The 57,427-nt window shown below is 72.3% G+C and carries 49 protein-coding genes (1 of these 49 only partly in view); 26 read left to right on the forward strand and 23 right to left on the reverse strand.

Annotated elements, in window-relative coordinates:
* The first annotated feature begins 124 nt into the window (after positions 1-124).
* From BJ969_RS08895 to groL, 6 genes are all read left to right on the forward strand, one after another.
* On the forward strand, positions 125-1,759 hold the full coding sequence (locus tag BJ969_RS08895) for a ferritin family protein (RefSeq protein ID WP_184478338.1): 1,635 nt from the start codon (positions 125-127) through the stop codon (positions 1,757-1,759).
* Positions 1,760-1,933: 174 nt separating this feature from the next.
* Positions 1,934-2,965 (forward strand): FAD-binding oxidoreductase, encoded by a 1,032-nt coding sequence (locus BJ969_RS08900; protein WP_184478339.1) that lies wholly within the window; start codon positions 1,934-1,936, stop codon positions 2,963-2,965.
* A 58-nt stretch (positions 2,966-3,023) separates the two neighbouring features.
* A complete protein-coding gene (locus tag BJ969_RS08905) occupies positions 3,024-4,133 on the forward strand; it encodes an aromatic/alkene monooxygenase hydroxylase subunit beta (RefSeq protein ID WP_184478340.1) in 1,110 nt (369 codons plus the stop codon).
* A gap of 5 nt (positions 4,134-4,138) precedes the next feature.
* Positions 4,139-4,465, forward strand: a complete 327-nt coding sequence (mimD, locus tag BJ969_RS08910; protein WP_184478341.1) for a propane 2-monooxygenase effector subunit MimD — start codon at positions 4,139-4,141, stop codon at positions 4,463-4,465.
* Positions 4,466-4,529: 64 nt separating this feature from the next.
* On the forward strand, positions 4,530-4,973 hold the full coding sequence (locus tag BJ969_RS08915) for a hypothetical protein (protein WP_184478342.1): 444 nt from the start codon (positions 4,530-4,532) through the stop codon (positions 4,971-4,973).
* Positions 4,974-5,033: 60 nt separating this feature from the next.
* Entirely contained in the window at positions 5,034-6,683 is a 1,650-nt protein-coding gene (groL, locus tag BJ969_RS08920) for a chaperonin GroEL (protein ID WP_184478343.1), read from the forward strand.
* Positions 6,684-7,011: 328 nt separating this feature from the next.
* Here groL and BJ969_RS08925 read toward each other — a convergent pair whose 3' ends face one another.
* Entirely contained in the window at positions 7,012-8,061 is a 1,050-nt protein-coding gene (locus tag BJ969_RS08925; RefSeq protein WP_184478344.1) for an LLM class flavin-dependent oxidoreductase, read from the reverse strand.
* A 271-nt stretch (positions 8,062-8,332) separates the two neighbouring features.
* Here BJ969_RS08925 and BJ969_RS08930 point away from each other — a divergent pair, with 271 nt between their 5' ends.
* The 4 genes from BJ969_RS08930 to BJ969_RS08945 all read left to right on the forward strand — a co-directional run bounded on the left by BJ969_RS08930 (position 8,333) and on the right by BJ969_RS08945 (position 11,235).
* Positions 8,333-9,238, forward strand: a complete 906-nt coding sequence (locus tag BJ969_RS08930; protein WP_221315754.1) for a tetrahydrofolate dehydrogenase/cyclohydrolase catalytic domain-containing protein — start codon at positions 8,333-8,335, stop codon at positions 9,236-9,238.
* A 166-nt stretch (positions 9,239-9,404) separates the two neighbouring features.
* Positions 9,405-10,403 (forward strand): aldo/keto reductase, encoded by a 999-nt coding sequence (locus BJ969_RS08935; RefSeq protein ID WP_184478346.1) that lies wholly within the window; start codon positions 9,405-9,407, stop codon positions 10,401-10,403.
* A 66-nt stretch (positions 10,404-10,469) separates the two neighbouring features.
* A complete protein-coding gene (locus BJ969_RS08940; protein ID WP_184478347.1) occupies positions 10,470-10,631 on the forward strand; it encodes a hypothetical protein in 162 nt (53 codons plus the stop codon).
* A gap of 229 nt (positions 10,632-10,860) precedes the next feature.
* Positions 10,861-11,235, forward strand: coding sequence for a hypothetical protein (locus BJ969_RS08945; protein WP_184478348.1), 375 nt, complete (start codon positions 10,861-10,863; stop codon positions 11,233-11,235).
* Between the two features lie 28 nt (positions 11,236-11,263).
* On the opposite strand, the gene BJ969_RS08950 is transcribed toward BJ969_RS08945, so the two are convergent.
* From BJ969_RS08950 to BJ969_RS08965, 4 genes are all read right to left on the reverse strand, one after another.
* Positions 11,264-11,737 carry an STAS domain-containing protein gene (locus BJ969_RS08950; protein WP_184478349.1) on the reverse strand — a complete coding sequence of 158 codons (474 nt, stop codon included), beginning with the start codon at positions 11,735-11,737 and terminating at the stop codon, positions 11,264-11,266.
* A gap of 274 nt (positions 11,738-12,011) precedes the next feature.
* Positions 12,012-12,635: a hypothetical protein gene (locus BJ969_RS08955; RefSeq protein WP_184478350.1), complete on the reverse strand. Its 624-nt coding sequence runs from the start codon at positions 12,633-12,635 to the stop codon at positions 12,012-12,014.
* An 88-nt stretch (positions 12,636-12,723) separates the two neighbouring features.
* Positions 12,724-13,812, reverse strand: a complete 1,089-nt coding sequence (locus BJ969_RS08960) for an NAD(P)-dependent alcohol dehydrogenase (RefSeq protein ID WP_184478351.1) — start codon at positions 13,810-13,812, stop codon at positions 12,724-12,726.
* Positions 13,813-13,951: 139 nt separating this feature from the next.
* Positions 13,952-14,425 (reverse strand): DUF4334 domain-containing protein, encoded by a 474-nt coding sequence (locus BJ969_RS08965; RefSeq protein WP_184478352.1) that lies wholly within the window; start codon positions 14,423-14,425, stop codon positions 13,952-13,954.
* Positions 14,426-14,524: 99 nt separating this feature from the next.
* On the opposite strand from BJ969_RS08965, the gene BJ969_RS08970 reads away from it, so the two are divergent.
* From BJ969_RS08970 to BJ969_RS08990, 5 genes are all read left to right on the forward strand, one after another.
* Positions 14,525-15,115, forward strand: coding sequence for a TetR family transcriptional regulator (locus BJ969_RS08970; protein ID WP_184478355.1), 591 nt, complete (start codon positions 14,525-14,527; stop codon positions 15,113-15,115).
* A 31-nt stretch (positions 15,116-15,146) separates the two neighbouring features.
* Positions 15,147-15,899, forward strand: a complete 753-nt coding sequence (locus BJ969_RS08975; protein WP_184478357.1) for a Clp protease N-terminal domain-containing protein — start codon at positions 15,147-15,149, stop codon at positions 15,897-15,899.
* A 10-nt stretch (positions 15,900-15,909) separates the two neighbouring features.
* Complete coding sequence (locus BJ969_RS08980) at positions 15,910-16,359, forward strand: acyl-CoA thioesterase (RefSeq protein WP_184478359.1); 450 nt, start codon at positions 15,910-15,912, stop codon at positions 16,357-16,359.
* A 79-nt stretch (positions 16,360-16,438) separates the two neighbouring features.
* Positions 16,439-17,257, forward strand: a complete 819-nt coding sequence (locus BJ969_RS08985) for an SAM-dependent methyltransferase (RefSeq protein ID WP_184478361.1) — start codon at positions 16,439-16,441, stop codon at positions 17,255-17,257.
* A 141-nt stretch (positions 17,258-17,398) separates the two neighbouring features.
* The gene (locus tag BJ969_RS08990; protein ID WP_343071307.1) at positions 17,399-18,559 is read left to right on the forward strand and encodes a heparan-alpha-glucosaminide N-acetyltransferase domain-containing protein; all 1,161 of its coding nucleotides are present in this window, start codon (positions 17,399-17,401) and stop codon (positions 18,557-18,559) included.
* A gap of 239 nt (positions 18,560-18,798) precedes the next feature.
* Here BJ969_RS08990 and BJ969_RS08995 read toward each other — a convergent pair whose 3' ends face one another.
* Genes BJ969_RS08995 through BJ969_RS09015 form a run of 5 tightly spaced genes read right to left on the reverse strand, consistent with a single transcriptional unit; the run spans position 18,799 to position 22,497 of the window.
* The gene (locus BJ969_RS08995; protein WP_184478363.1) at positions 18,799-19,581 is read right to left on the reverse strand and encodes an NERD domain-containing protein; all 783 of its coding nucleotides are present in this window, start codon (positions 19,579-19,581) and stop codon (positions 18,799-18,801) included.
* A 28-nt stretch (positions 19,582-19,609) separates the two neighbouring features.
* On the reverse strand, positions 19,610-20,053 hold the full coding sequence (locus BJ969_RS09000; RefSeq protein WP_184478365.1) for a hypothetical protein: 444 nt from the start codon (positions 20,051-20,053) through the stop codon (positions 19,610-19,612).
* A gap of 2 nt (positions 20,054-20,055) precedes the next feature.
* The gene (locus tag BJ969_RS09005; protein WP_184478367.1) at positions 20,056-20,325 is read right to left on the reverse strand and encodes a YbaB/EbfC family DNA-binding protein; all 270 of its coding nucleotides are present in this window, start codon (positions 20,323-20,325) and stop codon (positions 20,056-20,058) included.
* The gene (locus BJ969_RS09010) at positions 20,322-21,377 is read right to left on the reverse strand and encodes a CHAP domain-containing protein (RefSeq protein ID WP_184478369.1); all 1,056 of its coding nucleotides are present in this window, start codon (positions 21,375-21,377) and stop codon (positions 20,322-20,324) included. Before BJ969_RS09010 ends, BJ969_RS09005 begins: the two co-directional genes overlap by 4 nt.
* A 16-nt stretch (positions 21,378-21,393) precedes the next feature.
* Positions 21,394-22,497 (reverse strand): transglycosylase SLT domain-containing protein, encoded by a 1,104-nt coding sequence (locus tag BJ969_RS09015; RefSeq protein WP_246456721.1) that lies wholly within the window; start codon positions 22,495-22,497, stop codon positions 21,394-21,396.
* Between the two features lie 123 nt (positions 22,498-22,620).
* On the opposite strand from BJ969_RS09015, the gene BJ969_RS09020 reads away from it, so the two are divergent.
* Positions 22,621-23,361 (forward strand): enoyl-CoA hydratase, encoded by a 741-nt coding sequence (locus tag BJ969_RS09020; RefSeq protein ID WP_184478371.1) that lies wholly within the window; start codon positions 22,621-22,623, stop codon positions 23,359-23,361.
* Here BJ969_RS09020 and BJ969_RS09025 read toward each other — a convergent pair whose 3' ends face one another.
* From BJ969_RS09025 to BJ969_RS09040, 4 genes are read right to left on the reverse strand one after another with little or no spacing between them, the layout of a single operon-like run.
* Positions 23,362-24,132 carry an ABC transporter permease subunit gene (locus BJ969_RS09025; RefSeq protein ID WP_184478373.1) on the reverse strand — a complete coding sequence of 257 codons (771 nt, stop codon included), beginning with the start codon at positions 24,130-24,132 and terminating at the stop codon, positions 23,362-23,364.
* Positions 24,129-25,079: an ABC transporter permease subunit gene (locus tag BJ969_RS09030; protein WP_184478375.1), complete on the reverse strand. Its 951-nt coding sequence runs from the start codon at positions 25,077-25,079 to the stop codon at positions 24,129-24,131. The genes BJ969_RS09025 and BJ969_RS09030 overlap by 4 nt, the downstream gene beginning before the upstream one ends.
* Positions 25,076-25,741 carry a class I SAM-dependent methyltransferase gene (locus BJ969_RS09035; RefSeq protein WP_184478377.1) on the reverse strand — a complete coding sequence of 222 codons (666 nt, stop codon included), beginning with the start codon at positions 25,739-25,741 and terminating at the stop codon, positions 25,076-25,078. The genes BJ969_RS09030 and BJ969_RS09035 overlap by 4 nt, the downstream gene beginning before the upstream one ends.
* On the reverse strand, positions 25,738-27,246 hold the full coding sequence (locus BJ969_RS09040; protein ID WP_184478379.1) for an ABC transporter substrate-binding protein: 1,509 nt from the start codon (positions 27,244-27,246) through the stop codon (positions 25,738-25,740). Before BJ969_RS09040 ends, BJ969_RS09035 begins: the two co-directional genes overlap by 4 nt.
* Positions 27,247-27,634: 388 nt before the next feature.
* Here BJ969_RS09040 and BJ969_RS09045 point away from each other — a divergent pair, with 388 nt between their 5' ends.
* Entirely contained in the window at positions 27,635-28,519 is an 885-nt protein-coding gene (locus BJ969_RS09045; RefSeq protein WP_184478381.1) for a chitosanase, read from the forward strand.
* 371 nt (positions 28,520-28,890) lie between these two features.
* Positions 28,891-29,379: a carboxymuconolactone decarboxylase family protein gene (locus BJ969_RS09050; RefSeq protein ID WP_184478383.1), complete on the forward strand. Its 489-nt coding sequence runs from the start codon at positions 28,891-28,893 to the stop codon at positions 29,377-29,379.
* 97 nt (positions 29,380-29,476) lie between these two features.
* Here the strand turns inward: BJ969_RS09050 and BJ969_RS09055 are convergent, their stop codons facing one another.
* A complete protein-coding gene (locus tag BJ969_RS09055; RefSeq protein ID WP_184478385.1) occupies positions 29,477-30,064 on the reverse strand; it encodes a helix-turn-helix domain-containing protein in 588 nt (195 codons plus the stop codon).
* A 186-nt stretch (positions 30,065-30,250) separates the two neighbouring features.
* Here BJ969_RS09055 and BJ969_RS09060 point away from each other — a divergent pair, with 186 nt between their 5' ends.
* The 6 genes from BJ969_RS09060 (at position 30,251) to BJ969_RS09085 (ending at position 46,573) form a co-directional block, all read left to right on the forward strand.
* Entirely contained in the window at positions 30,251-30,520 is a 270-nt protein-coding gene (locus tag BJ969_RS09060) for a GlsB/YeaQ/YmgE family stress response membrane protein (protein ID WP_184478387.1), read from the forward strand.
* An 84-nt stretch (positions 30,521-30,604) separates the two neighbouring features.
* Positions 30,605-31,795, forward strand: a complete 1,191-nt coding sequence (locus BJ969_RS30775; RefSeq protein WP_184478389.1) for an alpha/beta hydrolase fold domain-containing protein — start codon at positions 30,605-30,607, stop codon at positions 31,793-31,795.
* 560 nt (positions 31,796-32,355) lie between these two features.
* Positions 32,356-43,725 carry an amino acid adenylation domain-containing protein gene (locus BJ969_RS09070; protein WP_184478392.1) on the forward strand — a complete coding sequence of 3,790 codons (11,370 nt, stop codon included), beginning with the start codon at positions 32,356-32,358 and terminating at the stop codon, positions 43,723-43,725.
* The gene (locus tag BJ969_RS09075) at positions 43,722-43,943 is read left to right on the forward strand and encodes an MbtH family protein (RefSeq protein ID WP_184478394.1); all 222 of its coding nucleotides are present in this window, start codon (positions 43,722-43,724) and stop codon (positions 43,941-43,943) included. The genes BJ969_RS09070 and BJ969_RS09075 overlap by 4 nt, the downstream gene beginning before the upstream one ends.
* Positions 43,944-44,177: 234 nt before the next feature.
* The gene (locus BJ969_RS09080; protein ID WP_184478396.1) at positions 44,178-46,016 is read left to right on the forward strand and encodes a class I adenylate-forming enzyme family protein; all 1,839 of its coding nucleotides are present in this window, start codon (positions 44,178-44,180) and stop codon (positions 46,014-46,016) included.
* Positions 46,017-46,018: 2 nt separating this feature from the next.
* The gene (locus BJ969_RS09085) at positions 46,019-46,573 is read left to right on the forward strand and encodes a cupin domain-containing protein (RefSeq protein ID WP_184478398.1); all 555 of its coding nucleotides are present in this window, start codon (positions 46,019-46,021) and stop codon (positions 46,571-46,573) included.
* A gap of 312 nt (positions 46,574-46,885) precedes the next feature.
* On the opposite strand, the gene BJ969_RS09090 is transcribed toward BJ969_RS09085, so the two are convergent.
* Positions 46,886-47,518 (reverse strand): histone deacetylase, encoded by a 633-nt coding sequence (locus tag BJ969_RS09090; RefSeq protein WP_184478400.1) that lies wholly within the window; start codon positions 47,516-47,518, stop codon positions 46,886-46,888.
* Positions 47,519-47,599: 81 nt separating this feature from the next.
* Here BJ969_RS09090 and BJ969_RS09095 point away from each other — a divergent pair, with 81 nt between their 5' ends.
* Positions 47,600-47,995, forward strand: coding sequence for a PPOX class F420-dependent oxidoreductase (locus tag BJ969_RS09095; protein ID WP_184478402.1), 396 nt, complete (start codon positions 47,600-47,602; stop codon positions 47,993-47,995).
* Positions 47,996-48,238: 243 nt separating this feature from the next.
* On the opposite strand, the gene BJ969_RS09100 is transcribed toward BJ969_RS09095, so the two are convergent.
* Together BJ969_RS09100 and BJ969_RS09105 are read right to left on the reverse strand one after the other, a co-directional pair.
* Positions 48,239-49,600: an APC family permease gene (locus BJ969_RS09100; protein ID WP_184478404.1), complete on the reverse strand. Its 1,362-nt coding sequence runs from the start codon at positions 49,598-49,600 to the stop codon at positions 48,239-48,241.
* An 8-nt stretch (positions 49,601-49,608) separates the two neighbouring features.
* Positions 49,609-50,484, reverse strand: a complete 876-nt coding sequence (locus tag BJ969_RS09105) for a carbon-nitrogen hydrolase family protein (RefSeq protein WP_184478406.1) — start codon at positions 50,482-50,484, stop codon at positions 49,609-49,611.
* A 141-nt stretch (positions 50,485-50,625) separates the two neighbouring features.
* Here BJ969_RS09105 and BJ969_RS09110 point away from each other — a divergent pair, with 141 nt between their 5' ends.
* Entirely contained in the window at positions 50,626-51,369 is a 744-nt protein-coding gene (locus tag BJ969_RS09110) for a FadR/GntR family transcriptional regulator (protein WP_184478408.1), read from the forward strand.
* A 10-nt stretch (positions 51,370-51,379) separates the two neighbouring features.
* Here BJ969_RS09110 and BJ969_RS09115 read toward each other — a convergent pair whose 3' ends face one another.
* The 5 genes from BJ969_RS09115 to BJ969_RS09135 form a co-directional block, all read right to left on the reverse strand.
* Complete coding sequence (locus BJ969_RS09115) at positions 51,380-51,730, reverse strand: SdpI family protein (protein ID WP_184478410.1); 351 nt, start codon at positions 51,728-51,730, stop codon at positions 51,380-51,382.
* Between the two features lie 141 nt (positions 51,731-51,871).
* Positions 51,872-52,765 (reverse strand): ABC transporter permease, encoded by an 894-nt coding sequence (locus BJ969_RS09120; RefSeq protein ID WP_221315756.1) that lies wholly within the window; start codon positions 52,763-52,765, stop codon positions 51,872-51,874.
* Between the two features lie 46 nt (positions 52,766-52,811).
* A complete protein-coding gene (locus tag BJ969_RS09125; protein ID WP_184478412.1) occupies positions 52,812-53,789 on the reverse strand; it encodes an ATP-binding cassette domain-containing protein in 978 nt (325 codons plus the stop codon).
* A 9-nt stretch (positions 53,790-53,798) separates the two neighbouring features.
* A complete protein-coding gene (locus tag BJ969_RS09130; protein ID WP_184478414.1) occupies positions 53,799-54,701 on the reverse strand; it encodes a Nif11-like leader peptide family natural product precursor in 903 nt (300 codons plus the stop codon).
* A 33-nt stretch (positions 54,702-54,734) separates the two neighbouring features.
* Positions 54,735-57,427, reverse strand: partial view of a type 2 lanthipeptide synthetase LanM family protein gene (locus BJ969_RS09135; RefSeq protein WP_184478416.1) — the 3' portion only. The gene runs 517 nt beyond the window's last position; 2,693 of the gene's 3,210 nt are visible here — the last part of the coding sequence; the start codon falls outside the window, past its right edge — the gene reads right to left on this strand; its stop codon occupies positions 54,735-54,737.

Genomic DNA, 57,427 nt, shown 5'->3' on the forward strand with positions numbered 1-57,427 from the left:
CCCGCGGAAGTGCGGCGGCATTGTCTCATATTGAGATGAACTGACGCTCGCCGGTGCGATGTGATGCTACTCATCCCGGCCCCGCGACGACTCTCCGGGAGTACGACGACGCAGGAGGCGCGACGTGAGCCGACAAAGCCTGAGCAAGGCCCACAAGAAGATCACCGAGCTGTCCTGGGAGCCGACGTTCGCCACTCCGGCCACCCGGTTCGGCACCGATTACCGCTTCGACAAGTCGCCGAAGAAGGACCCGCTCAAGCAGATCCTCCGGTCCTACTTCCCGATGGAGGAGGAGAAGGACAACCGGGTCTACGGCGCGATGGACGGCGCGATCCGCGGCAATATGTTCCGGCAGGTCCAGGAGCGCTGGATGGAGTGGCAGAAGCTGTTCCTGTCGATCATCCCGTTCCCGGAGATCTCCGCGGCCCGCGCGATGCCGATGGCGATCGACGCCGTGCCCAACCCGCAGATCCACAACGGGCTGGCCGTGCAGATGATCGACGAGGTCCGGCACTCGACGATCCAGATGAACCTCAAGCGCCTCTACATGAACCACTACATCGACCCGGCCGGGTTCGACATCAGCGAGAAGGCGTTCTCCAACTGCTACGCGGGCACCATCGGCAGGCAGTTCGGCGAGGGGTTCATCACGGGTGACGCGGTGACCGCGGCGAACATCTACCTCACCGTCGTGGCCGAGACCGCGTTCACCAACACGCTGTTCGTCGCGATGCCCTCGGAGGCCGCCGCCAACGGGGATTACCTGCTGCCGACGGTGTTCCACTCGGTGCAGTCCGACGAGTCCCGGCACATCAGCAACGGCTATTCGATCCTGCTGATGGCGCTGGCCGACGAGCAGAACCGCAAGCTGCTGGAACGCGATCTGCGCTACGCCTGGTGGAACAACCACTGCGTCGTGGACGCCGCGATCGGCACCTTCATCGAGTACGGCTCGAAGGACCGCCGCAAGGACCGGGACAGCTACGCGGAGATGTGGCGGCGGTGGATCTACGACGACTACTACCGCAGCTACCTGCTGCCGCTGGAGAAGTACGGCCTGGAGATCCCGCACGACCTCGTGGAGAAGTCGTGGAGCCGCATCGTCGACGACTTCTACGTGCACCGGGTGGCGCAGTTCTTCGCGACCGGCTGGCCGGTGAACTTCTGGCGCATCGACCCGATGACCGACGCCGACTTCGAGTGGTTCGAGCACAAGTACCCCGGCTGGTACGACCAGTTCGGCAAGTGGTGGGAGAACTACAACCGGCTGCGCTACCCCGGCCGGAACAAGCCCATCGCGTTCGAGGACGTCGGCTACGAGTACCCGCACCGCTGCTGGACGTGCATGGTGCCCTGCCTGGTCCGCGAGGACATGGCGGTGGACAAGGTCGACGGGCAGTGGCGCACCTACTGCTCGGAGCCGTGCCACTGGACCGACACCGTGGCCTTCCGCGCCACCTACGAGGGCCGGGAGACGCCGAACATGGGGCGGCTGACCGGGAAGCGGGAGTGGGAGACGCTCTACCACGGCTGGGACCTGGCGGACGTGCTCACCGACCTGGACTACGTGCGCGATGACGGCCGGACCCTGGTGCCGCAACCGCACTTGGACCTCGACGATCCGAAGAAGCTGTGGACCCTGGACGACATCCGGGGGATCGAGTTCAGCAGCCCGAACATCTCGCTCAACGAGATGACCGACGCGGAGCGCGAACGCCACGTCGCCGAATACCGGGCGAACCCGAACGTGTCGTCCTGAGCGGTCTTCAGCGGTCCTTCCAGGGCGAGCCGCGGCAGTGCCACGCCGACGGCGAAGCCCGTCCGGCACCGCCGGGCGGCTCGTCCTGGACGGACTCCTCAACTCGGGCGGTGGCGCCGAGCGGGGCCTGGGCGCCACCGCCCGATACCAGCCTGTGAGCGAAAGGAGAGCGTCATGGGCGATGCGCATCGGATCCGGTTCGAACCGGTGGACATCGAGATCGAGGCCGACGAGGGCGAGACCGTGCTGGACGCCGCGTTCCGGCAGGGCGTCATGTTGATGCACGGGTGCAAGGAAGGGCAGTGCTCGGCGTGCAAGTCGTTCCTGCTCGACGGTGACGTGCAGATGGGCCGCTACTCGACGTTCGCGCTGGCCGACTACGAGAGCGAGGAGGGCTACGTCCTGCTGTGCCGCTCGCACGCCTACAGCGATCTGGACGTGGAGCTGCTCAACTACGACGAGGACATGATCCGCGCCGGGCTGCCCGTCGTCACGGTGGACACCGAGGTCGCGGCCGTCGAGGAGCTGACCCACGACATCAGCCTGCTGCGGCTCGCGGTCTCCGGCGACGACGAGTTCAAGTTCCACCCCGGCCAGTACGTGGACGTGGCCATTCCCGGCTGCGAGGAGCACCGGTCGTTCTCGATGGCGAACCTGCCGCGCGCCAGCGGCAGCGAGCTGGAGTTCGTCATCAAGCGCTACCCGGGTGGCAGGTTCTCCGGGCTGCTGGAGGGCGAGTTGCGTCCCGGTGTACCGCTGTCGATCACCGGTCCGTACGGCACGTTCACGCTGCGCGCCTCGTCGGACCGCCGGATCGTGCTGCTGGCCGGTGGTGCGGGCATGGCGCCGATCTTGGCGCTGCTGCGCCAGATCGCGGCCAAGGACGACTTCGACCGCGAGGTGGTCTTCTACTACGGCGCGCGCACCGAACGCGACCTGTTCCTGCTCGACGAGATCGCCGAGCTGGGCGGCCGGATCCCCGGGTTCAGCTTCGTACCGGTGCTCTCGGACGCGGAGTGGTCCGGTGCGCGCGGCATGGTCACCGCCGTCGCGGCCGAACGCGAGGCCGCGCTGGCCGACTGCGACGTCTACCTCTGCGGACCGCCGCCGATGATCGACGCGGGGTTGGCGGCACTGGAGGAGCGCGCCGTGCCGCAGGAGCAGATCTTCTACGACAAGTTCACCGTCTCCGCCGAAGCGGGCTGAGGTGACCGGAACATCCGCGAGCCAGCTCGGACATCCGCAACCAGCAAGGAGGACGGCCATGACGACGCAGGAAACGCCGGCGTCCGCGAGCCGCAATCGCAGCTTCCCCAAACCGGAGTTCACCGACGCGGAGGCGGGAGCGCTGGAGTTCCCCAGCTCGGGTTCCCGCGCGTACAACTACTTCAGCCCCCGCAAGATGCGCGCCACGATGTACGAGGACGTCACCTTCGACGTGCAGCCCGACCCGGAGCGGCACCTCACGCAGGGCTGGATCTACGGCTTCGGCGACGGCGAGGGCGGCTATCCGAAGGAGTGGACGGCGCTGAAGTCCTCGGATTGGCACGCGTTCCGGGATCCCAACGAGGAGTGGGAGCAGACGATCTTCCGGAACAACGCCAACGTGGTCCGGCAGATCCAGCAGAACCTCACCAACGCCAAGCAGGCCGGTGCCTACAGCGGCTGGCCCCCCGGCTGGACGCGGTTCGTGGAGCGCCACCTCGGCGCGTGGATGCACGCGGAGAACGGGCTGGGCATGCACGTGTTCACCGCCGCGCAGCGCTCCGGGCCCACCAACATGATCAACACTGCGATCGCGGTGAACGCCGCGCACAAGCTGCGGTTCGCCCAGGACCTCGCGCTCTACAACCTGGACCTGGCCGAATCGGGCCTGGAATTCGACGGTTCGGCGCACCGCGGGGTGTGGCGGGAGGACCCGGTGTGGCAGCCGGTGCGGGAGGTCGTCGAGCACCTCACCGCCATCGGAGACTGGGCCGAGGCGCTGTTCGCGGCCAACGTCGTGTTCGAGTCGCTGATCGGAGTCCTGTTCCGCAGCCACCTCGTGATGCAGATCGCCGCGCGCAACGGCGACTACGTGACCCCGTCACTGGTCGGCACCGGCGAGAACGATCACGAGCGGGACCTCGGCTACAGCAGCGCGCTGTTCCGGATGCTGGCCGAGGACCCCGAATTCGGGGCGGCGAACCGGGACGTCATGCAGGGCTGGGTCCGGCGGTGGGCGCCGATGTGCCGCAACGCAGCGCACGAGCTCCAGCCGATCTGGTCCCAGCCGCAGGAGAAGGTCATCACCTTCGCCGATTCCTGGACCGCAGCCGATGAAGGATTCGCCGCGGTGCTCGGCGAATTCGGGCTCACCGAGCAGAAGGGGTGAACGTCATGAGTGCGACCGCTTCCGGCATGTGCGGCGTGACGCTGATGAACAACCAGAACGGCCACATCGTCGCCGAGATCATGGCTCGCAAGGCGGAGGTGCGGGTCGACCACCTGCCTTCCATGATCCGCGTCGACGGGCAGGGCACGTTGGTCTTCGACTTCGAGGAGATCGCCGACGAGATCGGTTTCGAGTTCGACCAGTCGGACTTCGAGGAGATCATGTCCACCCACTACGGGCGCATGGTGCACCTCGACGACCGCACGGTGCTGTTCGCGAACCCGGAGGACGCCGCCGAGTACATCGACTTCGACCTGACGCCGGTGAACTGACCGATCGTGGCGGGCGCGGCCGCCCACCGGCGCCGCGCCCGCGCTCGGAGGAACGGGGAAAGCCATGTCCGATCCTGAATTCCGCAGCCGCGTGCTGACCCAGATCTGGCGGTCGCTGCAACAGGTCTGCCCCCGCGAGGGCCGGCTCGCGCTGGGGGTGCGGGGGTTCGTCACCGCGGTCTCCACCGACGGCCACCAGGTGCGGGTCCTGCTGCGGTTGCCGGCGTCCGTCCGGTGCGAGGGCGACGACGGCTTCCTGCCCGCGGCGCAGCGGGCGATGGCGGCGATCCCGGCGCTGCGCGCGGTGCGGCTGGACACCTCGATCCCGGCCGCGGACACCGCGCAACCCGGTCACGAGCGCTGCGCCGATCGAGGCCTGGCCGAGTGGCGGGCGCGCGGCTGGCGGATCGAGCGGGGAGCGGAGCAGGACACCGTCCGAGTGCTGATCCGCGCCGAGATCGAAGCCGCCGATCGGTCCACATCGGACGGAACGCTGCAAGCGGTCTGACACCGGCGCAGCACCGTCGAAGCGAAGCAAACGCAGTCCCGGAGCGCGAAGGAGACCACGATGGCGAAGGAACTCCGGTTCGACCGGCAGGCCAGGGCGTTGCTGGAATCGGGGGTGAACGCGCTGGCCGACGCGGTCAAGGTCACGCTCGGCCCCAAGGGCCGCAACGCGGTGATCGAGAAGCTCACCGGCCCGCCCACGATCACCAACGACGGCGTCACGATCGCCCGCGAGATCCAGCTGCGGGACCCGTTCGCGAACATGGGCGCCCAGCTCGCGAAGGAGGTCGCGGACAAGACCAACGGCGTCGCCGGGGACGGCACGACCACGGCGACGGTGCTGGCGCAGGCGCTGGTCCGCGAAGGGCTGCTCGCGGTCGACGAGGGCGCCAACCCGATGCTGCTCAAGCGGGGCATCCAGCAGGCGGCGGCGGAGGTCGTCGACGTGCTGCGCGCCGGGGCGCGGCAGGTCTGCGGCAAGCAGGACCTGGCCCAGGTGGCGTCGCTGTCTGCGAACAACGACCCGGAGATCGGCGAGCTCATCGCCGTGGCCATGGACCGGGTCGGCACCACCGGCGTCGTCACCGTCGAAGAGTCCCCGACCGTCGGCATCGACGTGGACTTCGTGGACGGCTTGGAGTTCGACCACGGCTACCTCTCGCCGTACATGGTCACCGACGAGCAGCGGATGGAGACGGTCTTCGAGAACCCGCTGATCCTGCTCACCAACGAGAAGATCAGCCAGGTGCAGACGTTGATGCCGGTGCTGGAGCAGGTCACCCGCACCGGTCGCCCGCTGCTGATCCTCGCCGAGGACGTGCAGGGGCCGCCGCTGGGCATGCTGGTCACCAACAACGTGCACGGCACGTTCCGGTCGGTGGCGGTGCGCTCGCCCGGTTTCGGGCACCGGCGGCTCGCGCAGCTGGGCGACATCGCCGCGCTCTCCGGCGGCCGGGTGATCACCGGAGACGCGGGGCTGAGCCTGGAGTCGGTGCAGCTGGACCACCTGGGCAGCTGCGAGAAGGTCACGGTCACCGCGAACAGCACGACCATCGTCGGTGGCGCCGGGCGGGGCGAGGACGTCTCGGCCCGCATCGATCAGCTCAAGCGCGAGTTCGACCGCGCCGAGAACGATCACGACCGGGATTCGTTGCAGGACCGCATCGCGCACCTGTCCGGCAGCGTGGCGGTGCTGCGCGTGGGGGCGGCCACCGCGGTCGAGCTCAAGGAGAAGCAGCACCGGGTGGAGGACGCGGTGTCCGCGACGCGGGCGGCGATCGAGGAGGGCCTGCTCGCCGGTGGTGGCGCTGCCCTGGTGCGAGCCGCGGCCACGCTCGGGCCGAGCTCGCTGACCGGGGACGCCGCCGTGGGGCGGGAGATCGTGCGCCGCTCGCTGGCCGAACCGCTGCGCTGGATCGCGATCAACGCGGGCCACCCCGCGGACGAGGTGCTGGCGAAGGTCGCCGAGCTGCCCGTCGGCCACGGGTTCAACGCGCTGACCGGTGAGTACGGCGACATGTTCGCCTTCGGCGTGATCGACCCGTTCAAGGTGACGCGTTCGGCGTTGGAGAGCGCGGCCTCCATCGCCTCGCTGCTGCTGACCACGGAAACCCTGCTGGTGGAGGAGATCGTGCAGAATCCGGGGGCGATTCCCGCGCCCGGGTTCGGCGACCTCGCCGAGGGCCTGGTGCGGCCGTCGAACATCGCCTGACCCCCGGACCGCCGCACGCCGGCGGAACCCGTGGGATCCCGCGAGGGTCGCGGCGAACGGGATCCCACGGGACCGGGCGGGGGCTTCGTCCTCGGCTTGCGTGGGGGCCGGGCGGCGGAACCTCAGTTGCTTCCTCGCTGCGGGATCAATTTTTCTGGCTCCGCCACCGGCGAAATCGCTGTCCTCGCGAGGAAGCAACTGAGAACCCGCGGGTGGTCCACGTGCGCAGGTGGTCGCTGCTCAGCGGCTTCGCCGCTGACAGGACGACGACCAGCGATGCCGTTCACTTCGAACGACAAGATCGAAGACGGCCCTGGGCAGGACGAGTTCACGGGCTCAGTGCGCGGAAGCGGGGAATGACCTCGTGGGCGAAGCGGCGCTGCTCGGATTCGAACGGCTGGAACTGGAGCATCAGCGTGCTGATGCCGAGCTCGTGGAACTCCAGGATCCGCTGCGCCACCTGGTCGTAGCTGCCGACCAGTCCCGCGGCGGTGCCGCCGTTTGTGCCGATGTGCGGGTGCTTGGCGAAGGTCTGGAACATGACGGCCTTCGGGTCCGCCTTCGCGACCAGTCCGTCCCAGGTCGCCTGGCCCTTCTCGGCCAGTTCCCACTGGTACGCGAGGACTTCCCGGGCTTCCGCCTCGGTCTCGCGGGCGATGACGAACGCGGACAGCGCGTACCGCAGCGGATCCCCGGTGCGCGGACGACCCGCCACGTCCTTGATCAACGCGTGCACGTCCTGCTGCGGCTGGCCGTTGATGAACCAGGTGTCGGCCTGCTCGGCCGCCAGCGCCCGCGCCGGATCGGATTCGCCGCCGAGGTAGACCGCGGGCCGCTCCCGCGTCCTGCTGGCGGGTTTGAGCAGGTAGTCGTCGACGTGGAAGTGCTCGCCGTGGAACGTGGTGCGTTCGCCGGAGAGCAGCCCGCGCACCACGGTGAGCCACTCGGTGCCGTAGGCGTAGCGCGCGTCGTGCTCGGCGAACCCGATGCCCGCGCGTTCCAGCTCCGGCTTGAACCAGGCGTTGACGAGGTTGATGCCGAAGCGCCCGCCGCTGATCTCCTCGATCTGCAACGCCTGCTTGGCCAGCACTACAGGGTGGTAGAGGTAGGGCTTGATCGCCGCGATGATCTCGATGCGCTCGGTCAGCGCGGCCAGCCCGGCCGCCGCCGTCCACGCGTCGAGCTGGTCGTGCTCCTCGCCGAACGGGTTGACCACGTGCTGGGCGATCAGCGTCGTGTCGTAGCCGAGCTGCTCGGCTTCCAGGATCTGCCGTTTGTTGCGTTCCCAGGACGCGTCCACCGGGTCTTCCGGGTGGTGGAAGGAGGCCCAGTTGCCGTAGACGAGCGCCCACACGCCGAAGCGGAGTTGTGCCGACATGCCCGCAAGGTCACCAGAGCGCCGCGCCCGGCGACCAGACCATCCCACTGCGTGAGTGCGCGGCATCGTCGCCGTGGAGCGGGCGGCGCCGTGCCACGATCAGGGCTTCGTGGGCGTCGACTCGGGTTGACATCGGACACACCGACCCTCGGCGACAGCGGAACTCGACGGTTTCGCAATGGCTGATCGGCTGGTCAGGGCACTGGAAGGCGGCCCGTGGCGGTGTGGGGCGGCGTCGCCGGAGGTCGGCCGCTGTGCTAGAGAACTACCCGTGTCCGCTCGACTGCTCGATCCCAGTGCCCTCGCCGACGACTTCCGCGCGGAGATCCGCGCCGAGGTGGCCGCGCTGCCGGAACCGCTGACGCTGACCGGTTTCCGCGTCGAAGGCGATGGCCCCACCCAGACCTACGCCGAGTACACCCGGCGCGGCTGCGAGAAGGTCGGGATCCGCTTCGACCAGCGGGTGCTGCCCGCCGGCGACGTCGAGCGCGCCGTGCACGAGGCGGGCAGCGACCCGGGCGTGCACGGGATCTTCCTGTACTACCCGATCATGGGGCTCGCGCAGGACCGCTGGTTGCGGGAGCTCGTCGACCCGCGCAAGGACGTCGAGGGCCTGCACTCGTTCTGGAGCCGCTGCCTCTACGAGAACCGCCGCTACATCGACACCGAGCACACCAAGCGCGCCGTGCTGCCGTGCACGCCGCTGGCGGTGCTCAAGCTCATCGAGCAGGCCGAGGTCGGTGAGCGCGGCGCCGCCGAACCGCTGGCCGGGCTGAAGGCGTGCGTGTTCAACCGCAGCGAGATCGTCGGCCAGCCGCTGGCGGCGATGATGGCCAACGACGGCGCCGAGGTCACGTCCTTCGACGTCGACGGCCCGCTGGCCTACGTGCCCTCGCACGGCAAGGGCTCCTACGAGGTCCGCCCCACCTCCGTGGACCGCGCGACCGCGCTCGCCGAGGCCGACGTGGTCGTCACCGGTGTGCCCTCGCGGGAGTTCCCGCTGGTGCGCGCCGCCGAGATCAAGCCGGGCGCGACCTGCATCAACTTCTCCACGCTGAAGAACTACGACGACGACGTCGTGGAATCCGCCGGGGTGTTCGTCCCGCGCATCGGCCCGATGACGGTGACGATGGCCCTGCGCAACGCGGTCCGCCTCTACCGCAACTGGCACAGCTGACCCGGGGTTCCACGCCACGGGCACGTGCTCGCGCGGGGGGCGCCTTTCGACCGTCCGGAGTGCGGGAAGTTCCTCCGGGCGGGAAGCGCGGCGCGGGGCCGGTCGTTGGTGCTGGTGAGGGTCCGCCGCGAAGTGCGGACGACGGCGACAAGGAAGGTCACGGCTGATGGCTTTGACTCGGCGAGACGACATCCCACGGCACCGGCTCGGTGCTCGCGGCCCCGCGGTGAGCGCGCTCGGGTACGGGGCGATGGGGCTGTCCGGGGTGTACGGCGAGGCCGACGACGGCGAGTCGCGGGAGCTGATCCGGCACCTCGTCGAGGCCGGCATCGACCTCATCGACACCGCCGACGTGTACGGCAACGGGCACAACGAGCTGCTGCTCGGCGGCGCGCTGTCCGGCGGCCTGCGGGAGCGGGTGGCGCTGGCGACCAAGACCGGTGGCGGCGGCGGGGAAGGCCTGGGGCGCCCGGAGCGGATCCGCGAAGCGATCGACTCCAGCCTGAAGCGGCTCGGTACCGATCACGTCGACGTGTACTACCTGCACCGGGTCGATCCGTCGACGCCGATCGAGGACAGCGTGGGCGCGCTCGCGGAGATCGTCGAGCAGGGCAAGGCCCGCTACATCGGGTTGTCCGAGGTGTCGGCCGAGACCCTGCGGCGCGCGCACGCGGTGCACCCGATCGCGGTGACGCAGGAGGAGTACTCGCTGTTCACCCGCGACCTGGAGGCGGAGCTGCTGCCCGTCGCCAGGGAGCTCGGGGTGGGCGTGGTGGCCTACTCGCCGCTGGGGCGCGGCGTGCTCGGCGGGTCGATCCGCAGCGCCTCGGACGTGGAGAACCTGGCGGGCAGGCAGGCGCGCTACCCGCGGTTCTCCGAGGAGGCGCTGGAGCAGAACCTGACCCGCGTCGATCGGCTGCGGGCGCGAGCGGAGGAGCTGGGCACCACGCCCGCCGCGCTCGCGCTGGGCTGGTTGCTGGCGCAGGGCGACGACGTCGTGCCGATCCCCGGCACCCGGCGCGCGGCCAACCTGGACGCGAACCTGGAGGCGGCCCGGCTGGAGCTGCCCGCGGAGCTGGTCGCCGAACTGTCCGAGACGTTCCCGCCCGGCTCGACGGCGGGGGAGCGCTACACCGCGAACCTGCGCGGCAGCCTCGGCAGGTGACGGGCGGTCGCTGAAGCGGACCCGGTGGTCGTCGTGCGCGGCGGCCACCGTCGGTCGCTCGACGAGATGCGGGAACCGCTGGGCCCGGTGTGGGACTCCCCGGTGGTCACCGCGCTGGTCGCGCGGTTCGCGGCGCGCGGCGTGGCCGTCGAGATCACCGGGCTCGACGAGCACAGCGCCAGGCTGCACGCTCGGCTCTCCGAAGCGGAGCCCGCTCCGGCCGGGTGAGCCGAAGCGGGCACCGCCCGTGAGCACGTTCCCGTCGGTTCCACCGTTCGTGTGAGCCGCGGGCGTGCGGTGTCGCCGGAGTAGCAGGGAGCCACCGCTGCGGCATAAAACCCAAGGTATATGCCGAAAATCGGCGCCGGGGGCGGTGGATCTCCGCTCGCCGCAGGGGGCAGACTGTCCGCCACGCAAGCGTTCCCCCACCGCCTCCCGGACTGGAGATCTACCGCCGATGAGCATCGACAACGACGTTCCGACCGTGTGGGCGAAGGTCCTCGAGGAGGAACCCTGGGTTCCGTTCGAGGACCCGCACCTGCCCGGCGGCGAGAACGCGGCGCAGGTGAAGATCCTCGCGCCGAACGTCTTCTACGCCTGGTTCCCGCCGGGCTACTCGGCGCCCGCGCACAGTCACCCGTTCAACACGACCTACCACATGGTCAAGGGCGCGCTGCGCTTCGGCGACGAGGGCTGGGTCGGCGCGAACTCGGTGCGCGGCGTGCAGGCGGGACACGTCTACGGCCCCGAGGAGGCCGACCCCGTGCACGGCTGCGAGTTCCTGCTCGTCTCCGACGGGCCCATCGGCATCGACTGGGACGAGAGCGCCTGATCCGCTGACCTGGGCCGGCCATCCGCCGTCAGCGCGGGGACAAGGCGCTGCGCAGGTCGGCGTGCACCAGGAATCGCACGTGCGCGTCGGCCAGGTCCAGCAACCGAAGCAGGAGGCCCTGGTCGTCGCGCACCACGCGGAACGAGATGTCGTGCTCCTCGGCGCGGCGCTGGCACTGGTCCAGCAGGTGCAGGCCGCTGGTGTTGACGAAGGTCATCGCGGAGAGGTCCAGCACGACGGTGCCGGTGCACGAGGCGAGCCGGTGCCACAGCAGCTCGCGCAGCCGCCGGACGGTGCTGGTGTCCACCTCGCCGTGCACCGCGAGGACGATCGTGTCCGAGCTGGGCCGGTCGAGGCGCAGTTCGAGCGCACCGCCGTGGTGGTCCGCGCGGCGTTGCGGGCGGTCACCTCTGGCGGGCGCCGGGATGTCGGGCGCCTGCTGGACACCGGAGGGGGAGGCCTGCGGCGGTACCAGGCCGAACGTGGTGGAAGTCGCACTCATGCCGTCTCCTAACGAGTCCTCCGCGGGAGATCCGCGCGGCCCGGACCTCGGCGGCTTCCGAAGCGGATCGCGCGCTCGCGGGGACTCCTCGTGGTCGCCGAAGTGATCACCGGACGGCGGCGGGAGCGCCGCGACGTCACGGCCGAGCGCACGCTCTCGGCGGGGAAGTCTGTTCGCGGCTGTGGGCTCAACCGCTTTCCACGCTACATCCCGACGCAACCGGCCCCGCGCGGGCTCTCCGATGTGACGCGGGAATACCGGAACGCGCGCGGTGTCACCGGCCGGGGCGGTGCTGCGGTGGTTCGGAGGGTCGGAGGCCGAGTCGGGCGAGGTGCAGGGCGGCCAGGCCGTCGATGACGGGACGCGAGCCTTCGCGCCACGCCGCGGCCGGATCTTCGTGCACCGCGCGGAGTTCGCGATAGGGCACAGTGGACAGTGCGCGCAGCGCGAGCAGATCCGGTGCGGCGGTGCGCAATTCCTGCGCCGAGGTGGCCGCTCGCGCGTACGCGATCCGGGGCAGCAGCCACCACCGCACCAGCGGGATCAGCGCCAGCAGCAGCACCAGCCCGGCGGCGGCCGGTGCCCCCGCGCTCACCGCGTCGGCCTGCGTCCGCCCCGCGTCGGTGAGCATGTCACCGGCGGCGGTTGCTCTGCTGAGGGCACCGGCCAGGTCGTCGCCGACCAGCGGCACCCTGCTCGCGGTGCGAGCGGCGTCGCCCAGGGTGCGGTCGAGGTCCTGCCCGGCGTCGATCATCCGCAGGCCGGGCGCCTGCCACTCCAGCACGGCCAGGTAGGCCCGGTGGGCCAGCCAGGCGAACACCGCGCACCAGGCGACGGCGCCCCGGTCGTGCAGCACCTGCCTACCGGCGCGCGCCGGTGTCTGCGCGTAGAGGCGCACGAGTCCCTCCTCCTAGCCGGACGAGCCACCAAGGCAACCAGCGAACCGGGTCCCGATCAAGGACCGATCCGCCGTCGTCCGCGCGGGATCACCAGACGAGCACGGGCTTCACCGCCGTCCCGGAGCGCTGGTCGGCGACCGCCGCGTTGATGTCGGCGAAGCGGTACTCCGCGACGAGGTCCCGCACGGGGAACCGCCCGGCGGCGTGCAGCTCCAGCAGTTCCGGGATGAACCGCTGCGGCACCGCGTCGCCTTCGATGCAGCCGCGGACGGTCTTGCCGCGGTAGAGCAGGTCGCGCAGGTTCAGCGTTGCTTCCGCCGCCCCGAGCCCGACCACGGCGGCCACGCCGGTGGCACCCAGCGCGGCCACCGCCTGGGTCAGCACGGCCGCGAGCCCGGTCGCCTCCAGCGCGTGCGTCACGCCGCCGCCGGTGCGCTGCGCGATCGCCGCGACGACGTCGGTCCGCGCCGGGTCCAGCGCGTCGTCCGCGCCCAGCCGCAGCGCGCGTTCCCGCCGCCGGGGCTGCACGTCGACGGCGATGATCGTGCGCACCCCGGCGGATCTCGCCGCCAGCAGCGCGGCCAGGCCGACCCCGCCCGCGCCGAAGATCGCCAGGCTCGAACCGGCGTCCGGCCGCAGCGCGTTGAGCACCGCACCGGCCCCGGTCTGGAATCCGCACCCCATCGGGGCCGCGACGAGCGGATCCACCCGCTCGCCGATCACCACGGCGTTGTCGGCGGTGGCCAAGGCGTGCGTGGCGAAGCAGGACTGGCCGAAGAACGAACCCGCCACCGGTTCGCCCCGCCGCGTCAGCGTCGGTGACCCGTCCGGGCGCCGGCCCGCGCTGTTGAGCCGCCGGGCCTGCTCGCAGTAGGGCCGGTCGCCCGCTCGGCACGGGCGGCAGCGCCCGCAGCTGCGATAGCTCAGCGCCACCCGGTCGCCGGGCTCGATCCCGGTCACGGCGGCGCCGACCCGCTCGACCACGCCGGTGCCCTCGTGCCCCAGGACGATGGGCTCCCGCCGGCGCGGATCGTCCTTGGCGACCAGGTCGGTGTGGCACAGCCCGGCAGCGGTGACGCGCACCAGGATCTCGTCGTCGCGCGGATCGTCGAGCGCAACGGTCTCCAGCACGAACTCGCCGCCCGGTTCCGGGACGACGGCTGCGGTGATCTGCATGAACCCCTCGATCTGAGCCGATCTCGAATCCGCGTCCCGGCCGCGGTGGCCGGGCTGAGCGAGGCGGTCGCGCTCGTGCGGACGGCGCTGTCGCGTGCGGCGCGGAGCCGCCCTCAGGGGGCCGCTGCGGGCGGGCCGGTCAGGTGCGTTCGAGCAGGAAGTAGTAGAAGCGCCCGTCGTCGAGGACCTGTTCCGGTCGGCCGTTCATGATCCCCATCAGGGTGTTCGGGTCGACCTGCTTGAAGTGGTCGAGCACGGGGCGCCCGTCGTAGACCATCGTCGCGGTCACCTCGCCGCGGAACTCGACGTCCCACAGCGTCGCCTCGCCGCCGCCGAGCTCGACGTTCGAGAACAGTTCTCCGTCGGCGTCCCGGCAGATCAGCGGCTTCGCGTCGAGCACCGAGTGGAAGGTCTTGCCGTGCCAGCGAGCGGCGATGAGCTGCCTGCCGAGCCGGTGGCCGGTGGCGAAGTCGGCGCCCCGCCAAGCGCCGAGCACGTCCGCGGCGGCCACGGTGTCCAGCGCGGCCCAGATCTCGTCTAGCTCGTCGGGGCAGACGCCGGAGTCCTGGTCGCGCAGTGCGGTGAACCGGGCGCGGGCTTGGTCGAGGTGCACGTCAACTCCTGGGCTGCGGCGGGCTGCGTTGCCGAACCAAGCGGTTCGGCGGCCGACCGTACTCCCGAACTGAACGGTTCGGCAAGGTAGTCTCGCCCGATGCGCGCAGCAGGACATGCCACGCGGGAGCGGATTCTCGCCGCCGCCACCGCCGAGTTCGCCGCCCGCGGTGTCGCCGGGGCCCGGATCAACCGAATCGCGACCGAGGCGCGCGCCAGCAAGGACCGGCTCTACGCGTACTTCCCCAGCAAGCAGGCGTTGTTCGACGAGGTCGTCCGGCAGTGGGTCGTCGACGTCGACGAGCGGACCGCGGTGCGCGGCGACGACGTTGCGGGCTACGTGGGCAGGTTGTTCGACCACTACCTGGACAACCCGCAGAGCGCCCGGCTGCAGGCGTGGATCGACCTGGACGAGCCCGAGCGGCTGGCGGCGGACGACCTGCGGCTGACCGCGCTGCGCCCGAAGATCGACGCGATCCGGCAGGGGCAGGCCGACGGGCACGTCGATGCCTCCTGGCATCCGGCGGACCTGCTCATCGTGCTGCTGGGGATCGCGCGGTCGATGGCGCTGTCGGCTCTGGCGGTCGGCAAGATCGACGGCGGCCCACGGGGTCGGGACGCAGCGGGGATCCGGCGGGCGGCGGTGCTCGCCGCGCAGCGAGTGGCCGAGCCATCGTCAACCGAAGGTTGACGGCCGATGATCGTCAACCTAGGGTTGACGCATGAGCGAACCGTTGCAGCTGGCGAACCCCGTTCGCCTCGACGACCTGATCGACGCCATCACGAACGTGCACTCCGGTGCGCTCGACCGGCTCTCCGCCGCGGTCATCGCGGCCGACCACCTCGGTGAGGTCTCCGACCACCTCATCGGCCACTTCGTCGACCAGGCGCGCCGTTCCGGCGCGTCCTGGAAGGAGATCGGCGCGGGCATGGGCGTCACGAAGCAGGCGGCGCAGCAGCGCTTCCTGCCGAAGGGCGGCACGCCCGACCTCGACCCGGCACAAGGATTCGGCCGGTTCACGCCGCGCGCCCGCAACGTCGTGCTGGCCGCGCAGAACGAGGCGCGCGCCGCGGGCAACACCGAGATCCGGCCGGAGCACCTGCTGCTCGGGCTGCTCGCCGAACCGGGGGGCCTGGCCATGCGCGCGATCACCGCGCACGGCATCGCCCCGGAGGCCGTGCGCCGAGCCGCCGCGGCGCCGCTGCCCGCCGGGGTGGACGAGGTGCCCGACCTGATCCCGTTCGACGGGGGCGCGAAGAAGGTGCTGGAACTGACCTTCCGCGAGGCGCTGCGCCTGGAGCACAACCACGTCGGCACCGAGCACGTCCTGCTGGCGATGCTGGAGCAGGAGAACGGCGGCGGCGTGCTCGCCGAGCTCGGCCTGGCCAAGCCCGCCGTCGAGGAGCACGTCGTCGCGGGCCTCGCCGCCATGGCCGCGGCACTCGACGCGGACGCGGATCCGGCCGGTGACTAGGGTCGGCGCCATGGTCGAACCTGCCGAAACCCCGCCGGGTCGCGCGGATTTCACCGTCCTCTGGCCGATCACCACGCGCTGGTCCGACAACGACGTCTACGGGCACGTCAACAACGTCGTGCACTACTCGTGGTTCGACACGGCGGTCAACGGCTGGCTGATGCGCGCCACCGGGGCCGACATCCGCGAGTTCCCCGAGATCGGGCTGGTCGTCGAGACGAACTGCCGGTACCTCGCCGAACTCGGTTTTCCCGATGACGTCGAGGTGGGTGTGGGCTTGGAGCGGCTGGGCAACTCCAGTGTGGTGTACCGGCTCGCCGTGTTCGGCAACGGTGCCGCCGAACCGGCCTCGCTGGGTCGCTTCGTGCACGTGTACGTCGACCGGGAGACCCGGCGTCCCGTTCGCGTGCCCGAGCGCATCAGGACCGCGCTCACCGGCCTCGCGGTCCTCGGCGGCTAGGAGCGGCCGAACAGCGGCGTCACCGAAAGTGCTGGTGCAGTAACGTGAAGTGATGCACCGGTGAGTCGGAGGTGGGGCCATGGGGCGGCCTGGAGCGCGACAGGAACGCACCGAGGACATCGACGTGCGGCGCCCCAATTCGGCCCGCATGTACGACTACTTCCTGGGCGGTTCGGCGAACTTCGAGATCGACAGGGAAGCCGGCCGGAAGGTCATCGAGGCCATGCCCGACACGGTCCACTCGATCCGCGCGAACCGCGGATTCCTCGGCCGGGCGGTCCGCTACCTCGTCGAGCAGGGAGTGGAGCAGTTCCTCGACCTCGGTTCCGGCGTGCCCACCGTCGGCAACGTGCACGAGATCGCGCACGTGCTCGACCCGTCGGTGCGCGTGGTCTACGTCGACAAGGAACCCGTGGCGGTCGCGCACAGCAGGCAACTGCTGGGCGACGTCAAGCAGGCGGACATCATCGAGGCCGACCTCCGCGACGTGCGGGGCGTGTTGGACGGCGCGACGGCGACCGGACTGCTCGACACCGCCCGCCCGGTCGGCCTGCTGATGGTCTCGGTGCTGAACTTCATCGCCGACTACCAGGAGACGACCGAGGTCGTGCGCGGCTACCTCGACGGCCTCGTGCCAGGCAGCTACCTCGCGCTTTCGCACGCGACGGCGGCGGGATTGCCGCAGGAGACCGCCGACCGCGTCGCGGAGGTGTACCGGAACGTCAACCCGCCGAGCTACTGGCGTTCGCCGGAGCAGATCGACGCGCTGCTGGGCGGGCTGGAACTCGTCCCGCCCGGCCTGGTGGCGCCGTCGCACTGGCGTCCGGACGTGCCGCCGGAGGTGTCCGCCGAGCGCATCGCCTACCGGGCCGGGGTCGGTGAACTCGTCGCCAGGTGAGGCAGGGACGTCCCGCTACCGCCGGCGAGACCGGGACGGCCGATCGGGCGAGGCGGGACGTACGACCGCCGGCCGGAAGTCGTAGGTATCGCGACCTCGAAGGGGGATCTCCGCGCGAGCTCGTTCCGCAACGATCGTCAGGTGACCACAACTACGCTTTCCTCGGGCGAGACGAGGAAAATCGACCCCCGCGAGACCGCGCGGCTCGTCGGGGTGGACGCCGCCCGCGGCCTGGCCGTGCTGGGGATGTTCGCCGCGCACACCGGGCCGCCGCAGGGACCGCTGCACGCGCTCGTGGCCGGGCGCTCGGCGGCGTTGTTCGCGGTGCTCGCGGGCTTGTCGATCGCGCTGCTCAGCGGTGGCGCGAACCCGGCGACCGGCCGGTCGGCCGCGCCGCGGATCGCGGTGCGCGCGGTGGTGCTGTTCGTGCTGGGGCTCGCGCTGACCGCGCTGCAGACGCCGGTCATGGTGATCTTGACGTCGTACGCCGTGCTGTTCCTGCTGTCGATCCCGTTGCTGCGCCTGCGTTCCGCGGCGCTCGCCGTCGCGGCGGCGGTGCTCGCCGTCGCCGGTCCGCTGGTGTCGTTCCTCGTCCGATCGGCCATGCCGCCGCAGCAGGAACTCGGCGTCACTCCCCGTTTCGAGTCGTTCGGATCATGGGAAGCGGCGGGCACCGCGCTGCAGCACGTGCTGCTCACCGGTGCCTACCCGGTGCTGACGTGGCTGCCGTTCGTGCTCGCGGGAATGGCGCTGGGCAGGCTCGACCTGCGGGCGGTGCGCGGCAGGCTCGTGCTCGTCGGCGGCGGGCTCGCGCTGCTCGGCTACGGCGGATCGTGGCTGGCGATGCACGTGTTCGGCGGGCGGGACCGGGTGCTGGAGCTGTTCGGCGGGGCGCTGCCGCCGGAGGTCGTGGACGCGACGCTGGCCACCGGGTTCGGCGCGGTGCCCACCACGGACCCGATCTACCTGCTGTCGGCGGGCGCGCACAGCGGCAGTCCCGTCGAGATCATCGGAGCGACCGGGGTGGCGGTGCTCGTGATCGGGCTGTGCCTGCTCGCGGAACGCGCGGGAGCGCTGCTGCTGCCGATCGCTTCGGTCGGGGCGCTCGCGCTCACCTCGTACGCGGGGCACATCGTGGCGCTGGCCGCGATCGGACTTCCCGCCTCGTGGGCCTCATGGCTGGTGCTGACCGCGATCACGCTGGTGTGCGCCACGTTGTGGCGGACGCTGCTCGGACGAGGCCCGCTGGAATGGGCATTGCACCACCTCTCGTCATGGCAACGTTCGCAACGACCCGCATAGCCGCCGGTGCGGCGAAACCGCAACGCCCATCAGTGTTCGTAGTCAGTGTCCTGTCAGCGGCGAAGCCGCTGAGCAGCGACCAGCTTGAGCAACCGGCGCCGCCGCGGGTTCTCAGCGGTTTCCTCGCGAGGACAGCATTTTTCCTCGTGGCGGAGCCACTTGGAAAAATGATCCCGCAGCGAGGAAACCGCTGAGGTTCCGCTACCTGACCCGCTACTCAAGCCGGAAGAATCGAGCCTTCAACCATCACGGCTGGCTCGGCGCTTTTCGTGGAAGGCGTGGTCTCGGCGCACTAGCCGGGCCACCTCGTCGGCGCTGGCGGGGCCGAGCGTCGGCGGGGCTTGGCGCAGGGTGCGCACCACTTCGTCGGTGCCGACGCTGACCAGCGCCAAACCGGGGCGGCGCACGGTGCCGAGCTGGGCGCGGGGGTTGATGATGACGACCACCGAGCGCACCAGCGCTTGGCGGCCCCGCTTCTGCAGGAAGTCCGCCAGTGCCTTGGACACGTCGGTGACCTGGCGGCCCCAGCTGCGTCCGCTGCGGTCGGTGAGGGTGCGGTTCTCGACGAGGTTGCCGTAGCGGTCGAACACCTCGGAACGCCAGGAATCCCCGTCCACGTGCACCTTGCCGGGGTGGTTCTTCACCTCGATGGCCCAGATCCCGCCGGGACCCACCACCAGGTGGTCGACTTCGCCGCGGCCGTTGCGGTAACCGCGGAACACCGTCCAGTCGTCGGAGAGCCGGTCGAGCGCCGAGGTCATCGCGTCCTCGGCCTCGATCCCGGCTTCCTGCTGGGCCAACCGGTGCTGCACCTGGTCTTCGTCGGCCGGGCGCTGCGCCTGGAGCCTGCGAAGCTCCAGCCACTGGGGCAGGAGCTTCCACACCTGCCACCAGCGCCGCGCGGCGTGCCGCGCCCGCACGTCCGCCACCGCCTGTTCGTACCGGCTGCGCCGCTGCTCGGCGGCCTGCTCGGTACGGCGGGCGGCGAACCGCGGATGGTCGGAGAGCACCTCAACACGCACCCCCGAACCGTACCGGGTGCCGTGGTGCTCACCGCCCCCACGCGGGGCGGTTCGACGCCCAGGGCGTCGTTCGCGACGAGTCGGTGAAGTCCTCGTCGTCCTCGTCGGAGTCCCGGCCGCGGGTTCGGGCCGGTGTGCCGGGCTGCTCGGCGGGGGCGAGTCGCTCGCCGATCGCGGCGGCCACACCGCGACCGCAGCCCCATTCCAGCGCGACGAGGCCCCGCCGCGTCGACTCCGCGCACGCCTCGGCGCTGAGCCGGGTGATCTCGGCGGCCAGCCGCTGCGGTCCTAGCGCGATCGCCTGCTCCGACACGGTGAGCTCGGTGAGCAGGCCGTTCAGGTCGACCGACAGCGAGATGCCCTCGCCGGTGGCCGTGCCGCGGATCTCGGCCATTCCCGCGGCCAGCCCGCGATTCGCGGGCAAGCTCTCGGCTATCGCGATCAGCGTCTTGACGCTGCGTCCGTCGCCCATCGCTACCTCCGGTCCTCGTCGTGGCGGGCGGCGTCGCCCGGTTCCAGTCCCAGCGCCGCGCGGTCTTGCGCGCTCAGCCCCGCGAGCCGGGGGTCGCGCGCCGCAGCGCGGGTGGCCTGGGCGTTCGCCTCGTGGGCCAGGGTCGTGATCGTGCTCGCCAGCTTGGCGCCGCCGCCGCGCAGCGCGCTCGGGTCCAGCACGAGGGAGCGCAGCGCTCCGCCGGGAGAGACTTCGACGGCGACGCCGCCGCGTTCCGCACGTCCGGTGGTCATTCGGGATGCACCCCTCCGTAGAACTTGTCCGCGTCGTCGGGAAGCGTGTAGGTCATCCGCTGCACCTTGTCGCTGGAATTGCCTTCGATCGTGGTGATCTGGTTGCCTTCGACCTTTTCGATGATGCCGATGTGGGTGCTCTGCATCTGGTCCGGTCCGGTGCCGAACAGCAGCGCGTCGCCCGGTTTCGCGCTCTCCGCAAGGGAATCCTGGTCGTAGGCGGTCCCGTGCTCCTGGCCCCACTTGTAGACGTCGCCGCTGTAGCCGAGGCTGCCGATGTCCACCCCGGCTTCCTGCCACATGGAGGTGGCGAAGTAGGAGCACCACGGCTGCCCGTCCGGACCCCACTTGTTCTTGTCGTTCGGGCCTTCCTCGAAGCCCAGGTTCTCGCGCGCCCTCGCGAGGATGTCCTCGGTCTTCGATCCCGGCTTGTCCTGCCCGGCGTCGCCCCGGTCCTCGCCGGGCCCGTCCGTCTCCTGCTCCTTCGGCGGATCGGCGATGCCGTCGCCGTCGAGGCGCTGCTGCAACTCGCGCAGCTTCTGCGCGGCCCGCTCCATCTCGTCCTGAGCTCCCTTGAGCTCCCCGCCGGAGTCCTTGATGAACCCGCCCGCCAGGTCGCTGAGCTGCGCGGCGGCCTGCATCAGGCCACCCGGAGCGTTGAGCCCCACCGCGGCGAGCCCGGCGCCCAGGAACTGCGTGGACTTCTCGACGAAGTCGCCGATGAGGCCGCCGACGGTGTCGTGCCTGCCGCCGAGCGCCTGGGACACTTCGCCCGCGATCTTCGCGGCCTCCGCGCTGGCCTCCGCGGTGGTCGCGAGGTCGGTGGTGAGTTTCTCCACCTGCTGCTTGAAACCGTCGATGGCCTTGCTCTGCCAGCCGCCCAGCAGCGTCTCGGCCGCTTCGCGCTGGGCGTCGCTCTGCTGCCGGACCCCTTCGGCGGCTCGCTCCAACGCGCCCTGCGCGTCCTGCACGCCCCCGGCATCGCCTTCCAACTTGCCCTGGTGCGCGGTGAGCTCGCCGACGAACTTCGTGGCGATCGCTGCCACATCCACCTGTTCCTCCCCCGTGTCAGAGCTTCAGGACGCCTTCCAGTGCCTTGATCGACTCGTCGTCCGCGTCGAGGTACGTCTTGGCCGCGTCCGCGGCGGCCTGCCCGAGCGAGCGGGCGCTCTCGCCGACCGCGGCGACCTGCTTGTCGAGGCTCTTGCTCAGATCGGCCAGCGCGCCGGCGAATCCCGTCTCCTCGCCGACCTCGCCGAAGCTGTTCGGGGCGAGGCCGGTCACCGAATCGAGGGCGCGCTTGCCGATGTTCCCCAGTTCTTCGGCGATCCCCTCCACGGCTTTGGCGTAGTCGGTGAGGAGATCCGTTTCCACGGTGAAGCCGTTGTCCTGGCCGCCGCTGTCGGCGGGCGGTCCGGATGGTTGCTCGGTGCTCCCGCCCGGCGGTCCGGAGGGGCCGGTGTCCCCGCCGCCCTCGATCGCGGCGGCGGCCTTCTGGGCTTCGTCGAGGTGTTCCTTGTAGGTGCCGTCGTTGTAGGTCGACCACGGGACGAAGTTCTCGCCGTTCCCGGCGATCGAGTAAGCCGCCTCGGCGTTCTTCGCCGGGTCGAGCAGTTCGTCATCGGAACTCAGGCCGAATCGCTCGCGGCGGCCCGGACCGAGGTCGCCGTGCAGGTTGATCTGCCAGAGACCGTACGAGTCGTCGGGTTCCTGACCGTTGTGCGCTTCGGTGTTCCCGCTGGATTCGGCCATCGCCACCGCCACCGCGGTGGACAATGCCTCGCCGCGGAAACCCGCGTCGTAGGCGTGCTGAGCGATCTGCTCCGGTGAAAGTGTCGTCACGGTGAGGAGTATGGGCACGCCGCTACCGGGGAGTCGGTGAAATCGGGTATTTCCCGCGAAAAGGAACCGCTGCGGGTTTTCGGGAGGAAAGCGATCGTCCCGGTCGATTTCGGTAACGAATCGAAAGCGGCGTGCACAGTGGACGGAGTTCTCAGTGGACGGCGGGAAGAGGTGGAACATTCCGGTGCGCGGGCGGTTTTTCCCGATCGGTGTTCCGGCATGTCCGGACATGATTGCGAGCGAACGAAAAGACGTGGACATGATCCGATGCCGGTCTTCACTCGTCAGGCCGGAACGAACATCACCGATTCGGCCGAGCGCCGCGGACATGTGATCTGTGGCGGCCGAACCCCCGCGTGCGGTCCGGCGGTGGTGCACTGGCCGAGGCCACCGGCGGCGGTGGCGCAGCGACGACATCACCGGCGCGGCCGGTGCGGCACTGGAGGCGCATCGATGATCACCACCGGGTGGGACGGGCCGATCGGACTGATCACGCTCGACCGGCACGAACGGCGCAACGCGCTCGACCTGGAGCACTGCGAGGCGCTGCGCGACGCGGTGCCCGCACTGGTGGAGCAGGGCGCGCGGGCATTGGTGATCACCGGCGCGGGCAGCACCTTCTGCGCGGGCGCCGACCTCGACGGCGTGTACGGCGACGAGTTCCGGGACGGGCTCTACGACGCGCTGCAGACCGTGCTCACGGTGCCGGTCCCGGTGATCGCCGCCGTCAACGGACCCGCGGTCGGCGCGGGCGCCCAGCTCGCGCTGGCGGCCGACCTGCGGATCGCCGCGCCGGACGCGTACTTCGCGGTGCCCACCGCGCGCAACGGGCTCGCCGTCGACCCGTGGACGGTCCGGCGCCTGTCGCTGCTGGCCGGGGGAGGAGCGGCCCGCTCGCTGCTGCTCGCCGCCGACCGGCTCGGCGCCGAAGTGGCCCACCAGCGCGGAGTGGTGGACCGGCTCGGGGACCACGACGCGGCCGTGGCGTGGGCGCGGGAGATCGGTGAGCTGGCGCCGTTGTCGCTGCGCTACTCGAAGATGGCGCTGAACTCGCTCGACTCCGGCGGGTTCGACCCCGGCGAGCAGGGTGACGAGCTCGAAGCGGCCTACGCCGACTGCTGGGCCAGCGAGGACGCCGCCGAAGCGAGCCGGGCCCGGACCGAGCGGCGCACGCCGCGGTTCCAGGGCAAGTGATCACTCACGGGTGCGCGCGAAGCAGGCGCTGACCAGCGCCTGCACCGCCACCAGCGCCAGCACCGGAGCCGCCAGCAGCCACGGAGCGGTGCCGAGGTGATCGACCGACTCCGCGATCATCGCGCCCCACTCCGGGCTCGGCGGTGGGGGGCCCAACCCGAGGAAACCCAGCGCCGCCACGGTGTTCACCAGCGCGGGCAGGCGCACCGCGGCGAGCGCGCCCGTAGCGGGCGCCAGGAACGGCAGCAGCGAGCGGTGCCAGATCCGCAGCCGGCCCGCGCCGAGCGCCCGGTGCGCCAGCACCCAGTTCCGCGTCCGCAGCTGCGCGGTCATCGCGTCCGCGTTCCGGGCGAACGGCAACCAGCCCACCCCGGCCAGGGCCAGCAGCAGCGCCGTCGTGCTCGGCCCCGCGATCAGCGCCGTCACCAGCGCCACGATCAGCGGCGGCAGCGCCGTCGCCACGTCCACCCCCGCCCGCACCAGCGCGGCCACCGGCGACGTGCTCCAGCCCGTCGCGCATCCCGCCAGCGTGCCCAGCAGCACGGCGGCGGCCAGCGCGGTGCCCGCGGTGCCGAGCGTGACCACCGCGCCGTGCGCGAGCCTCGCCAGCACGTCCCGGCCCAGCTCGTCGGTGCCCAGCGGGTGCGCGAGGGACGGGGCTCGCAGCACCTCGCCCATGTTCGTGGCGAGCGGATCGCCGCCCGCCGCGATCACCAGCACCAGCAGGAACGTTCCGGCTCCGAGCAGCCCGGCGATGCGACGCGGCCTCACCGGAGGGCCTCCCGCCGGGTGCGGGGCTCGGCGGCGAGCCCGAGCAGATCGCCCGCCGCGCCCACGCACAGCGCCGCGAACGCCGCCACCACCAGACCGGCCTGCACCACCGGCACGTCCTGCGCGCGCACCGCCTCCACGACGGTGCTGCCCAGCCCGGGGATGTCGAAGACGACCTCGATGGCGGTGGTGCCGGAAACGGCGCCCGCCGCGTTGTAGGTCACCAGCGACAGCGCCGCGGGCAGCGCCGGCCGCGCCAGGTGCACGCCCCAGATCCGCGCCGCGCCGAGTCCCCGCGCCCGCGCCGCGAGCGCGAAGTTCTCCCGCCGCAACGCCACCACCTGTTCGCGGGTCACCGCGGCGATCGGCACCGACAGCGACGGCACCAGCGACAGCAGCGGCAGCACCGAGTGCTCCGGGCCCCGCCACCCCGAGCTCGGCAGCACCTGGAGTCCGACCGCGAACACCAGCACCAGGATCGGGGCCAGCGCGAACTCCGGGAGCGCCGAGAACACCCGCACCAGCCCGGACAGCACCCGGTCGGTGACCGAACCGGGGCGGTGCGCCGCGAGCAGACCCGTCAGGTAGCCGACGAGGAACGACAGCACGGCCGCGCCCAGCATGATGCCCAGCGACACCTGGAGCGCGGGCCCGATCACCACCGCCACCGGGACGCCGGAGACCCACGAGGACCCCAGGTCGCCGGTGGCCATCGAACCGAGCCGCGCCAGAACCCGTTGCGGCAGCGGCAGATCCAGCCCCAGCTCGGTGCGGATTCCCGCCAGCACCGCCGGATCCGGGTCGGCTTCCGCGTAGCGGGCGGCGAGCACCGTGCGGGCGGCGTCCACCCCGGTGAGCTCCGGCAGCAGCACCGCGACCAGCACGATCAGCGCCGCCACCACCGGCGCCACGCCCAGCCGGGCCAGCAGCCCGCGCCCTCCCGTCACCGTCGCGGGGTTCTGGCGGAGAGCAGGAAGAAGCCGGGGGCGCTCGGATACGGCGCGGTGTCGAACAGTCCGGTGCGATCGGTGGGCTCGACGAAACCGGCCCGGCCGACCAGCTCGGCGCAGCTCGCGAAGTCGAACCCCATCGGCAGCGCCGGCGCGGCGTCCGCGTAGGACGCGCCGAACCGCCGCTCGGTCGCGTCGTCCCCGGCCGCGGCCTCGTTCCACCGGCCGTCGCTGACGACCAGCAGCCCGCCCGGTCGCAGGACCGCCGCCCACGAGTCCACCGCGCGCCGCGCGTCGGGCAGCGTCCACAGCACGTTGCGGGTGACCACCACGTCGAACGGTCCCGCGGGCGGTTCGTCGGCCGCGCCGAGCAGCCACCGGACGTCGAGCCCTTCGGCGGCACCGCGCTCCCCGGCGACCTCCAGCATTCCCGGCGAGGCGTCCTGCCCGGTGACGCGGTGGCCGTCGGCGGCGAGGATGCGGGCGAGGAACCCCGTGCCGCAGCCCGAATCCAGCACGCGCGCGCCCGGACCGGCCAGGTCCGCCACCAGCGGCCCGAGGCGCTTCGCCCACAGGTCCCGCGCCGGGTCCTGGCCGGGTTGCCGGTCGTAGCCGCGGCGGGCGCGGTCGTTCCAGTAGTCGATGATCGGGGTGCTCATCGCAGCACGACCTCCTCGGTGAGGAACTCCCGTTCCAGCGGGTCGGCGGGGACGCCGCTCACCTCGGCGCGGTGGGCGAAGCGCTGCTGCTCGTGCACCAGCGGCACGCCCGCGACGCGCTCGGCGAGCAGGTCGTCGGCGCGGCGGAAGACCGCGGCGCGCCGGTCCGGGGCGCTGATCCCGGGCAGCTCGGCGAGCAGCGAATCCAGCTCCGGCGCGCAGAAATGGTCCAGGTTGAACCCGCCCCGGCAGCTGAAGTCGCTGGTCAGGTGCGCGGCGGCGTCGGGGACGTCGACGAGCTGGTTGCGCGAGTACACCGCGGCGTCGAGCTCTCCGGACAGGATGCGCGGCTCGATGCTCCCGGCGGGTTCCTGCACGATCCGGACGGTGAACCCGGCCCGGCCGAGCTCGTCGGCGACGACGGTCGTCAGCGCGGGCAGCTCCGGGCGGTCCGGGTAGGTGCCGATGGTGATGGGAACGGGCGCTCCGCCGGTGACCTCGGTGACGGTCCGCCGCGCCGCCGCCGGGTCGGGCCGCGGCGGCGGGTGCTGCTCGCTCCACGGCACGGCGGGCCCGAAGTAGCGGCTCGCGGCCACTCCCTGCCCCCGCAGCACCCCGGTGACCAGGCCCGCGCGGTCGATCGCCGCCGCGGCGGCTTCGCGCAGGCGCGGGTCGGCGAACGGGCCGCCGGAGGTGTTGAGGTGCAGCGCCGTCGTGCGCGGCAGGTCCACCGCGTCGACCCGGAGCCCGGAATCGGCGCGCACCTCGGCGAGCTGGGAGACCGGGACCTTGTCGATGAGGTCGAACTCGCCGCTGCGCAGCCCGTTCACCCGCGCCGAGGCGTCCTCCACGAACCGCACTTCGGCCCGCTGGACCTGCGCGAGCCCGCCGCGGTAGCCGTCGAACCGGCGCAGCGACACGCTTCGGTCGCCGTCGGTTCCGGTCACCTCGAACGGCCCGGTGCCCGCGCCCTTCGCCGGGTCGACCGAACCGTCCGGGCGGATCGCGGCGGGCGCGAGGACCGCCGTGTTCGCGGCGCTGAGCCGCTGCGGCAGGATCGGATCGGGTGCGGAGGTGCGCACCGCGAGCGTGCGCTCGTCCAGCGCGTCGGCGCGTTCGACGGTGCCGCGCAGCGCTCGCGGCGGGGCGGGGTCGTGCACGACGCGGTTGATCGACTCCGCGGCGGCGCGCGCCGTCACCGGCTCACCGGAGTGGAAGCGCACGCCCTCGACGAGCGTGAACCGCCACTCGGTCGGCGCGGCCCGGCGCCACGACTCGGCCAGTCCGGGCTCGGCGCCGCCGTCCATGGCGCCGTCGACGAGCGTTTCGGTGACGCCGAGCCGCTGCAGCAGCAACGCGTCGTCGGAGGCGGGGGACCAGTCGGCCCGCGGCGGGATCGTCACCGCCACCCGCAACGTGCCCGCATCCGCTCCACCGCCGGTGAACCCGCACCCGGCGAGCACCAGCACGAGCCCGAAGGCCAGGAATCCCACACCGCGTCGCAATTGCCAACTCCTTGCAACAAGACCGACGCGGATCCTTGCACGACCCGGACGGCGACGACGAGGAATAGTGGCGATCGCCTCCCGAACCGCCGAACGCGGCAGCGCACCGGCGGAACGGCCCTGCTGTGGGAACTGTGGAAAATTCCCAGTTGTGCCGTGGAAAAGCGGCCCGAGCGGACTTGCCGGGGGAGCGCGGACCCTCGCGATTCGAGAGCGCTGAGCTGGCGAGGTGGCGAGCGCTTGGGCCGAATGCCACGTCACGGCCGGTGGACGCGGTCGGGAGCAGGTGCGGGCGGGCCACCTCAAGTGATCTTGACGGCCGGGCGGCCGGACGGTTGGCTGCTCGCCGTCACCGGATCGAGATCGGTCGTCGCCAGAGGAGCCAGCCATGCCCATCCCGTCGCCCCAGCCGTCCCGCCGGGCCCTCCGGCTGCTGCTCGTCACCGGTGTCGCCGCGAGCGCCCTCGGCGCCACCGCGCTGCCCGCCCTGTCGGCGGCCTCCGCCGCGCCGGTCGCCTCCTCGGTCGCGCCGCCCGCGCTCGCCGCGCACCTCGCCGCCGAAGGCGATCTCACGGACCCGCGCACCAAGGACATCGCGATGCAGCTCGTCTCCAGCGCGGAGAACTCCTCGCTGGACTGGCGCGCGCAGTTCGGCTACATCGAGGACATCGGCGACGGCCGCGGCTACACGGCAGGCATCATCGGCTTCTGCTCCGGCACCGGGGACATGCTGGAACTCGTCGAGGCCTACACCGAGGCGAAGCCGGACAACCCGCTCGCCGAGTACCTGCCCGCGCTGCGCGAGGTCAACGGAACCGACTCCCACGAAGGACTCGACCCCGGCTTCACCGACGCCTGGGCGCAGGCGGCCGAGGACCCGGACTTCCAGCAGGCGCAGGAATCCGAGCGCGACCGGGTGTACTTCAGCCCCGCCGTGGACCAGGCCAAGGCCGACGGCCTCGGTGCGCTCGGCCAGTTCGCCTACTACGACGCGATCGTGATGCACGGTCCCGGCCAGGACTGGCCCAGCTTCGGCGGCATCCGCCAGGCGGCGCTGGACCGCGCGACCCCGCCCGCCGAAGGCGGCGACGAGACGGCCTACCTGCACGCCTTCCTCGACGCCCGCGTCGAGGCGATGCGCGAGGAGGAGGCGCACAGCGACACCAGCCGCGTCGACACCGCCCAGCGCCGGTTCCTGGACGAGGGCAACCTCGCCCTGACCCCGCCGCTGAACTGGGAGGTCTACGGCACCCCGTTCAGCATCGAGCAGTGACCCCCGGCCCCGGAGCGGCTCCCGCCCGGAACGACGACCAGTAGCTCGCTCCGCCCCACTCCGTACGCCCCCCCCGAAAGGCCCACCTCACCACCCGCAGTCACCCCGCAATTTCGCGAGAAATCGCACCCCTGCCACACCCGCGCCACCCAAAACCCGGCCGTAACACCAGTTCAAGACCCGTGTTTGCCGGGGAACTCATTTCGGGGGCTCGCGATTTCTCGCGAAATTGCGCGAGTTGTCCACAGGTGGGGAATCGGTCCCCAGTCGTTCAGGGGTGCCCCGGCGGGGGAGCTGCCCGGGACTGGACCAGGTGATCGGGGGCGAAGTGGACCAGGTGGGTGGGCCACTCCGGGACTAGCGTTGCTCGCATGGCGAACGAATCCGGCTACGAACCCGAACACGCGCCGCGGCTGAACCTGCAGGAACTCGCACCGGACGTGTACAAGAGCATGATCCGGCTGGACTCGGCGGCCCGGAAGGGCCTCGACCCGGTTCTGCTGGAGCTGGTGAAGATCCGCGCGTCGCAGCTCAACCACTGCGCGTTCTGCCTCGACATGCACAGCAAAGACGCGCTGGCAGCCGGTGAGTCGGTGCAGCGCGTCGTGCAGCTCTCGGCGTGGGAGGAATCGCGGCACTTCTACACCGCGAAGGAGATCGCGGCGATCGAACTCACCGAGGCGATCACCGTGCTGACCGACGGGTTCGTGCCCGACGACGTCTACGACCGGGTCGCGAAGCACTTCGACGAGACCGAGCTGGCGCATCTCATCGCCGCCATCACGGTGATCAACGCCTGGAACCGCTTCGCCGTGACCAGCCGCAACGTCCCCGGCCACTACACCCCGGGCTCGCACTGAACGTTCCTCCGGAACGGCCTGCGCAGGTGTCCGGCGGTGGAACCCGGTGGCTCCGCCGCTGAGACGGCACCGCGAGGCGAGGACGTCGAGCGCGGGGCTACCCGCGGGGTTTCGCCCTGGTGTGGACCCGTTCTCCCTGGGGTCCGAACAGGACGAGGAGTTCCACCGTCGCGGCGTCGGCGGGGCCGAACCAGTGCGGGACCCGGGTGTCGAACTCCGCCGCCTCGCCGGCCTGCAAGGTCAGGTCGCGTTCGCCGAGCACCAGTCGCAAGCGTCCATTGAGGACGTAGAGCCACTCGTAGCCCTCGTGCGTCTGCGGGTCCGGCTCGCCCCGGCCGGTGGGAATGATCATCTTGAACGCCTGCACGCCGCCGGGGCGCCGGGTCAGCGGGATGTGCGTCATGCCGTGGCGCACGATCGGCTTCGCGTGGATCCGCGGATCACCCGTGGCGGGGGCGCCGACGAGTTCGTCCAGCTGGACCTGGTGCGCTTTGGCCAGCGGCAGCAGCAGTTCCAGGCTGGGGCGGCGGCTGCCGGATTCGAGGCGGGACAGGGTGCTCACCGAGATGCCGGTGGCCTCCGACAGCCCGGCCAGCGTGAGCCCGCCGCGCTTGCGCAACGCCCGCAGCCGCGGCCCCACCTCCGCCAGCGTCGCGTCCAGCTCGGGGGACGAGGGTTCGCTCATCCGGCCATTGCAAAATCGGCAACGGAATTTGTCAACGGTTCGCGAGGGTGTGCGCTGCCGCGAAGGCGGCCGATGCGTCCGATCGGGTCCGGTTTCACCCGGTGCCGCCCCCTTCCGGTTCGGCTCGGGGCTTTACGGACAGTAGGGTGCCGGATCGGGAGGGGCACCGAGAGAAGGAGGAAAGCGATGGTGTGGACCATCCTCGGCTGGATCGTCTTCGGCCTGATCGCGGGTTTCATCGCGCGGGCCGTCGTTCCGGGCAAGGACGACATCGGACTGCTGATGACGATCGTGCTCGGCGTCGTCGGCTCGGTCGTCGGCGGACTGATCTTCGGGCTGCTGACCGTGGGCATCCGGGGCTTCCAGCCGACCGGCTGGATCGGTTCGATCATCGGCGCGATCGTCGTGTTGATCATCTACAACAAGGTCACCGGGCGCAAGAGCCGCCAGGATTGAGCGACAGCGGCGCGGGTCCCTGCGGCCCGCGCCGTGCCCGGAACGAGACCGGCCGTTGACGTCCTGATCCAGCAGAGGTGAGACGTGGCGGGTGAGGCCCGGCGGTGGTCCGCCGCCAGAGCGTTCGGCGTCGTGGTGGTCTCGGCGGGCGTCGTGGTCGCCGTCGCCGCGGCACTGCTCGCGTTCGGCGCGCTGATTCCCGCGCTGCCGTTCTTCGGGGTCCTCGGCTCGCAGCTCGTCGGCCGGTGGGCCTTCCGTTTCGTGCTGCTCGGCCTCGTGCTGGCGGTGGTCGCCGCGGCCGGGTGGTGGCTGCGGGTGCGGCGATCCGCCGGAGTGCTCGGCGGCGGCGCCCTGGTCGCGCTGGCCGGCTCGCTCGTCGTGCTCGGCGGCCAGCTCTCCTTCGCGCACGACCGCGGTGTTCCGGTCGGGTTCGCCGACGTGCTGGGCGCGGGCACGCCCGCCGCGCCACCGGACCGGACCGAGGTCTTCGCCGAGGCCGAGGGCCACGAACTGGAAGCCTCCGTCTGGTCCCCGCCGCGCTCGGGTGCCGAGCGCCCTGCCGTGGTGTGGGTGCACGGCGGTGGCTTCAGCTCCGGCAGCCGCTTCGAGCAGCGCGCCCTGTACCGGTACCTCGCGGACCGGGGCTATCCGGTGATCTCGATCGACTACCGCCTCACCCCGCCGCCGCGCTGGTACGACGCCACGTCCGATGTGGTGTGCGCGCTGTCCTGGATCACCGAGCACGCCGCTGAGCTGGGGGTCGACCCGTCGCGGCTGGTGCTCTCCGGCGGGTCGGCGGGCGGCGGTCTCGCCATCAACGCCGGGTACGCGCTGGCCGATCGGCGCGACGTGGGCGGCTGCGGCGGGGTGCGGCCGGCGCCGCCGATCGCGGTGGCGGGGTTCTACCCGGCGGTCGACCTGGCCGGGGCGTACGCGGACGCCGGGCTCGGCGGTTACGGCAGGCGGACGGCGGTCGCGTTCCTCGGTGGATCGCCGGAGCAGGTCCCGGAGCGCTACGCGTACGCGTCGGCGCTGGCGCGGGTCCGGCCGGGGCTGATGCCGACCCTGCTGGTCACCGGCATCGACGATCACCTGATCTTGGAGAAGCGGGTCCGCGGGTTCGCCGACCGGCTGCGCGCGGCGGGTGACGTCGTGGACTACGCGGCGGTGCCGTTCTCCGACCACGCCTTCGACTCCCGCTTCCACACCATCGGCGGCGCGGTGAGCCGGGCGGAACTGCTGCGGTTCCTGCGCGCGCACGTCCCGCCGGACTGAGCGGACACGCCCGGCGCGGCGTCCGCGTCGACCGGTCGGCCGTGTCGCGCGAGCGCAACCTGAATGTGGGCAGCGGCATCAAGTGAGATGTCCGAATTGGTCTAATTGGGTTCTTTGTATCGACTGGTCGGCTCCCGCATGTCAAGGTCAGCACGTGAGCGAGGGAGATCGCCGCCCACCGTGCGGGAGCTGCAGCCGAACGAGATACGGGGAACGCGTGCCGCACGGCGCGACTCGTTCCCGACGCGCGTGAACTAGCGCGCCACAGCGCTCCGCGCCTTCCCGCTCGGGCCTTGCAACGCCGCAATGCGCCCGGAAACCGGGAGTCCGCCCGCCGCCGCGCCCGCTTCGGGAAGCGGCCACCGGGCCCAAGCGCCGCCGTCGCGGGGACACCGCTCGTCGCGAGCGGGGGTTCGCCGCCGCCCGACGTACGACATCAGCCGACCGCAGAACGCCATCGCCCCGCGCCCGTCCGGGGGCGATGTCTCGTGGGCCGCCCCGGTACCGGCGCGGCCATCCGAGGCCGACACAGCGCAGACCACTGCCGGTGAGGATGACCGATGAACCTGGGCGAGAACTCCGCCGAGCTGCCCGCGTCCGAGGCCGAACTCGGCATCTGGATCGCCGAACAGGCCCGCTCCGGACAGCGCTCGCGGTACCTGTGGGGCGAGTACGTCGACATCACCGGGCCGCTGGAGGTGGACGCGCTGGTGGCGGCGGTCCGCCTCGCCGCCCGCGACACCGAGGCGATCAACGCCGTGTTCGCGGAAGGACCGGACGGGCGGCCTCGACGTCGCTCCCGCTGCGACGAACCCGACGTCGCCGTCCGGGACCTGCGCGCCGAAGCCGAACCGCACGCGGCGGCGCTGCGGCTGATGCGCGCGGAACTGGACCGGCCGGTGGACTTGGCGACCGGCCCGCTGTTCGGGGCGGAGGTGCTGCGCATCGCCGACGACCGGCACCTGCTGTTCCAGTGGGTGCACCACATCGCGCTCGACGGCGTCGGCATGACGCTGTTCTCCCAACGGGTCTCGGAGATCTACGCGCACCGCGTCGCGGGTGAGCCCGTGCCCGCCTGCCGCTGGGCGTCGTCGGCCGCGCTGCTGTCCGAAGAGGACGAGTACCGCCGCGGCGCCGAGTTCGACGCGGACCGGCGGTGGTGGCAGGACCGGCTCGCGGACGGCCCCGGGTTCCTGAGCATGGCGGCGCGTCCGGCCGCGGCCTCGGCGCAGTCGCTGCGGTCGAGCGCCGTCCTGGACGAGTCGGAGTTCGCCGGGATGCGCTCCGCCGCGCAACGGCTCGGGCAGCGCTGGTCAAGGCTGGTCGTGGCGGCCACTGCGCTGCACACCCACGCGGTGACGGGCAGCCGGGACGTCGTGCTGAGCCTGCCGGTGCCGGGCCGGGCCACCGAGCTCAGCCGCACCGTGCCGTCGATGTCGGCGAACGTGCTGCCGCTGCGGCTGCACGTCGACCCGGCCGCCACCGCCGGCGAGTTCGTCGAGCAGGTCGCCGCCGAGGTCGCCGGGGTGCAACGCCACCAGCGGTACCGGGGCGAGCGGTTGCGCCGCGAACTCGGCTATCCCGAGGACGGCCGGGTGTTCTTCGGGCCGGTGGTGAACATCCAGAAGTTCGCCTACGGCCTGCGCTTCGGCGACTGCTCGGCGAGCGTGCACAACGTGCAGGCCCCGCCGTCGGAGGACTTCTCCGTGGTCGCCTACGACCGGGGTGACGGGGAGCTGCGGTTCGACTTCGACGCGAATCCCGCCAACCACGACGAGCAGCTGCTCGCGGCGGCTCGGGACCGGTTCCAGCGGTTGCTGCGACAGCTGGTGGACGCCCCGGCCGACACTCCGCTGGGCCGGTTCGAGGCGATTTCCCGGCAGCAGCGCGCGGAAGTGCTCGCGGCCGGGGCCGGCGCACCGGCGGAACCGATTGCGCGCAACGCGATCGCGCTGTTCGCCGAGCAGGTGCGCGACCGGCCGGACTCGGTCTCGGTGACCTCGGCCGCCACCGGAGAGCGGTTGACCTACCGCGAACTCGACGCCCGCTCCGCCGCGCTGGCCGCCCGGTTGGTCGCGGCCGGGGTGGGCGCGGAGTCGCCGGTGGGACTGCTGGTGGAGCGGTCCGCGGACCTGGTGGTGGCGGTGCTGGCCGTGACTCGCGCGGGCGCGGCCTACGTGCCGCTGCACCGGGGCGACGCGCCCGACCGGCTGCGCACCATCGCGGACACCGCCCGGATCGAGCTGCTGCTCACCGACGTGGCGACCGACGACTTCGCCGCGTGGTTCCGGGAACGGGGCCGGGTGCTCGACCTCGCCGAGCCCGCACCGGCGGCGCCGTCGGCGGAGGCCGCGGACCCCGTGCCGGAGCGGCTCGCGTGCGTGATGTTCACGTCCGGCTCCACCGGCGTGCCCAAGGGCGTCGCGATCACCCACGACAACCTGGTGCGGCTGGCCGCCGACCGGTGGTGGGCCGAAGGCGGCGCCCAGCGGGTGCTGCTGCACTCGCCGCACGCCTTCGACGCGTTGACCTTGGAGCTGTGGGTGCCGCTGCTCACCGGGGGAGAGGTGGTGCTGGCTCCGCCGGACGCCGCCGACCTCGGCGTGCTCGGCGAGACCGTCGCCGCCCACGGCATCACCGGGTTGTGGCTGACGGCGGGCCTGTTCGACGCGCTCAGCGAGGAGAACCCGGCTTGCCTGACCGGGGTGCGCCAGGTGTGGACCGGCGGTGACGTCGTCTCACCCGCCGCGGTGCGCCGGGTGCAGGACGCCGTGCCGGGGCTGACCGTGATCAACGGCTACGGGCCGACGGAGACGACGGTGTTCGCGACCCGGCAGCCCGTGCCGCCCGGTGCCGCGCTCGACGAGGTGACGGTGCCGATCGGGGCGCCGCTGGACGGCAAGCGGGTGCACCTGCTCGACGACGCGCTGCGGCCGGTGCCGCCGGGCGTCGTCGGCGAGGTGTACCTGGCGGGCGCCGGGGTGGCGCGCGGCTACGTCGGCGCGCCGGGGGCGACGGCGCACCGGTTCGTGGCCTGCCCGTCGGGCCCGCCGGGCGAGCGGATGTACCGCACCGGCGACCTGGCCCGGTGGAACTCCGCGGGGCTGCTGGAGTTCGCGGGACGCGCCGACGGCCAGGTGAAGCTGCGCGGCTACCGCATCGAGCTCGGTGAGATCGACGCCGCGCTGCGCGGTGCGCCCGGGGTGCGGCAGGTCGCGACGGTGCTGCGCGAGGACCGCCCCGGTCGGCGGCGGATCGTGAGCTACGTGGTCGGGGCGGCCGACGTCGTCGCGCTGGCGGCTCGGGCGGAAGCGGCGCTCCCGGCGTTCATGGTGCCCTCGGCGATCGTCCCCGTGGACGAATTGCCGTTGACCCGCAACGGGAAGCTGGATCGCGACGCGCTGCCGCCGCCCGCCGGTGCGAGCGCGGAAGTGGCGGCGACGGCGTCCGCGACCGACGCCGAGCAGGTGCTGCGGAGCCTGGTGGGCGAGGTGCTCGGGCTCGCGGACGTGGCGCCGGAGGCGGACTTCTTCGAGCTCGGCGGCGACAGCATCACGGCGATCCAGTTCGCCAGCCGGGCACGGCGGGCGGGCTTCGGGATCGGCACCGCCGACGTGTTCCGGCATCCCACTGCCGCCGCGCTGGCCGGACACGCCGGAGCTCCCGCCGCGCCGGTGCGCCGCGACGCCGCGCCGGACCGGGGGCCGCTGCCGCTGACCCCGATCATGCACTGGTTCCGGGAGCTGGGCGGCTCGGTGGCGGGCTTCGCGCAGTGCGCGGTGCTGCGGACCCCGGCCGGGTTCGGCGAGGACGCGATGCGCACCGTGCTGCGCGCCGTGGTGGCACAGCACGACATGCTGCGATTACGACTGTCGACAGCGGACGGATTGTGGTCGCTGGCGATCGCCGAGGACGCGGAGTGCGAGTTCGAGCGCGAGGACGTGCGCGGCCTGGGGGACGCGCAGCTGCGGGAGCTCGCCGCCGAGCGCGCCCGCTCGGCGCAAGCGGACCTGGACCCCGCCGCGGGCCGCGTCGTGCGGGCCGTGTGGCTCGACGCCGGTGCCGAGCCGGGCACGCTGGTGCTGGCCGTGCACCACCTCGCCGTGGACGGGGTGTCCTGGCGCATCCTGCTCGACGACCTGCGCGACGCCGGGCGCGCCGTCGCCGACGGGCGGGAGCCGCGGCTGGAACCGGTCGGCACGTCCTTCGCGGAGTGGGCGCGCGCCTCGGGTTTGCGGGCGCAGCAAGCGGAAGTGCAGGCGGAACATCCACTGTGGAGGGAGCTGGTAGCCGTCTCCGACCCGCCGCTGACCGCACGGCCGCTGTCGCCGGAGGCCGATCTGGAGTTCACCCGCGCGCACCGGTCCCTGACGCTGTCCGCCGAGGTCACCGGTGAACTGGTGCACCGCGCTGCCGCGGTGTTCGGCTGCCCGGTGGACACCGTGCTGCTCGCCGCGTTCGCGCTGGCAGTGACCGGCCACCCGTGCGCCGGGGACGCGGTGCTGGTGGACGTGGAGCGCCACGGCCGGGAGGAGTTCGCCGACGACCAGGACCTGTCCCGCACCGTCGGCTGGTTCACCACCCGGTTCCCGGTGCGGTTCGACCTGCGCGGCGCGCGGCCCGAGAGCGCGGGCTGGGACGAACCGGTCGAGCGGGTCCGCGCCGCGCTGGATTCGGTGCCGCGCAACGGGATCGGTCACGGCCTGCTGCGCCACCTCAACCCGCAGACCGCGCCGGAGCTGGCCGCTGGGACCCGCCCGCAGCTCGGGTTCAACTACCTCGGGCGCTTCGACACCGCGGCCGAGCAGGAATGGGGGCCGCAGCCGTGGTCGGGCGTGCTCGGCTCGGCGATGCCGCCGGGCCTGCCGCTGACGCACCCGATCGAGCTCGACTCGCTGATCACCGATGGCGCCGACGGCCCGCGGCTGACCGCCAACTGGTCCTGGGCCGGCGAACTCGTGCCGGAGCACGAGGTCGACGAGCTCGCCCGGCGCTGGTTCGAGGTGCTCACCGAGCTGGCCGCCGAGGCGCGGCACCGCACCGACCGCGACGGCGGCGAGGTGCTGGCGCTGCCGCCGCTGGCGCAGGGACTGCTGTTCCACTCGCTGTTCGACCGCGACGGCGCCGATCCGTACCTGGTGCAGTTCGGGTTCGAGCTGACCGGCGCGCTCGACGCCGCGGCCCTGCGCGGTGCGGTGCACGCGCTGCTGCGCAGGCATCCGCAGCTCACCGCCGGTTTCCGGCACGGCACCGACGGCGTCCCGGTGCAGGTGTGGCCGTCCCGGTTCGGCGTCGACTGGACCGAGCTCGACGCGCCCGCCGAGGCCGACGTCACCCGCTACCTCGACGCGGACCGCGCCCGCCGCTTCGACCTGGCCGAACCGCCGGTGCTGCGCGCCGCGCTGCTGCGCACCGGCCCGGATCGGCACGTGTTCGTGCTGACCACGCACCACATCCTCATCGACGGCTGGTCGATGCCGATCCTGATCCGGGACATGTTCGCGCTGTACGCGGACGAGCCGCTGCCGGACCCGGTGCCCTACCGCGCTTTCCTGGACTGGATGGCGCGGCAGGACTCCGCCGCGCACGAGTCCGCGTGGCGCGCGTTCCTGTCCGATGTGGACGAACCGACGCTGGTGGCCGCACCTGGCGCAGGCGATGCGCGGCACGGCCGGGTGCACCACGAGCTCGACGCCGCCACGACCGAGCGGATCCGGCGGGCCGCACGCGGGCACGGGCTCACCTTCAACACCCTCGTGCAGCTCGCCTGGGGCGTGCTGCTGGGGTTGTTGACCGGGCGCGACGACGTGGTCTTCGGCGCCACCGTCTCCGGCCGCCCGGCCGAGCTGCCCGGCGTGGAGGACGTCGTCGGGCTGCTCATCAACACGGTGCCGGTCCGGGTGCGCCTCGGCGCGGACCGCACCGTGGCCGAGGCGCTGGCCGAGCTGCGCGAGCAGCAGCTCGCGGTGCTGGAGCACCAGCACGTCGACCTGACCCGGCTGCAGGCCATCGCCGGGCACGGCGAGCTGTTCGACACGGTCCTCGTGTTCGAGAACTACCCGCCGGAGCGGGAGGACGCGCAGCGGCACCTGCGGGAACCGCGGATCACCGACCTGCGGGTGTCCGACGGCACGCACTACCCGCTGTCGCTGATCGTGCTGCCCGGCGACCGGCTCGGCTTCCGGCTGGACCACCGCGCCGACGTCGCCGACGAACCCGCCGCGCGCCTGCTGCTGCACCGGCTGGGCGCGCTGCTGGAACGGCTCGGCGCGGCACCGGCCGCGCGGCTGGGCGAGATCGACCTGCTGCTGCCCGGCGAGCACCGCGAACCCGCGCCGCTGCCGGAGGTTCCGGGAGGCGTGCTGACGGAGCTGTTCGAGCGGCACGCGGCGGCACGCCCGGACGCGCCCGCGGTCTCCTGCGGGCAGCGGCGGCTCACCTACGGCGAGCTCAACGCGCGGGCGAACCGGCTCGCGCGGGAGCTGACGTCGCGCGGCGCGGGACCGGGGCGGCTGGTGGCGCTGGCGCTACCGCGCGGCACCGAACTCGTGGTCGCGCTGCTGGCGGTGCTGAAGTCCGGCGCGGGCTACCTGCCGCTGGACCCGGCGTACCCGGCGGAGCGGTTGCGCGCCACGCTGGCCGACGCGGATCCGCGGCTGGTGCTGGCGGTGCGGGACACGGCCGATGCGCTGCCCGCGGAGGCGGCGCCGCTGGTGCTCGACGACGCGGCGGTCGCGGCGGCCGTGGACGTGCGGGCCGGCGGCGACCTCGCGGTCCCGATCGGGCCGGGCGACACCGCCTACGTCATCTACACCTCCGGGTCGACCGGCGCGCCGAAGGGCGTGGTCGTCACGCACGACAACGTGCACCGGCTGCTGGAGGTCACCGACCGGCACTTCGGATTCGCCGCGGACGACGTGCACACCCTGTTCCACTCCTACGCGTTCGACATGTCGGTGTGGGAGCTGTGGGCCGCGCTCGGGCGCGGCGGGCGGCTCGTCGTGGTGCCGTTCGAGGTGAGCCGGGCGCCGGGGGAGTTCCGGGCGCTGCTGGAGCGCGAGCGGGTCACCGCGCTGTCGCAGACCCCGTCGGCGTACTACCAGCTCGTCGAGGCCGGTGCCGAGCCGGAGTCGGTGCGCAGCGTGGTGCTGGCGGGCGAGGCGCTGGACCCGGCGCGCGTCCGGGACCGGATCGCGGCGGACGCGCCGCGCGTGATCAACATGTACGGGATCACCGAGACCACCGTGCACACCACGTACGCGGAACTGCGCGATCCGGCGGAGACGCGCAGCGTCGTCGGCACCGGGCTCGACGACCTGCGGCTGCACCTGCTCGACCGCGCGCTGCGGCCGGTGCCGCCGGGGTGCCCCGGTGAGCTCTACGTCGCGGGTCGCGGCGTGGCGCGCGGCTACCTCGGGCGCCCCGGGCTCACCGCGAGCCGGTTCGTGGCCGACCCGTTCGGGCCGCCCGGCACCCGGATGTACCGGTCCGGCGACCTGGCCCGGTTCCTGCCGGACGGCTCGCTGGAATACCTGGGTCGCGTCGACCAGCAGGTGCAGGTGCGCGGGTTCCGCATCGAACCGTCCGAGGTCGAGCACGTCCTGGAGCAGCACGAGTCCGTCGCCCGAGCCGTGGTGCTCGCCCGCGAGGACGACGCGGGCGGGCCGCGCCTGGTGGCCTACGTGGTGCTCGCGGCGCAGGTCGAACCGGCGGTGCTGCTCGACCACGCGGCGGCCGTGTTGCCGCGGCACATGGTGCCGTCGTTCGTGCTGCCGATCGGCGAGATCCCGTTGACGCCCAACGGGAAGCTGGACCGCCGCGCGCTGCCGAGCCCGGTGTCCGGGCGGGCGCCGGGACGACCGCCGAGCACCCCGGCGGAGCGGTTCCTGTGCGAGGCGTTCGCCGCGACGCTGGGCGTGCCCGGCATCGGGGTGGAGGAGGGGTTCTTCGACAGCGGCGGGCATTCGCTGCTGGCCACCCAGCTGATCAACCGGATCCGCTCCGGGCTGGGCGTCGAGCTCGACATCCGCACCCTGTTCGACGCGCCGACGGTGGCCGAGCTGGCCCGCCGCATCGCCGACCGGGCCGAGGCGACCCGGCCGCGGCTGCGCGCGGGCAGGCGTCCCGAACGCGTCCCGCTCTCACCCGCGCAACGCCGGTTGTGGTTCATCAGCGGGTTCGACGAGTTCGGCGCCACCTACAACCTGCGGTTCGCCCACCGGATCCGCGGTGAGCTGGACCCGGACGTGCTGCGGGAGGCGTGGCGGGACGTGGTGGCCCGCCACGAGGTGCTGCGCACCGTGGTCGCGGAAGCGGAAGACGGCCCGTGGCAACGGGTTCTGCCCGCGGAGTCGCTGCGCTTCGAGCACGTCGAGGTGTCCGGGCAGGAGCTGGCGCAGCGGTTGGACGCCGACTCCGCGCACCGCTTCGACCTGGCGGCGGAACCGCCGCTGCGCGTCACCCTCTACACCTCCGCTCCCGGCGAGCACGTGCTGCTGATCCTGCTGCACCACATCGCCGCCGACGGCTCCTCGTTCGCCCCGCTGAGCCGCGACCTGTCCCGCGCCTACCGCGCGCGGACCGGCGGTGCTGCTCCACAGTGGACGTCGGATCCGGTGCAGTACGCCGATTTCACGCTGTGGCAGCGGGACATCGGCACCGACCACCAGATCGAGCACTGGACGCGGGCGCTCAAGGGCGCCCCGGAGCAGTTGGCGCTGCCTGCCGACCACCCGCGTCCGACGGCCTCCGCGCACGTCGGGGAGACCGTCGAGATCGAGTTCGACGCCGGCCTGCACGCGGCGGCGACTCGGCTCGCCCACGACCACGACGCCAGCCTGTTCATGGTGCTGCACGCCGCGCTCGCGGTCCTGCTGCACCGCCACGGGGCCGGTGCCGACCTGCCCATCGGCACCCCCGTCGCCGGCCGGGGCGACGACGCGCTGCACGACGCGGTCGGCTGCTTCGTGAACACCGTGGTGCTGCGCGCGGACCTGTCCGGGCAGCCCTCCTTCGGCGAGCTGCTGCGGCGGATCCGGTCGGTGGACCTGGACGCGTTCGACCACCAGGACCTGCCGTTCGAGCGGCTCGTCGAAGTGCTGCGCCCGGCGCGTTCGCTGGCGCACCACCCGATCTTCCAGGTGATGCTGGCCTTCCAGGACACCCCGCCCACCGAGTTCGACCTGCCCGGCGCGACCGTCGAATCCCTGTCGCTGCACGGTTCCTCCTCGCGGATGGACCTGCTGTGGAGCCTGCGTCCCGACCACGACGAGCGCGGCGCGCCCGCCGGGATCGGCGGCGTGCTGGAGTACGACGCGGAGCTGTTCACCCCGGCCACCGCGCGGGCGCTCATCGGCCGCCTGGAACGGCTGCTGCGCGCCGCCACCGCCGAACCGCGGCGGTGCATCGCCGAGCTGCCGGTGCTCACCGAGGCCGAAGGCGCCGCACTGGCGCTCCAGGCGAAGCGCACCGCACGGGAGGTGCCGGAGGGCACGACGCACGCGCTGTTCGCCGCCCAGGTCGCCCGCGCGCCGGAGGCGGTGGCGCTGATCCACGGCGATCGGGAGCTGACCTACCGGCAGGTCGCCGAACGGGTCGACCGGATCGCCGCGGAACTCACCGCGCGCGGCGCCGGGCCGGGCCGGCTCGTCGCGCTCGGCCTGCGCCGCGAACCCGACCTGCTCGCGGCGATGCTCGCGGTGACCGCCGTCGGTGCCGCCTACCTGCCCTACGACCCGGACCTCCCGCGTCGGCGGATCGCGGACGTGCTCGCCGACGCGCGCCCGGCCCTCGTCGTCACGCACGACGACACCGGAGCGCTCACCTGCGAGGACGGCCCCGATGAGCCGGGTCCGGTGCCGCCCGGCACCGCGTACGTGATCTACACGTCGGGCTCCACGGGCAGGCCGAAGGGCGTGGTCGTGCCGCACGACGCGGTGCTCAACCTGCTGTGCTCGCTGCGCGAACGGCTGCACCTCGGACCGCACGACCGGGTCCTGGCGACCGCGCCCGCCGGGTTCGACATGTCGGTGCCGGAGCTGTACCTGGGTGTGGTCACCGGTGCCGCGGTGGTGCTCGCCGGACGGGACTTCACCCGCGACCCCGCGCTGCTGCTCGACCTCGTCGACCGGCACGAGGTGCGCGCGATGCAGGCCACGCCGTCGCTGTGGCACGCGCTGCTCGCGCAACGACCGCGGGACCTGCGCGGCGTGCGGGCCGTGATCGGCGGCGAGTTCGTGCCCGGCCCGCTGGCGGAGCGGCTCGGCGAGCTCGGCTGCGAGGTGATCGCCTGCTACGGCCCCACCGAGACCACGGTGTGGTCCACCGCGCACCAGGTGGAAGGGGCGCAACCGGCGGCGGTGCCGCTCGGGAACCCGCTGTGGAACACCGGTTGCCACGTGCTCGACCGGTGGCTCAACCCGGTGCCGCCCGGAGTCGTCGGCGAGCTCTACCTCGCCGGGCGCGGCGTGGCCACCGGCTACCTGCACCGCACCGCGCTCACCGCGCACCGGTTCGTCGCGGACCCGTTCGGGCCGCCCGGAACCCGCATGTACCGCACCGGCGACCTCGCCTCCCGCGACGGGGACGGCGTGCTGCGCTTCCACGGCCGCGACGACGACCAGATCAAGATCCGCGGCCACCGGGTGGAACTCGGCGAGATCGAGGCGGTGCTCACCGAACATCCGCAGGTGCGGGCGGCGGCCGTCGCGGTGCACGACCACGACGCCCACGACCGCAGGCTCGTCGGGCACCTGGTGGCGCCCGGCGCGGACCTGGACTCGGTGCGCGCGCACCTGGCGGACCGGCTGCCCGCCTACATGGTCCCGTCCCGGCTGCTGACCACTCCGGAACTCCCGTTGTCGCACAACGGAAAACTGCTGCGTGACCGGCTGCCCGACCCCGGCCGGGAGGTGGTCGAACCCGAACCGGCCGGAACGGCGGCGCAGCAGGCGATGTGCGCGGTGTTCGCCGACGTGCTCGGCGTGGCGCGGGTCGGGCACCGGGACAACTTCTTCGCGCTCGGCGGGCACTCGCTGCTCGCGGTGCGCCTGGTGGACCGCGTCGAAGCGGAGTTCGGCGTCCGGCCGCACATCCGCGACGTGTTCGCCGCCGCCACCCCCGCCGACCTGGAACGGGTGCTCGGCACCGCCGGGCCCGCCGGTCACCTGGTGCCGCTGCGCACCGGGGGCGACGCGCCACCGGTCGTCTGCGTGCATCCGCTGAGCGGCCTGGCCTGGCTGTACTCGGGGCTGCTGGCGCACCTCGACCCCGCGCACCCGGTGTACGGGTTGCAGGGGCTCGGTGCGGGCGGAGTGGCGGACCTGCCGGGCGACGTCGACGCGATGGCCGAGCGCTACCTCGCCGAACTCCGGGAGGTGCACCCGGAAGGACCGTACCACCTGGTGGGCTGGTCGTTCGGCGGGCTGGTGGCGCACGCGATGGCGGCGCGGCTCGGAACCGAGGCCGGGCAGCTGTGCCTCATCGATCCGCCGCTCGGCGGCGGAGCCACCGACGACGACTCGCTCGACCTGCAGCGGATCCACCGCGTGCTGCTCACCTCCATCGGCCGCGACGACGACGTGCCGCACTCGTTCGCCGAGGTGTCGGCCGCGCTGCGCCAGGAGGGCAGCGCGCTCGCCGAACTCACCGAGCAGGACATCGCCGACCTCGTCGAGGTGTCCCGGCACAACGCGAGCCTGCTGCCCGGACACCGTCCCGGTCACCACACCGGCCCGACCGTCCACATCGGAACCCCGGACGGCCCGGGTCCGCAGCGCTGGCGCCCGCACCTGGACGGGCCGTTCACGACGTACCGGCTCGACCACCCGCACCACCTGGTCATGCAACCGCGCCACGTCGGCGAACTCGGCGCGATCCTGCGCGACCACCTGCGCGAGCACACCGAACACGAGGAGGACCGGCGGTCATGACCAACCCGTTCGACGACGAGGACGGCACTTTCCTGGTGCTGCGCAACACCGAACTCCAGCACTCCCTGTGGCCCGCGTTCGCCGAGGTCCCCGCCGGATGGGACGTCGTGCTCGACGGCGCTACCCGCGAAGCCGCGCTGCACTACGTCGAAACCCACTGGACGGACCTCCGGCCTGCGTCCCTTGAACGGCCTGCGTCCGTGGAAGGGCTCGCATAGGGGTGGGGTGGCGGAACCTCAGCGTTCTTCTCGCTGCGGGATCTTTTTCCCGAGTGGCTCCGCCACGAGGGAAAAAGCCGTCCTCGCGAGAAGAACGCTGAGAACCCGCTGGTGGTCGATCTGCGTGCGTGGTCACTGCTCAGCGGCTTCGCCGCTGACAGGACGAAGGAATGAAGGCCTGCTTCGGCTTGACGAGGCTGAGAACGACGGCTATTCGAAACGAGGTGTTCCGCGATGTCGTACCTGCCCGAGCTGGCGGCGTTGCCCGCCGGGGCGCGGGTCGTCATCCGGCTGCCCAACGGTCCTGAGCTCGCGTCCGCGCTGCTGGCCTGCTTCGACCGCGAGCTCGTCGCGGTCCCGCTGGCGCCGCGCGGAACCGACCCCGCCGAGATCGTGCGGCGGGTCCGGGCGAGCGCCGTGGTGGAGCAGGTCGGCGGCGAAGTGGAGGCGCGTGCCACGGGCCTCCCCCTGGAGCACCCGGACGCGGCGGGCCTGGCGTTCATCATGTTCACCTCCGGTTCCACCGGGAGACCGAAAGGCGTCCGGCTCAGCCGTCGCGCGGTGCTCGGCAACGCCGCGAAAACCGCCGTGCTGCACGGGATCTCACCGGACCGCCCACACGGGACATGCCTGCCGCTGTACCACTGCAACGCGCTGGTGATGTCGCTGCTCGGCACGCACCAGACCGGGGCGCCGCTGGTGCTGCACTCGCGGTTCGACCCGGCCGGGTACTTCGCCGCGCTCGCCGCGGGCGGAGCGCGCACCGCGTCGATCGTCCCGGCGCTGCTCGCGGACCTGCTCGACGCCGCACCCGACTGGCCCCCGGAACTCGACTACCTCATCACCGCCGCCGCACCGCTGACCGGCGACCTCGTTCGCCGCTTCCACCGGACCTACGGCCCACGGCTGCGGCAAGGCTACGGGCTCACCGAAGCCGTCAACTTCAGCTTCACCACGCCCCTGCTGGACGCGGCCGGATTCTCCGCGCAATACCTGGACCGGTTCCCGCCGGTCGGGCAAGCCCTGCCGGACACGGAACTGCGGCTGGAATCCGGCGAAGTGCAGATCCGCACCCCCGACCTGATGGACGGCTACTGGGAAGACCCGGCCGCCACCGCCGAAGCCGTCACCGACGACGGCTGGCTGCGCACCGGCGACCTCGGCGAACTGCGCGACGGGCTGCTCGTGCTGCACGGGCGCACCAAGGAACGGATCAACCGGGGCGGCGAGAAGCACTACCCGCTGGAAGTCGAACGCGGCTGGCGCGCCGACGGCCTCACCGGGCGCTTCGCCGCCGTCGGCGTCGCCGAACCCGCGCTGGGCCAAGAGATCGGCCTCGTCACCGACGACGCGGAAGTGGGCGCCGTCCAAGACCTCTGCGAACGGACCGCGCTGCGCCCCGCGGCGCTGCGGTTCGGCGGATACCGCGCCACCGCCACCGGAAAGCCGCAGCGATCCAAGATGGGAGCCACGCTCGCCGCCCGGCGGCTCGCCCCCGGGCGCTACGAACGGCTGCTGCAGCACGCCGCCGTCGCCGCCCGCCGGATGCACGCCGCCGCGCCCGGAACCGACGAGCTCGCCGCACTCGCCGCGCTCGCCCCGCCGACCGCGACGGCCGAAGACGACGTGGCGTTCGCCGCCGTCGACTTCGTCCGCGAGCACTGGACGAGCCCCGACAGCGCCGAACTGGCAGCGGCGAAATCCGTGTGGCGCGCCAAGCTCGCCGCCGCCTGGCCGCTGTCGGCCCACGTCGAACTCGCCGCGGAAGTCGCCGCGGCCGAAGGCGCCCCCGCCGTGGCCGTCCCGTTCGGCGAAGAGACCACCATCGAAGACGGGCGGCTGCTGGTGCTGCCGCACGCCACCGGAACCACCACCGGCCAAGTGCCCTGGGCGCTCGGTCCCGTGTGGACGTTCCTCACCGACGGCAGGACCGGCCACCGGGTGAACCGGTGGAGCAGGCTGCGCCGGCTCCGGCACGACGGACACGCCCTCGTCGGCTGCTCCGTGCTGCGCGCCGGACGGCACGACCTCGGCGGCGTCATCTGGGCCCGCCCGACCCAGCAGGAGGAATGAGCATGGCACGGCGCGACGACCACCCCCTGGAGATCGCCACCTGGGCGAAGAACTCCATCACCGACGACCACACCGACCTCCGCGTCGACCACGGCGGGCTCGACGTCCCGCTGCACGGCACCGTCTCGGCCACCGGACGCGAACTCGCCACCAACGGCGAGATCGGCGCCGACCTCATCCGGTTACCCGCAGGCCAAGGATTCGTGCCCCACACCCACCCCGGCCACCACGTGCTCACCGTGGTCGCCGGAGTCGGCACCATCACCTACGGCGGCCGGATCCACGAAACGCAAGCAGGGCAGACCTTCCTCGTCGAAGGCTCCATCCCGCACGCGGTGGGAGCCATCACCGACCACCTCATCGTCGCCGTCGGCGCCCCGCACAAGCGCATCGACTCCAGCGACCGCATGACCCCCGTGCCCTACGAGGAGATCATCGCCGACGACGGCGACCTCACCTGCCTGCTGTGCGACAAGACCGCAGGCGCACCGCGCTACCTGCACTCCCTGGACTGTCCCCACTGCCCTTGTCGCGAGTGCGCTGGGTTGCCTGATTGAGCGGTCGTTTCGGGTGTGTGGTCGGGTGGCGGAACCTCAGTGCCTTCCTCGCTGCGGGATCTTTTTCCCTAGTGGCTCCGCCACGAGGGAAAAAGCTGTCCTCGCGAGGAAGGCACTGAGAACCCGTGGGGGTCGGCTTTTCGACGTGGGCTATTCGCTGCGCGAATACAGGCACGGCCTTCGGCCGCCAGGCAGGCTTGCTTCGCCGCCCAGAGCACGGCTTCGCCGCGAGGCAGGCTGGGGTCGCAGTTCTAACGATGGTTTTGCCGTGAGGCAGGTTTGCTTCCCTCGGCAACAGCTGACCGGCGCGCCTCACGTCGTGAGGGCTGCGATCTCCGCTGTGCTCCACCGGCCCCGTGCGCCGGGCAGTGCCGCGAGGTACCGGGCCGCTGTGGCGGTGTCCCAGGCCTGGCCTGCGCGCAAGCCGCCGAGCAGCATCCGCAGGTACGCGGCCGACGGCGCCACCAGCGGCACGTCCGCGCTCGACCAGGGCGCGGTGAACGTCAGCACCGGGAGCCCGTCGAGGTCGCCCACGCGCAGCACGGTCTCGTAGCGCCCCGGACCGAGCACGTCCCGCCCGGAGCGCAAGACCTCCCGCAGGTCGAGATCGGTGCCCGGGTCGCGGTACATCTCCTGCACGACGACGTCGGCGAACTGGCCGGGCGTCACCAGGTACGCGCGCAACGCGGCCGAACCGTCCAGCGCAGGATCGAGGAACGCGCGGCCACCGCCCCACACCGGTGACTCCGTCGCGAAGTACACGCCACCCGCGACGCGGAACCCCGCGGTGCGCCGCGGCGGGCGAGGATCGCGGCAGCCGGGGCAGGCACGGTGCCCGCCGGGCGGGACGCCGCCTTCGAGGTAGCAGCGGAACCGGTCGGCGTGCATGTTCGAGCCGTAGCTCGCGTACCAGACCAGATCGTGTTCGGACTGATCGAGCGACATCCCGCCATGATCGCGCACTCGGCCCCGCCGCACGTGCGACGATCGCCGCTGAATCGAATCCACCCGCGAGGAGGCGGCGCCATGGAACTGCCCGAAGGCCTGCTGGACCTGCTCTGCAAGCCGAGCCCGTGCTTCGTCGCCACCGCGATGCCCGACGGCGCGCCGCAGCTCACCCAGACCTGGTGCGACACCGACGGCGACCACGTCCTGATCAACACGGTGGAAGGCGCGCAGAAGGTGCGCAACCTCCGCCGCGACCCGCGAGTCGCCGTGAACGTCACCGACCCGGAGAGCTCCGCCCGCTACTACGCGCTGCGCGGCCGGACCGTGGACATCCGCCACGACGGCGCCGTGGAGCACATCCACGAGCTCTCGCACCGCTACCTGGGCATGCCGTACCCGTGGTTCGGCGGCGAACGCGAAGAAGACCGGCTACTGGTCCGAATCCGAGTCGACAGCCTCAGTTTTGTGGGGTGAGTCGGGGTCGTTCTGCGTTGGTGGTCGGGTGGCGGAACCTCAGTCGGTCTCTCGCTGCGGGATGTTTTTCCCGAGTGGCTCCGCCACGAGGGAAAAAGCCGTCCTAGCGAGAGACCGACTGAGAACCCGCGGGTGGTCCATTCGCGTGCGTGGTCACCGCTCAGCGGCTTCGCCGCTGACAGGACACTGCTGAAAAGCCGCTCTGCGAGCGGGTTTTCCGGTGTGGGGCTGTGGGTTGAGTGATCACGGGGTGCTGGTGGCGGGTTCGGGGGTCGGGATGTCGTGGGTTTCCGGGGGTGGGCGGCGGAACAGGTCGGTGCGGTAGGCGAGGTAGGCGGTGCCGAGGACCAGCCAGCTGAGACCGAGCGTCAGCGCCGCCGGGTCCAGGTTCACCAGCAGCCACAGGTCGATCAGCGCTCCGATGCCGGGCAGCAGCACGTGCGACCACCACGGCAGCCGCCTTCCTCCCTTGCGCTCGCGCAGGAACAGGCCGATCACGCTCAGGTTGACCGCGGTGAACGCGACGAACGCGCCGAAGTTGATGAACGACGTGGACGTTGAGACGTCGAGGAACATCGCGACGAGCCCGATCGCGCCGGTGAGCGCGAGGTTCACGGCGGGAGTGCGGAACCTCGGGTGCACCCGGCCGAACAGCCTGCGCGGCAGCACGTCGTCGCGGCCCATCGCGAACAGCAACCGCGCCGCCCCGGCCTGCGCGGCCAGGCCCGAGGCGAACTGCGCGACGACCAGGCCCGCCAGCAGCAGCGCCGCGACGGCGTCCCCGGCGATGGTGCGCGCGATCTCGAAGACCGCCGAATCCGGTGCGGCGAAAGCGGATCCGGGGTGCGCCAGCTGCGTCGAGTAGGCGACGACCACGAAGATGCCGCCGCCGATGAGCGTGATGAGCAGGATCGCGCGCGGCATCGTCCGGCGCGGATCCACCGTCTCCTCGGTGAGCGTGGTGACCGCGTCGAACCCGAGGAACGAGTACGCCGCCAGCGCCGCCCCGGCCGACACGCCCGCGGCGGTGGTGGCCGGGTTCAGGAACGGCTCGCCGCTCAGCAGCGCCCCGGCCCCGCCGAGCTCGAACACGTGGCGCAACGACAGCAGCACGAAGATCGCGATGACGAGCACCTGGAAGGCCATCAGCGCGTAGTTCGCCTTGTCCGCGACCTTGATCCCGAGCACGTTCAAGCAGGTGGTGGCCGCGATGAACGCCACGATCCACATCCAGAACGGCACCGCGGGGAACTGCGCCTGCAGGTAGGTGCCGCCGAGCAGCCAGATCACCATCGGCAGGAAGAAGTAGTCCAGCAGCACCGCCCAGCCCACGAGGAACCCGGCGCGGGAATCCAAGGTGCGGCGCGCGTAGGTGTAGGCGGAACCGGCGACGGGGTGCGCGGCGGCCATCTTCCCGTAGCTGTGCGCGGTGAACAGCATCGCCACCATCGCCAGCAGGTAGGCCGTCGGCACCGAGCCGCTGGTCTCCTCCGCGACGACGCCGAAGGTGCCGAGCACGATCATCGGCGCCATGTAGGCCACGCCGAACAGGACTACCGACCGCAGCCGGAGCGACCGGTGCAGGGCGGGGGCGGATTCGGGCATCGGGGCTCCTAGCTGTTCGCCGGGCCGGCGGGACGCCAGCGGCGCGGATCGAGGTGGCCGTCGTAGAGCGGAAGTGCGATCGGGACGTCGGAATCGGTGAACTGGTCCCACATCCGGTTGAGCCCGGCGGTGCCGTCGGCGCGCACCCGCCGCACCTCGTCGAGGTCGACGGTGGCGGCGAGCGTCGCGGCGGCGGGGCCCTCCGCCCGCGCGAGCACGTGGCCTTCGGGGCCGACGAGCAGGCTGTCGCCGGTGCCGACCGGTCCGGCGACGTTCGCGCTGGCCACGAAGACCTGGTTGGTGATCGCGTGCGCGCGGGCCAGCACGAGTTCCTGCTCCCGGTCGGCGGTCGTGGTTTGCACCGGGTTGAGGACGAGTTCGGCGCCCAGCCACGCCAGGTGCCGCGCCACTTCGGGGAACCAGGCGTCGTAGCAGATGCTGAACCCGAGCCGGCCGAAACCGGGCGCGTCGAACACGACGAACCGGTCGCCGGGGTCGTAGGGCTCGTAGGGCCGCCACGGGAAGACCTTGCGGTACCAGGAGATCAGCTCGCCGCGCGGCGAGAACGCCAGTGCCGTGTTGAACAGCTCGCCCCGGTCGCCGCGTTCGCAGACGCTGCCCGGGACCAGCCAGATCCCGAGGTCACCGGCGAGTTCGGCGAGCCGCCGGGTGCGTTCGCCGTGCAGCGGTTCGGCGGCCGCCGCCAGCTCGGCGTCGCGGTCCGGCCCGGTGGCTCCGCACAGGTGCAGCTCCGGGTACAGCACCAGTCGCGTTCCGGGGTGCTCGGCCAGCAGGTCCCGCACCTGAGCGGCGAACTCGTCGGGCGCAGCGGTCGCGGCCAGCGGCGGTTGCTGCGCCAGCGCGAGCGGCATCGGTCGGGACATCGGTTCTCGCTTCCTCGCGATGGCCGGGTGGCGCCGGGGCGGCGCCGACTGCGATGCGAAGAAAATAGGGCAGAGCGACCGCGGAAACAAGAGTGCTCATTTTGACCAGTTTGCGCCTGACGTGCCGTTATGGTGGTTCCCATGGCAAGCGAACACTCCGGCGAGCCCACCGGGGCCGCGCTGTCGTCGGCCGCGCTCTCCGGCATCCGGCGGCTGTCCGCGGTCGACACGGTGCGCGCCCGCATCTCCCTCGCGGTCGACCTGGGTCTGCTCGAACCGGGGGAGTGGCTGCCGGGCAACGCGCCGATCGCCGCCGCGCTCGACGTCTCCGAGATCACGGTGCGCCGGGCGCTGGTCGCGCTGTGCCACGACGGCGTGCTGGAACGCCGCCGAGGCCGGGGCGGCGGGACCCGCGTGGTGGCCGAGCCGGCGCGCAGCGCGGTCCGGGAGACCGACGCCTACCGCGCGGCGGCCGAGGAGGTGCACCGGCTCATCGACCGGCGCCTGGTCCTGGAGTGCGGCATCGCGCACCTGGCCGCCCGCGCCGCCGGCGAGCAGCCGCTGGCGGAGCTGGAGCGGCTGACCGCGCTCATGGACCGGGCCGCGGACTGGGCGGAGTTCCACCGGCTCGACGAGGAATTCCACCGCGCCGTCGCCGCCGCGACGGGGATCGACACCGGCGACTACGACCTGGTGCTGCGCGACCTCTACCGCTACTACCTGCCGTACCCGGTGGACTACCTGCGCGGCTCGAACCGGGAGCACCACGAGCTCGTCGCCGCGCTGCGCACCCGCGACGCCGCCACCGCGGCCGACGTCGCCCACCGCCACGTCACGACCCTGCACGGGGCGATGTTCGTCGGGTTGGAGGCGCCGCCGGGTTGAGTGCGCCCGGTCAGTCCGGGCGGGCGTTGCGGGCGGCTTCGTTCGCCTTCGTCGTCGCGAACAACAGGTGCAGCACTTGCAGGGCGAGGCCCGCCAGGCCCGCCACGAGCGCGACCCAGGGCTCGACTCCCCACCAGATCTGCAGGACCAGCAGCACCGCCGTCAGCGCGGCGGCGGCGTACCCGGTGCGCGCCGCCGTCCGCAACGAGTCTCCGGCGGCGCGGTGGCCCGCCAGCCAGGCGGCGTCCGACGCCTTCGTTGCCTTCGTCCGGATGCCGAACAGGGGGTTGCGGCCCATTTCCCCGCTCGCGGTCTTGTCCCGCACCACGTCCAGCACGAACGACACGATCACCAGGCTCACCGCGCACACCCCGGGCGCCACAGCATCTTCCACAGCCGATCCCCCTCGTGCTCGGTGCCCGATCTCCCCAGAACGGACTCGCGCACTCGAACGGACCGCGGCTCCGGTCGTCAACCGGTCCGAGCACGTTCACCGGCCCGGTCAACCGGTTCTGGCGAAGCGACGGCCGATCACGACCAGCGCCAGCGCCGAGAACGCCAGCACCACGGCCATCTCCACGAGCGGCGGCACCGGCGTGCCTCCCCACTCGACCGGCGTGAAGATCAGCGTCGACTGCGGCGCGCCGAGCTGCCCGAGGATGGTGTGGCGCATCGCGTCCACCGCGTAGGTCAGCGGGTTCACCAGGGTCAGCGAAGCCATCCAACCGGGCATCGCGCTGATCGGGAACATCATGCCGGACAGGAAGACCAGCGGCGTGATCAGCACGGAGAGCACCGTGTTGAACGTCTGCACCCGTTTGATCAGCACCGCCACGGCGGCGGCGAGCACGGTCATCGACAGCGCGGCGATCGAGACCTCGACGACGAGCATCGCGAACAGCGCGGGGTGGTACGGCACGCCGACCAGGCCCGCGGTGAGCAGCACGACGGCGCTCTGCGCGGTCGCCACCGTGGCGCCGCCCAGGCACTTGCCGAGCAGCAGCGTGCCGCGGAACACCGGCGCGGCCAGCATCTCCCGCATGAACCCGGTCTGGCGGTCCCACACGATCGACGCGCCGACGGAGATCGCCGGCGCCTGCGCGGCCATCACGAGCACACCGGGGAACAGGAACAGCATGTAGTCGCTCGCGGCCCGCGCGCCGCCGCCCGCGTCGGCGAACAACCGGGACAACCCGACCCCGAGCACGTACAGGAACAGGAACGGCGGCAGCAGCGACACCGCCACTCTGGTGCGGTCCCGCAGGAAGTGCAGCACTTCGCGGCGCCACACCATGCTCCCGGCGCGCCATTCGTTCGCCAGCCGACCGCGCGGCTCGGTGTCCTGTTCGGACGGACGGGACGCGGGTGCGCGGCGGGGTGGTGCGGTGCGGGTCAACGCGAACTCCTCGGGTCGCCGTGGACGGATTCCGGTGGTGCGGCGCTCATCCGGCGGGCACACCGGGGGCGTCGCGGATGGCGCGGCCGGTGTAGTGCAGGAACACCTCGTCCAGGCTGGGGCGGGTCACGGTCACCTCGAAGATCGGCACGTCCAGTCCGGAGCACAGCACCGGCACGAACCGCGCGCCGTCGGCGACCTGCACCTGCACGCCGCCGTCGATCGCGGTGGCCGCCAGGTCGAAGCGGTCGCGCAGCACCCGCACCGCGGCGGCGTCGTCGTCGGTGCGCAGCGCGATGCGATCGGCGCCGATGACGGACTTCAACTCCGCCGGAGTCCCCTGCGCGACGATCCGGCCCTCGTCGATGATCGCGATCCGGTCGCACTGCTCCGCCTCGTCGAGGTAGTGCGTGGTGAGGAAGACCGTGGTGGCCTCCTGCTCGGCGATCCGCCGCAGGTAGGTCCAGATCTCCGCGCGGGTCTGCGGATCCAGGCCGACGGTCGGTTCGTCCAGGAACAGCACGCGCGGCCGGTGCAGGAGCCCGCGGGCGATCTCCAGCCGCCGCCGCATCCCCCCGGAGAACGTCGCGACCCGATCGTCGCGCCGTTCGCGCAGCCCGACCAGGTCCAGCATCGACGCCACGCGTTCGGCCACGACCGCCCGCGGCATCCCGTACAGGTCGGCGTGGAAGGTCAGGTTCTCCGCCGTGGTCAGGTCGGTGTCCAGCGTCGACTCCTGGAAGACCAGCCCGAGCCTGCGGCGCACCTGGTGACCGTCGCGGACCACGTCGTACCCGGCGATCTCGATGCGCCCGGAGTCCGGCCGGACCAAGGTGCACATCATCGCGATCGTGGTGGACTTGCCCGCCCCGTTCGGCCCGAGGAAGCCGAACGTCTCACCGCGCCGCACCGTGATGTCCACGCCGCGCACGGCGTGCACGCCCCGGTAGGACTTGTGCACGTCGCGCGCCAGGACCGCGGGCGCGTCAGCGGAGCGGTCCTCACCTCGCCGGAGTCGTCGCACGGGGGCTCCTCACTCGTCGCGGAGGCCGGTGAGGCGGCTCCGCCAGTCCTCGGGGACCACGAAGCCGAAGCTCCACCGGTGGCGTTCGGTCGGGTTGACGATGCAGTGCCAGAACAGCTTGTCCGGGTCCTGCTCGGCCTTGAAGAACCGCACGATCCGGCGGCGTTCCCGCAGCGTCACGAGCTCACCGGTCCGCGGGTTCTGGTAGCGGAAGAACGAGGTCGCGCCGCCGTCGGGGAAGTCGTCGTCCAGGTCCACCACGTACATCCGCCAGCCGGGCTGGTCCTCGTTGGTGTGCCAGAGCCGGTAGCTGCGCGGTGGGTACCACATGGCGCCGGAGAGCCGGACCTCGTCGCCGAAGACCCCTTCCAGCAGGCGGATCGCGTTCGTCTTCGCCTCGAAGTAGTCCTGGTAGCCGGGATGCTCGACGTGCTCGTCGAGGTTCACCAGGTGGAAGTCCCGCCGCGGCGCGTCCGCGTCGGCCGGGTCGCGCCAGTGCGCCGCCATCATCTGCCGATGCCATGCCTGGAAAGCCGGGTCGGCGGGGGACTGAGACGTCGACTCCAGGTCCTCGGCGCGGAACCGGGCGTGGAACGCGCCCATGTCCACCGGGGGCCGCACCTTCAACCGGGGCAGCTCGTCGATCAGGCCCGCCAGTTCCGGCACCGCCGCCAAGTCGTACTCGTGGTGGTAGAAGGCGGTTTCCGCGGGTGGCGCGGGAGCCGGCGCGGGTTCGGCGGTGGCCGCGAACGTGGCGGAACCCCGGGCGAGCTCCGGGGCGGTGAAGTCGAACCCGTGCCTGCCGCCGAGCGCGATGATCTCGTTCATCCCGGTGACGGCCTTGAGCTGCTGGGCGAGTTCGGGGCGGTCCTGGGTCGCCTGCAGGAAGTCCACGCAGGATTCGACGGACATGACGGACTCCTTCGTGCCGATTCGGGTGGGACGTCAGGGGCGGTCCGGCGGTGGATCGAGCAGCAGCACCGACGGGATCCGATCCGGATGCGCGATGCGCAGGAAGTGCATGCCGTAGCCGGCGATGCCCAGCATCAGGCCGGGGAAGAAGTCGGCGCTGTGCTCGCCGAGCCCGTGCTCGGCGTCGTCCAGCGACCGCCACATCTCCCGCACCTGCACGTTCGCCTCCAGCTGAAACGCGGGTTCGCCGCGCAGCCGCGCGTAGCGGACCAGCAGTTCCGAGTTGCCGGCCGTGCCGTGGCACAACGTGTGGTTGCGCAGCCGGGAGAAGTTGCGCAGGGTCGCGGCCAGCGCGTGGCGGGCCTCCCGCAGCAGCGCGTCGTCGTCCCCGCCGAGCAGCGACCACGCCGCGATGCGGGTCAGCCCGATGCCCGCCGCCCCGTTGCACCAGGCGTTGGAGAAGTGGTGGCCGTTCTTGGCGACCTGCCCGGTGTTCGTGCGCAGGTCGTACCAGTCCTGCTCGGTGGCGTCGAAGTGCCGCGCCTCGTAGGCGAACGCGCGCCTGCCGGCCGCGACGTAGTCCTCGCGGCCGGTGCGCGTGCCCAGCAGGACCAGCGCCCAGCCGATGCCGCCCGCGCCGTGGGCGAGGCCGGTCAGGTCGTCGCGCACGTTCTCCGGGGTGTTCGACGGCCAGCTCAGCACGTCGCCGCGCTCCCGCGCGTGGCGCAGCACGTGCGCGGCGCAGTGGTGCGCCAGGTCGACGGCCTTCTCCCCGAGCACCGGGCGCAGCTCCAGCAGCACCGGGATCAGCCCGGCGGCGCCGTGCAGCACGTCGAGGTGGTCGTCGGCGTCGACCAGCTCGGGCACGTCCGCGCTCAGCCGCACCGCCTCCTCCGCCAGCTCCTGCTCGCCCCACAGCCGGTGCAGGTGGGTGAGCAGGTAGAGCCGTCCCCCGACGTCGGCGAAGGCTCCGGGCCGCTGCTGCCCGGAGTCGAGCGCGTGCCGCAGCGCGCGTCGCGCGGCGTGCCGGAACTCGGGGCGCGGGACCAGGTCGTCGAGGTAGGCGAGGAACAGCGCCACCCCGGCCGAGCCCTGGTACAGGTCGCCTTCGATGTCGACGGCCTCCATCTCGGCCCCGTCGCGCCGGAACGACGTCCACGGCGCGGGAGCCGACGGGTCCCGCAGCATCGCGCACAGCCGTTCGCCGATCCGGGTCGCGTAGTCCAGCGCGGTCGTCACGAACGCCGGGCTGCTGATCTCGCCGGTGGACAGGCTCGCCGCGATGTAACGGGCCTGCTGCGCCCGGTTGCGCGGCGTCAGGTGCCGGATTCGCCGCGCGGCGTGCTCCAGCGGGGAGCGGGCCAGCGCGGACGGCACCGCGTCGGCGTGGTCGTGCACGAGGTCCGCGCCGTGCACCGGCGCCGTGAAGATCGGCACGTCCAGCCGCCACATCGACGTGGTCTCCCGGTCGGCGAGCACGCCGTCCTGGTCCCAGGTGCGGGGGAAGGTGCGCACCGTGTTCAGCAGCAGGTCCACTTCCAGCGGTTCCGCGAGGCTCTTGGGGTGCTGCGCGGTCAGCAGCAGCTGCGCGTAGATCTGGGTGCTCCAGTTGAGGAACCGGACGTGGGCGCCCTCGAAAGCCTGCGACAGCAGGACGATCGCCTCGTCGGCGTGCTGCTCCAGCCATTCGTGCACGCGGTCGAAACCGTCCATGATGGACTCGATGTGGTCGTGCGGGTCCACCAGCTCCCCGTCGAGGAACACCCGGTTCGCGCCGCTGAGCTCGACCTGCACGCCCGTGACGTTCTCCACCGTGGCCGCGAAGCTGAGCCGCTGCTCGCTGATCCGCGGCACCGGCATCGGCATCTCGTAGCTCTCGCCGCCGGTGTAGCCGCTGAGTCGCATCTGCTCCGGTCCGCCTGCGTCCGCGCGCGGCCACTCCAGCAGCCCGGTGCGGAACACGGAGTCCTGCATCGTCCCGCCCGCGCCGTCACGACCGGGCGGGGATGCGCCGAACACCGTCTCGCCGTCGCACACGAACGCGTGGCCGTCGGCGACGACGATGTTCTCGAAGTGCAGGTCGCTGCCGCCGAGCACGTAGAACAGCGCCAGGTAGCCGCCGAGCTCCCGGTACACCTGCGCGGCGTCCGCCGCGGTGGCGACCTCGTTGCGCCCCAACGGGATCGCGGCCTCGTAGCCGTACCCGTCGTGGGCGAGCACGGGACGCGTCGCGAACGCCACGACGTCGCGCTCGCGCAGCCGGTCCAGCACCACTTGCAGGCCCGCCTCGGAACGCAGGCAGCGCGGCTTGCAGTAGAAGGTGCCGGTACCGCCGTCGTCGAGGGCGGCCGTCACCACCGCCACGCTGCGTCCGCCCGCGTGGTAGTCCGAGGTGCCCAGGCGCACCGAGCGGAACTCGGTGACGACCCGGCCGAAGAACTCCGCGCCGATCCGCTCGGCGTCGGTGGCGAGCCGGCCGAACAGCTCGGCGCCGTAGTCGGCCAGCAGGTCCGTGAGGTGCGCGAGCCAGCGCCCCAGCACCGGGTACTTCAGGAAGAACGCGTGGTACGACGCCGCATCGCCGAACGCCGCGTCGAGGTAGGCGAGGTACCCGGCCTCGCCGGACTGCTCCCGGTCGAGCCCGTGCCGCGCCCGGTGCACGTTCGCCTCGGCTTCCACCGTCCACGCCAGCGCGAGGGCGAACCGGTCGTGCAGGTGGCGTTGCA

Source organism: Saccharopolyspora gloriosae (genome assembly GCF_014203325.1).
GTDB lineage: Bacteria > Actinomycetota > Actinomycetes > Mycobacteriales > Pseudonocardiaceae > Saccharopolyspora_C > Saccharopolyspora_C gloriosae.

Bases quoted from the DNA above. Each gene is read 5' to 3' on its own strand.
- BJ969_RS08900 (WP_184478339.1), top strand. From the start codon at position 1,934: ATGGGCGATGCGCATCGGATCCGGTTCGAACCGGTGGACATCGAGATC.
- BJ969_RS08905 (WP_184478340.1), top strand. From the start codon at position 3,024: ATGACGACGCAGGAAACGCCGGCGTCCGCGAGCCGCAATCGCAGCTTC.
- mimD (WP_184478341.1), top strand. From the start codon at position 4,139: ATGAGTGCGACCGCTTCCGGCATGTGCGGCGTGACGCTGATGAACAAC.
- BJ969_RS08915 (WP_184478342.1), top strand. From the start codon at position 4,530: ATGTCCGATCCTGAATTCCGCAGCCGCGTGCTGACCCAGATCTGGCGG.
- groL (WP_184478343.1), top strand. From the start codon at position 5,034: ATGGCGAAGGAACTCCGGTTCGACCGGCAGGCCAGGGCGTTGCTGGAA.
- BJ969_RS08925 (WP_184478344.1), bottom strand. From the start codon at position 8,061: ATGTCGGCACAACTCCGCTTCGGCGTGTGGGCGCTCGTCTACGGCAAC.
- BJ969_RS08935 (WP_184478346.1), top strand. From the start codon at position 9,405: ATGGCTTTGACTCGGCGAGACGACATCCCACGGCACCGGCTCGGTGCT.
- BJ969_RS08940 (WP_184478347.1), top strand. From the start codon at position 10,470: ATGCGGGAACCGCTGGGCCCGGTGTGGGACTCCCCGGTGGTCACCGCG.
- BJ969_RS08945 (WP_184478348.1), top strand. From the start codon at position 10,861: ATGAGCATCGACAACGACGTTCCGACCGTGTGGGCGAAGGTCCTCGAG.
- BJ969_RS08950 (WP_184478349.1), bottom strand. From the start codon at position 11,737: ATGAGTGCGACTTCCACCACGTTCGGCCTGGTACCGCCGCAGGCCTCC.
- BJ969_RS08960 (WP_184478351.1), bottom strand. From the start codon at position 13,812: ATGCAGATCACCGCAGCCGTCGTCCCGGAACCGGGCGGCGAGTTCGTG.
- BJ969_RS08970 (WP_184478355.1), top strand. From the start codon at position 14,525: ATGCGCGCAGCAGGACATGCCACGCGGGAGCGGATTCTCGCCGCCGCC.
- BJ969_RS08975 (WP_184478357.1), top strand. From the start codon at position 15,147: ATGAGCGAACCGTTGCAGCTGGCGAACCCCGTTCGCCTCGACGACCTG.
- BJ969_RS08980 (WP_184478359.1), top strand. From the start codon at position 15,910: ATGGTCGAACCTGCCGAAACCCCGCCGGGTCGCGCGGATTTCACCGTC.
- BJ969_RS08985 (WP_184478361.1), top strand. From the start codon at position 16,439: ATGGGGCGGCCTGGAGCGCGACAGGAACGCACCGAGGACATCGACGTG.
- BJ969_RS09000 (WP_184478365.1), bottom strand. From the start codon at position 20,053: ATGGGCGACGGACGCAGCGTCAAGACGCTGATCGCGATAGCCGAGAGC.
- BJ969_RS09005 (WP_184478367.1), bottom strand. From the start codon at position 20,325: ATGACCACCGGACGTGCGGAACGCGGCGGCGTCGCCGTCGAAGTCTCT.
- BJ969_RS09015 (WP_246456721.1), bottom strand. From the start codon at position 22,497: ATGTCCGCGGCGCTCGGCCGAATCGGTGATGTTCGTTCCGGCCTGACG.
- BJ969_RS09020 (WP_184478371.1), top strand. From the start codon at position 22,621: ATGATCACCACCGGGTGGGACGGGCCGATCGGACTGATCACGCTCGAC.
- BJ969_RS09035 (WP_184478377.1), bottom strand. From the start codon at position 25,741: ATGAGCACCCCGATCATCGACTACTGGAACGACCGCGCCCGCCGCGGC.
- BJ969_RS09045 (WP_184478381.1), top strand. From the start codon at position 27,635: ATGCCCATCCCGTCGCCCCAGCCGTCCCGCCGGGCCCTCCGGCTGCTG.
- BJ969_RS09050 (WP_184478383.1), top strand. From the start codon at position 28,891: ATGGCGAACGAATCCGGCTACGAACCCGAACACGCGCCGCGGCTGAAC.
- BJ969_RS09055 (WP_184478385.1), bottom strand. From the start codon at position 30,064: ATGAGCGAACCCTCGTCCCCCGAGCTGGACGCGACGCTGGCGGAGGTG.
- BJ969_RS09060 (WP_184478387.1), top strand. From the start codon at position 30,251: ATGGTGTGGACCATCCTCGGCTGGATCGTCTTCGGCCTGATCGCGGGT.
- BJ969_RS09070 (WP_184478392.1), top strand. From the start codon at position 32,356: ATGAACCTGGGCGAGAACTCCGCCGAGCTGCCCGCGTCCGAGGCCGAA.
- BJ969_RS09075 (WP_184478394.1), top strand. From the start codon at position 43,722: ATGACCAACCCGTTCGACGACGAGGACGGCACTTTCCTGGTGCTGCGC.
- BJ969_RS09080 (WP_184478396.1), top strand. From the start codon at position 44,178: ATGTCGTACCTGCCCGAGCTGGCGGCGTTGCCCGCCGGGGCGCGGGTC.
- BJ969_RS09085 (WP_184478398.1), top strand. From the start codon at position 46,019: ATGGCACGGCGCGACGACCACCCCCTGGAGATCGCCACCTGGGCGAAG.
- BJ969_RS09090 (WP_184478400.1), bottom strand. From the start codon at position 47,518: ATGTCGCTCGATCAGTCCGAACACGATCTGGTCTGGTACGCGAGCTAC.
- BJ969_RS09095 (WP_184478402.1), top strand. From the start codon at position 47,600: ATGGAACTGCCCGAAGGCCTGCTGGACCTGCTCTGCAAGCCGAGCCCG.
- BJ969_RS09100 (WP_184478404.1), bottom strand. From the start codon at position 49,600: ATGCCCGAATCCGCCCCCGCCCTGCACCGGTCGCTCCGGCTGCGGTCG.
- BJ969_RS09105 (WP_184478406.1), bottom strand. From the start codon at position 50,484: ATGTCCCGACCGATGCCGCTCGCGCTGGCGCAGCAACCGCCGCTGGCC.
- BJ969_RS09110 (WP_184478408.1), top strand. From the start codon at position 50,626: ATGGCAAGCGAACACTCCGGCGAGCCCACCGGGGCCGCGCTGTCGTCG.
- BJ969_RS09130 (WP_184478414.1), bottom strand. From the start codon at position 54,701: ATGTCCGTCGAATCCTGCGTGGACTTCCTGCAGGCGACCCAGGACCGC.